Source organism: Psychrobacter immobilis (assembly GCF_904846185.1).
Classification (GTDB): domain Bacteria; phylum Pseudomonadota; class Gammaproteobacteria; order Pseudomonadales; family Moraxellaceae; genus Psychrobacter; species Psychrobacter immobilis_B.
In genome coordinates this window covers 1-57671 of record NZ_CAJGZQ010000018.1, presented here as the reverse complement: position 1 = coordinate 57671, position 57671 = coordinate 1, and the positions used below count along the sequence as shown (strand labels likewise).

At 41.7% G+C, this 57671-nt stretch carries 51 protein-coding genes and 1 pseudogene (1 of these 52 running past the window's edge); 32 read left to right on the top strand and 20 right to left on the bottom strand.

The genetic code is table 11. The annotated features are described in order from the left end of the window. The 4 genes from JMW94_RS10625 to JMW94_RS10610 all read left to right on the top strand — a co-directional run. On the top strand, positions 1 to 945 hold the 3' portion of the coding sequence (locus JMW94_RS10625) for a glycosyltransferase family 2 protein (RefSeq protein ID WP_201604377.1). The gene continues 291 nt to the left of window position 1, outside the view; 945 of the gene's 1236 nt are visible here — the last part of the coding sequence; its start codon lies off the left edge, out of view; the stop codon is at positions 943 to 945. A gap of 176 nt (positions 946 to 1121) precedes the next feature. Then, positions 1122 to 2771: an AMP-binding protein gene (locus JMW94_RS10620; RefSeq protein ID WP_201604376.1), complete on the top strand. Its 1650-nt coding sequence runs from the start codon at positions 1122 to 1124 to the stop codon at positions 2769 to 2771. 3 nt (positions 2772 to 2774) lie between these two features. Next, positions 2775 to 3014 (top strand): acyl carrier protein, encoded by a 240-nt coding sequence (locus tag JMW94_RS10615; protein WP_201604375.1) that lies wholly within the window; start codon positions 2775 to 2777, stop codon positions 3012 to 3014. Between the two features lie 65 nt (positions 3015 to 3079). Next, entirely contained in the window at positions 3080 to 3916 is an 837-nt protein-coding gene (locus JMW94_RS10610) for a hypothetical protein (protein WP_201604374.1), read from the top strand. Between the two features lie 61 nt (positions 3917 to 3977). Here JMW94_RS10610 and JMW94_RS10605 read toward each other — a convergent pair whose 3' ends face one another. The 4 genes from JMW94_RS10605 to JMW94_RS10590 form a co-directional block, all read right to left on the bottom strand. Further along, a complete protein-coding gene (locus tag JMW94_RS10605; RefSeq protein WP_201604373.1) occupies positions 3978 to 5198 on the bottom strand; it encodes an SGNH/GDSL hydrolase family protein in 1221 nt (406 codons plus the stop codon). A 132-nt stretch (positions 5199 to 5330) separates the two neighbouring features. Then, a complete protein-coding gene (locus JMW94_RS10600; RefSeq protein ID WP_201604372.1) occupies positions 5331 to 6422 on the bottom strand; it encodes a glycosyltransferase family 2 protein in 1092 nt (363 codons plus the stop codon). A 3-nt stretch (positions 6423 to 6425) separates the two neighbouring features. Beyond that, positions 6426 to 7685, bottom strand: a complete 1260-nt coding sequence (locus JMW94_RS10595; RefSeq protein WP_201604371.1) for a nucleotide sugar dehydrogenase — start codon at positions 7683 to 7685, stop codon at positions 6426 to 6428. 48 nt (positions 7686 to 7733) lie between these two features. After that, the gene (locus JMW94_RS10590) at positions 7734 to 8717 is read right to left on the bottom strand and encodes a hypothetical protein (RefSeq protein ID WP_201604370.1); all 984 of its coding nucleotides are present in this window, start codon (positions 8715 to 8717) and stop codon (positions 7734 to 7736) included. Positions 8718 to 8878: 161 nt separating this feature from the next. Between JMW94_RS10590 and galE the strand changes: the two genes are divergently transcribed. Genes galE through JMW94_RS10570 form a run of 4 tightly spaced genes read left to right on the top strand, consistent with a single transcriptional unit; the run spans position 8879 to position 13987 of the window. Continuing rightward, positions 8879 to 9925, top strand: a complete 1047-nt coding sequence (galE, locus tag JMW94_RS10585; protein WP_201604369.1) for a UDP-glucose 4-epimerase GalE — start codon at positions 8879 to 8881, stop codon at positions 9923 to 9925. Between the two features lie 53 nt (positions 9926 to 9978). Continuing rightward, positions 9979 to 10863, top strand: a complete 885-nt coding sequence (locus JMW94_RS10580; RefSeq protein ID WP_201604368.1) for a UTP--glucose-1-phosphate uridylyltransferase — start codon at positions 9979 to 9981, stop codon at positions 10861 to 10863. Positions 10864 to 10866: 3 nt separating this feature from the next. After that, positions 10867 to 12534, top strand: a complete 1668-nt coding sequence (pgi, locus tag JMW94_RS10575) for a glucose-6-phosphate isomerase (RefSeq protein ID WP_201604367.1) — start codon at positions 10867 to 10869, stop codon at positions 12532 to 12534. A 40-nt stretch (positions 12535 to 12574) separates the two neighbouring features. Then, positions 12575 to 13987: a UDP-glucose/GDP-mannose dehydrogenase family protein gene (locus tag JMW94_RS10570; RefSeq protein WP_201604366.1), complete on the top strand. Its 1413-nt coding sequence runs from the start codon at positions 12575 to 12577 to the stop codon at positions 13985 to 13987. 100 nt (positions 13988 to 14087) lie between these two features. Here JMW94_RS10570 and JMW94_RS10565 read toward each other — a convergent pair whose 3' ends face one another. Continuing rightward, complete coding sequence (locus tag JMW94_RS10565; RefSeq protein WP_320157994.1) at positions 14088 to 15578, bottom strand: phosphomannomutase CpsG; 1491 nt, start codon at positions 15576 to 15578, stop codon at positions 14088 to 14090. Between the two features lie 156 nt (positions 15579 to 15734). Between JMW94_RS10565 and mazG the strand changes: the two genes are divergently transcribed. The 8 genes from mazG (at position 15735) to yjgA (ending at position 23471) form a co-directional block, all read left to right on the top strand. Then, positions 15735 to 16616: a nucleoside triphosphate pyrophosphohydrolase gene (mazG, locus tag JMW94_RS10560; RefSeq protein ID WP_201604365.1), complete on the top strand. Its 882-nt coding sequence runs from the start codon at positions 15735 to 15737 to the stop codon at positions 16614 to 16616. Positions 16617 to 16687: 71 nt separating this feature from the next. Further along, on the top strand, positions 16688 to 16987 hold the full coding sequence (locus JMW94_RS10555; RefSeq protein ID WP_227685486.1) for a ComEA family DNA-binding protein: 300 nt from the start codon (positions 16688 to 16690) through the stop codon (positions 16985 to 16987). Positions 16988 to 17153: 166 nt separating this feature from the next. Beyond that, positions 17154 to 19430: a polynucleotide adenylyltransferase PcnB gene (pcnB, locus tag JMW94_RS10550; protein WP_201604363.1), complete on the top strand. Its 2277-nt coding sequence runs from the start codon at positions 17154 to 17156 to the stop codon at positions 19428 to 19430. Further along, complete coding sequence (folK, locus tag JMW94_RS10545; RefSeq protein WP_201604362.1) at positions 19423 to 19944, top strand: 2-amino-4-hydroxy-6-hydroxymethyldihydropteridine diphosphokinase; 522 nt, start codon at positions 19423 to 19425, stop codon at positions 19942 to 19944. Before pcnB ends, folK begins: the two co-directional genes overlap by 8 nt. A 149-nt stretch (positions 19945 to 20093) precedes the next feature. After that, positions 20094 to 20894 carry a 3-methyl-2-oxobutanoate hydroxymethyltransferase gene (panB, locus tag JMW94_RS10540; protein WP_060490221.1) on the top strand — a complete coding sequence of 267 codons (801 nt, stop codon included), beginning with the start codon at positions 20094 to 20096 and terminating at the stop codon, positions 20892 to 20894. Between the two features lie 41 nt (positions 20895 to 20935). Next, complete coding sequence (gene panC / locus JMW94_RS10535) at positions 20936 to 21844, top strand: pantoate--beta-alanine ligase (protein ID WP_201604361.1); 909 nt, start codon at positions 20936 to 20938, stop codon at positions 21842 to 21844. 42 nt (positions 21845 to 21886) lie between these two features. Next, positions 21887 to 22852: an RNase adapter RapZ gene (gene rapZ, locus JMW94_RS10530; protein WP_087945516.1), complete on the top strand. Its 966-nt coding sequence runs from the start codon at positions 21887 to 21889 to the stop codon at positions 22850 to 22852. 100 nt (positions 22853 to 22952) lie between these two features. Then, on the top strand, positions 22953 to 23471 hold the full coding sequence (gene yjgA / locus JMW94_RS10525) for a ribosome biogenesis factor YjgA (protein WP_045443152.1): 519 nt from the start codon (positions 22953 to 22955) through the stop codon (positions 23469 to 23471). 201 nt (positions 23472 to 23672) lie between these two features. Here yjgA and JMW94_RS10520 read toward each other — a convergent pair whose 3' ends face one another. Continuing rightward, the gene (locus JMW94_RS10520) at positions 23673 to 24293 is read right to left on the bottom strand and encodes a thiol:disulfide interchange protein DsbA/DsbL (protein ID WP_045443155.1); all 621 of its coding nucleotides are present in this window, start codon (positions 24291 to 24293) and stop codon (positions 23673 to 23675) included. A 449-nt stretch (positions 24294 to 24742) separates the two neighbouring features. On the opposite strand from JMW94_RS10520, the gene ubiG reads away from it, so the two are divergent. The 5 genes from ubiG to JMW94_RS10495 all read left to right on the top strand — a co-directional run bounded on the left by ubiG (position 24743) and on the right by JMW94_RS10495 (position 29250). Continuing rightward, on the top strand, positions 24743 to 25582 hold the full coding sequence (gene ubiG, locus JMW94_RS10515) for a bifunctional 2-polyprenyl-6-hydroxyphenol methylase/3-demethylubiquinol 3-O-methyltransferase UbiG (protein WP_201604360.1): 840 nt from the start codon (positions 24743 to 24745) through the stop codon (positions 25580 to 25582). 75 nt (positions 25583 to 25657) lie between these two features. Beyond that, complete coding sequence (locus JMW94_RS10510; RefSeq protein WP_055123641.1) at positions 25658 to 26368, top strand: HAD family hydrolase; 711 nt, start codon at positions 25658 to 25660, stop codon at positions 26366 to 26368. Between the two features lie 99 nt (positions 26369 to 26467). Continuing rightward, complete coding sequence (locus tag JMW94_RS10505) at positions 26468 to 27304, top strand: YciK family oxidoreductase (RefSeq protein WP_201604359.1); 837 nt, start codon at positions 26468 to 26470, stop codon at positions 27302 to 27304. A gap of 161 nt (positions 27305 to 27465) precedes the next feature. Then, positions 27466 to 27732: a DksA/TraR family C4-type zinc finger protein gene (locus JMW94_RS10500; RefSeq protein WP_201604358.1), complete on the top strand. Its 267-nt coding sequence runs from the start codon at positions 27466 to 27468 to the stop codon at positions 27730 to 27732. Between the two features lie 210 nt (positions 27733 to 27942). Continuing rightward, positions 27943 to 29250: an RNA-guided endonuclease InsQ/TnpB family protein gene (locus JMW94_RS10495; RefSeq protein WP_087813871.1), complete on the top strand. Its 1308-nt coding sequence runs from the start codon at positions 27943 to 27945 to the stop codon at positions 29248 to 29250. A 55-nt stretch (positions 29251 to 29305) separates the two neighbouring features. Here JMW94_RS10495 and JMW94_RS10490 read toward each other — a convergent pair whose 3' ends face one another. Both JMW94_RS10490 and ompR read right to left on the bottom strand, forming a co-directional pair. Then, a complete protein-coding gene (locus JMW94_RS10490) occupies positions 29306 to 30559 on the bottom strand; it encodes a CobW family GTP-binding protein (RefSeq protein WP_201604384.1) in 1254 nt (417 codons plus the stop codon). Between the two features lie 122 nt (positions 30560 to 30681). Continuing rightward, a complete protein-coding gene (gene ompR, locus JMW94_RS10485; protein WP_055123637.1) occupies positions 30682 to 31440 on the bottom strand; it encodes a two-component system response regulator OmpR in 759 nt (252 codons plus the stop codon). Between the two features lie 496 nt (positions 31441 to 31936). Between ompR and JMW94_RS10480 the strand changes: the two genes are divergently transcribed. Continuing rightward, positions 31937 to 34486 carry a Tex family protein gene (locus JMW94_RS10480; RefSeq protein ID WP_201604357.1) on the top strand — a complete coding sequence of 850 codons (2550 nt, stop codon included), beginning with the start codon at positions 31937 to 31939 and terminating at the stop codon, positions 34484 to 34486. 162 nt (positions 34487 to 34648) lie between these two features. On the opposite strand, the gene JMW94_RS10475 is transcribed toward JMW94_RS10480, so the two are convergent. The 3 genes from JMW94_RS10475 to JMW94_RS10465 form a co-directional block, all read right to left on the bottom strand. Further along, positions 34649 to 35053, bottom strand: coding sequence for a hypothetical protein (locus tag JMW94_RS10475; RefSeq protein WP_201604356.1), 405 nt, complete (start codon positions 35051 to 35053; stop codon positions 34649 to 34651). Positions 35054 to 35507: 454 nt separating this feature from the next. After that, positions 35508 to 36347, bottom strand: coding sequence for a hypothetical protein (locus tag JMW94_RS10470; protein WP_201604355.1), 840 nt, complete (start codon positions 36345 to 36347; stop codon positions 35508 to 35510). Between the two features lie 473 nt (positions 36348 to 36820). Continuing rightward, positions 36821 to 38113, bottom strand: coding sequence for a saccharopine dehydrogenase family protein (locus JMW94_RS10465; RefSeq protein WP_201604354.1), 1293 nt, complete (start codon positions 38111 to 38113; stop codon positions 36821 to 36823). Between the two features lie 570 nt (positions 38114 to 38683). Between JMW94_RS10465 and JMW94_RS10460 the strand changes: the two genes are divergently transcribed. Beyond that, complete coding sequence (locus tag JMW94_RS10460; protein WP_021814049.1) at positions 38684 to 38839, top strand: DUF1328 domain-containing protein; 156 nt, start codon at positions 38684 to 38686, stop codon at positions 38837 to 38839. A gap of 115 nt (positions 38840 to 38954) precedes the next feature. On the opposite strand, the gene JMW94_RS10455 is transcribed toward JMW94_RS10460, so the two are convergent. The 4 genes from JMW94_RS10455 to JMW94_RS10440 form a co-directional block, all read right to left on the bottom strand. Beyond that, positions 38955 to 39248 (bottom strand): 4a-hydroxytetrahydrobiopterin dehydratase, encoded by a 294-nt coding sequence (locus JMW94_RS10455; RefSeq protein ID WP_087813866.1) that lies wholly within the window; start codon positions 39246 to 39248, stop codon positions 38955 to 38957. Between the two features lie 375 nt (positions 39249 to 39623). Continuing rightward, a complete protein-coding gene (locus tag JMW94_RS10450; RefSeq protein ID WP_087813865.1) occupies positions 39624 to 39917 on the bottom strand; it encodes a GNAT family N-acetyltransferase in 294 nt (97 codons plus the stop codon). A gap of 222 nt (positions 39918 to 40139) precedes the next feature. Continuing rightward, positions 40140 to 41489, bottom strand: coding sequence for a fatty acid desaturase family protein (locus JMW94_RS10445; protein WP_087813864.1), 1350 nt, complete (start codon positions 41487 to 41489; stop codon positions 40140 to 40142). Between the two features lie 149 nt (positions 41490 to 41638). After that, positions 41639 to 42862, bottom strand: a complete 1224-nt coding sequence (locus JMW94_RS10440; RefSeq protein ID WP_087813863.1) for a flavin reductase family protein — start codon at positions 42860 to 42862, stop codon at positions 41639 to 41641. Between the two features lie 437 nt (positions 42863 to 43299). Here JMW94_RS10440 and ettA point away from each other — a divergent pair, with 437 nt between their 5' ends. Together ettA and JMW94_RS10430 are read left to right on the top strand one after the other, a co-directional pair. Continuing rightward, entirely contained in the window at positions 43300 to 44961 is a 1662-nt protein-coding gene (ettA, locus tag JMW94_RS10435) for an energy-dependent translational throttle protein EttA (RefSeq protein WP_045443195.1), read from the top strand. Positions 44962 to 45056: 95 nt separating this feature from the next. After that, positions 45057 to 45470 (top strand): hypothetical protein, encoded by a 414-nt coding sequence (locus JMW94_RS10430; RefSeq protein ID WP_087813860.1) that lies wholly within the window; start codon positions 45057 to 45059, stop codon positions 45468 to 45470. A 25-nt stretch (positions 45471 to 45495) separates the two neighbouring features. On the opposite strand, the gene plsB is transcribed toward JMW94_RS10430, so the two are convergent. After that, on the bottom strand, positions 45496 to 48294 hold the full coding sequence (gene plsB / locus JMW94_RS10425) for a glycerol-3-phosphate 1-O-acyltransferase PlsB (protein ID WP_201604353.1): 2799 nt from the start codon (positions 48292 to 48294) through the stop codon (positions 45496 to 45498). A 258-nt stretch (positions 48295 to 48552) separates the two neighbouring features. On the opposite strand from plsB, the gene ybaK reads away from it, so the two are divergent. Together ybaK and JMW94_RS10415 are read left to right on the top strand one after the other, a co-directional pair. Further along, positions 48553 to 49041 (top strand): Cys-tRNA(Pro) deacylase, encoded by a 489-nt coding sequence (gene ybaK / locus JMW94_RS10420; protein WP_087813858.1) that lies wholly within the window; start codon positions 48553 to 48555, stop codon positions 49039 to 49041. Between the two features lie 107 nt (positions 49042 to 49148). After that, positions 49149 to 49523 (top strand): 5-carboxymethyl-2-hydroxymuconate Delta-isomerase, encoded by a 375-nt coding sequence (locus JMW94_RS10415; protein ID WP_201604352.1) that lies wholly within the window; start codon positions 49149 to 49151, stop codon positions 49521 to 49523. Positions 49524 to 49560: 37 nt separating this feature from the next. Here JMW94_RS10415 and JMW94_RS10410 read toward each other — a convergent pair whose 3' ends face one another. After that, positions 49561 to 50043: a hypothetical protein gene (locus JMW94_RS10410; protein WP_201604351.1), complete on the bottom strand. Its 483-nt coding sequence runs from the start codon at positions 50041 to 50043 to the stop codon at positions 49561 to 49563. A 191-nt stretch (positions 50044 to 50234) separates the two neighbouring features. Next, positions 50235 to 52055, bottom strand: coding sequence for an acyl-CoA dehydrogenase C-terminal domain-containing protein (locus tag JMW94_RS10405; protein ID WP_201539451.1), 1821 nt, complete (start codon positions 52053 to 52055; stop codon positions 50235 to 50237). A 398-nt stretch (positions 52056 to 52453) separates the two neighbouring features. On the opposite strand from JMW94_RS10405, the gene JMW94_RS10400 reads away from it, so the two are divergent. Beyond that, positions 52454 to 53581, top strand: a complete 1128-nt coding sequence (locus tag JMW94_RS10400) for an FUSC family protein (RefSeq protein WP_201604350.1) — start codon at positions 52454 to 52456, stop codon at positions 53579 to 53581. A 95-nt stretch (positions 53582 to 53676) separates the two neighbouring features. Here the strand turns inward: JMW94_RS10400 and aroE are convergent, their stop codons facing one another. Further along, positions 53677 to 54537, bottom strand: a complete 861-nt coding sequence (gene aroE / locus JMW94_RS10395) for a shikimate dehydrogenase (RefSeq protein ID WP_201604349.1) — start codon at positions 54535 to 54537, stop codon at positions 53677 to 53679. Between the two features lie 444 nt (positions 54538 to 54981). Between aroE and JMW94_RS10390 the strand changes: the two genes are divergently transcribed. Beyond that, on the top strand, positions 54982 to 55650 hold the full coding sequence (locus tag JMW94_RS10390; protein WP_201604348.1) for a hypothetical protein: 669 nt from the start codon (positions 54982 to 54984) through the stop codon (positions 55648 to 55650). A 3-nt stretch (positions 55651 to 55653) separates the two neighbouring features. Continuing rightward, positions 55654 to 56613 carry an aminotransferase class IV gene (locus JMW94_RS10385; RefSeq protein WP_227685484.1) on the top strand — a complete coding sequence of 320 codons (960 nt, stop codon included), beginning with the start codon at positions 55654 to 55656 and terminating at the stop codon, positions 56611 to 56613. Positions 56614 to 56619: 6 nt separating this feature from the next. Here JMW94_RS10385 and JMW94_RS10380 read toward each other — a convergent pair whose 3' ends face one another. After that, positions 56620 to 56817 carry a DpnD/PcfM family protein gene (locus tag JMW94_RS10380; protein WP_227685483.1) on the bottom strand — a complete coding sequence of 66 codons (198 nt, stop codon included), beginning with the start codon at positions 56815 to 56817 and terminating at the stop codon, positions 56620 to 56622. 155 nt (positions 56818 to 56972) lie between these two features. Between JMW94_RS10380 and JMW94_RS10375 the strand changes: the two genes are divergently transcribed. Together JMW94_RS10375 and JMW94_RS10370 are read left to right on the top strand one after the other, a co-directional pair. Continuing rightward, complete coding sequence (locus tag JMW94_RS10375) at positions 56973 to 57539, top strand: hypothetical protein (protein ID WP_087813851.1); 567 nt, start codon at positions 56973 to 56975, stop codon at positions 57537 to 57539. A gap of 45 nt (positions 57540 to 57584) precedes the next feature. Continuing rightward, positions 57585 to 57671: pseudogene (locus JMW94_RS10370) on the top strand (IS1595 family transposase); the annotation flags it as partial.

Below are 57671 nucleotides of genomic sequence, written 5' to 3'. Positions count from 1 at the left end.
ATTGCAAACTATCTGAAAAACATTTTCGCTGATCAAGAGTTATATCTGTATTTTACTAATAGATATCTTGCTAATTTTAATTATCAAGGATTAACTCTCAACGAGTTCCATAATAAAAATATTTTTAATAGATTTTCTTGGCAGAATTCATTTCAACAATCAGAGTTTACGGAGTTGGTTTCAGTTATCATGCCAGCTTTCAATAATGCTGATACTGTAGAATACGCTGCAAAATCTATCTTAATGCAATCTCATAAAAACATTGAACTCATTATCGTTGATGATAAAAGTACCGATAGGACTTATAAGATCTGTCAGGATATTGCTTCAAAAGATAGTAGAGTTAAAGTATTAAGAAACACTAAAAATAGTGGTGCCTACGTGTCAAGAAATAGAGGCATACAAGTTGCATCAGGTGATTATATTACTATTCTAGACGCAGATGATTGGTCTTTTCCTTACCGTATTGCTCATCAACTGAGAAGTATTAATAATGTGAAAGGATGTAAGGTTCATTTAGGTTATTATTTGAGAATGACTGATAAAGGTTTTTTTACCGGATTTAGAATTAAGGGGAAATTTTCCTACGACGGTATACTCCATAAATGTCTGGCTTCTATTATGATTGAACGTAAATTTCTTACAGAAAAATTAGGGTACTGGGATAGTGTGAGATTTGGTGCAGATTCGGAGATGTATAGCAGAATTAAAGTTATCGATGAAGCATGTATACAAGAAGAAGTTGTGCCGCTTATGCTAGCGTTAGATAGAGACGATAGTTTAACTAAGCGTCCGGAGTCTGCACTGGGTAATAGTTTACGAATGAACTATGCTGCTTCATTCACTAAATACCATCAGACCATAGGTAAGGATATTCCAAGAATGGTTTTCCCTTTAAAAATCAGGCCTTTCGATGCTCATAAAGATATGGTGGTATATTTATAATTCATAATAGGGTATAAGTCGTAATTTCCTATATCTACTTCAAACACTGTAAATATTTTAATAATCTACTCCTAAGATTCTATTTGGTAATAAGGTGTTTTATAGTATTTGATATGCTAAATAATTTCGCAATTACAAAAATACTCGTTCAATTAATATAAAACTAGGTGTTATATATGGATAGTTTAATTTCAAGGCTAGAACATAATGCTCATTGCTATCCAGATAAGGCAGCCATTGTCTTCAAAGGCGTAGCTACGAGCTATATTGAACTTTATGAATTTACAAAAAGAGTAAGATCATGGGTAAAAGATAAAGGTATTGAAAAAGGGAGAATTGGTCTAATATTTTTACCTCAAACTCCTCAGACCATTAAATGGTTTTTTGGCTTAATGTCAGCTGGCGTTATTCCCTCACTTATGCCTTTACCAAGTCATAAGCAGGATGAAAAGAAGTACTGGGAGAGTCATCAACAGTTGATCGAATTGACTAATCCATCAATAATTGTAACTACAGATGAATGGTTAACATCTTTTGGAATTATTACTGAGAATATTGAATGTAAAGTTTATGAGGATAAGTCTCTTTCATCTCATCAGGATTTGGAAGATATTAGTGAGATGATTTATGACATTGCATTTTTACAGCATAGCTCAGGTACAACGGGATTAAAAAAAGGTGTTGCTTTATCTCATACAGCAGTTATTGATCAAATCGAATCTTATGCTAGAGTATTATCTGCCACAAATGAGGATGTTGTAGTCACTTGGTTACCTATGTATCATGATATGGGCTTAATTGCTTGTACTATAATGCCTATAGCACTTGGTCAGACTATCGTGTTGTTAGATCCTTTTGAATGGGTTAGTAAACCTATAAGTCTGTTACATGCTATTACTGAATATAAAGGAAGTCTAGTTTGGCTCCCTAATTTTAGTTTTGAGCATCTTCGACGAACGGTTAAACCAAAGAAATTTGATTCAATAGATTTGTCTACTGTCAGAGCTTTTATTAATTGTTCTGAACCGTGTAAAGCTGAAACTTTTGATAACTTCGTTAATCACTTTAATACAATTGGTGTTACGCAAGAGAAGATGCAAGTATGCTATGCGATGGCTGAAACTGTTTATGCAGCTACTCAGACTAAACTGGGGGAAGAAGTTAGTAGATTGTGGGTAGATGATAAGGCATTGCTCACCAATCAAGTATTGCCCACAGCGACAGGAGATGGATCAGAGTTGTTAAGCTGTGGAAAAGTTATTGAAGGCTGCCAAATTACCATATTGAATCCAAACTCAAGTGAGCCTATAGAAGGTAATCAAGTTGGAGAAATAGTGATTGCGGGGAATTTCTTATTTGATGGTTATTACCATCGACCTGAAAAGACTCGAGAAGTATTTGATGGAATGCTATACCGTACTCGTGATTTAGGGTTTATATATAATGATGAGCTATATGTACTAGGGCGAAAAGATGATTTAATTATTAGTAATGGTAGAAATTATTTCGCACATGAAATAGAGTTACATGTAAATTCATTACCTGATATCAAACCAGGGCGCAATGTAGCGATAGGTATATATAATGAACAGATAGGTAGTAATGAAATTTATCTTATTCAAGAGAGAGCACAAGGTCAGTCAACTTGCGAAGATTGGGAAAGGCAGTTAATTAAGACGATTCGTCAGACAGTTCAAGATAATATAGGTCTCTTATTACGCGATGTTATTTTGGTTGAACATTTATGGTTGCATAAGAGTAGTAGTGGAAAGATAAGTCGTGAGCTTAATAAGAGTAAACTATTAAAATTTTTAAATAAGGTGTAAGTAATGGACAAAGAACAAATAATGCAGATAGTCAGTACAGCTATTGAAGATACTTTTATGACAAAGTCGAATGAAATATCAGGTGATACAGTAGCAATAGATATTCCTGGTTGGGATTCGTTATCACATATTATTTTACTCTCTAATATTGAAGACTCTCTTAATGCAGAGCTAGATCTTGAGGATGTGGAATTTGAAAATGTAGCAGAACTAGTAGAGTTTATTTATAAACAGTTAAATTGATAGTTTACAGTTTATATAAAGTTATGCATATATACATAACATTCATAAATTAATAAGTTAATACAATGACCCAGTTTCCTCATTCAGAATTTAGAAACATTGAAGATATAACTTTAAGTGAAGAGTTAGTATCTGATTTTTGTGTACTTGAAGGCCGTCTACGATTAGAGTGTCGTCTCAACATAACTATGAAAAATAATTATCTAATTGTTATGCCTAATGGTGCAGTTGATAGGAAAAAAAATCAGATACCTGCTTTCGCGCGTTGGAACTGGCATACTGTTTTTAACAGCAACGTTTTGTCTATATCTGATCCCGCTTTATATTTAGACGAAAATTTACCAATAGGTTGGTTTGCAGGTACGAAAGATTTGGATATAACTTCTTTTGTAGCTAATGTAGTAGTTAAGGTAGCTCTACTACTAAAAATCCCATCTAACAGGATTGTTTTTTGGAATAGTTCGGCGGGGGGCTATGCTAGCATATTATTGGCTTCAAAGATTGATGGTGCAAATTTTGTTTGTATTAATGGACAAACGGAGATAATTAAGTACTATTCAGGTCATATAGAAGCCTTTAGAAAAGTTTTCGATTCGACTTCTGAAGCAGATACACTATCATTATCTTTTCCTGAACAATGGTCAGCTATTCAAGCTCTAGAAAATTCTTATGAAAAAGGTAAAGTAACTAATGGAGTAGTTATTCAAAATATAATTGATAAAATGCATTATGAAAAACATTATATTCCGTTCTGTAATCACTTCAATTTACCAATTGAAGGTGGATCAAATAAAAACTTACATAGCATATTATATAGTCATGATAAAGGTCATGGACCTGAACCTGTTTCTTTATCTAAAGAAGTAATAAGAGACTACCTCCCGAAGCTTTTTAATAATTGATTTGTAATTTATGCTACTAACAAGGATATATATATCATAATTACTATCTTATGTTTAACTATTAATTCTTTAGAATTTCAATTTCAATTGAATTAATAGTTAATTGAGAGTCTTCATTTAAACATTCAATCTCTAAGAAGACAGTTCCTGAAAAATTAGACATGAAAGCATAACTAGTTTCAGTCTTCTTGTTGTTTGGCACATCTAAATAAAAATGCCATCCAAGTTTATCTGTATGCTTTAAACCCCTACAAGCTAGGAATTTATTATCTGGATTTTCCTCAAATATTATTCTTACTATAAGATCATTTTCTGATTTAGATATTTTATCCTCAATATTAATAATCAAATTGAAAGAAATTTCTTGAAATGTTTTATTGGTATAAAAGGCATCATTAAAACTTAATTTATTATTTTTGATAGCTTTAATTTGTTTACTTAATATTTTTTTTGTCGTTAATATTGATGTGTTTTCTTTTGTTAAACAATTGAATTTAACAAAGTTATAGAGTGACTTGGAAAAGGCAGCTGAACCTTTTTCATTAAAATGCAGTCTGTCGTAAAAATTTTCATCGAAGCTAAGTTCATTACTTTGCATTATGTAATCTATATCTAGTAGCTTAAAATTATTTTCTTTACAGATTTTACGCAACTTGTTATTCAGGAAAACGAGTGCTCTATTGTCGCATAGGTTTGGGTAAGTTGCTAACCAGAAATTTTGATTAAAACATGAAGCAGTACAATATATTGATTTAATCAATGAATCAAAATGACTCTCTGATATATTTTTGTAGTTTCTATCTTCTTCTATGTATTCAGAGAGAAATAGGTTTGAATGATTTTTCGTCAAATTCCAATAACTACTATCATATGAAGTTGCTGACCAATCATTAGATGAGATGAAATATATTATTAAGTCAAAATTATCGTTATAAACTTTGTTTAATAAGGTGTTTAATATATTTAACGAAGTTGATCCTGAGTAACCAGCATTGTAAAACTTATATGCATCGCCATTTTCTAAGAATAGCTTTTCTACCAAAGTATTCCATCTTACGCTTTCCTTAACAAATATATTTTCGATCAATGACGCTCCGATAACGCAAATTTTCTTTGAACAATCGAAATATCTTCCTGATACTATATAACCATTTTCGTCAGTTTTAGCTGTATATGATATATCATTAGTTAGCCCTCGTGCATTACTAGCATATCTTAATGAAGGACTCCTATAAATAGTTTGACTTGCCTCGAACTCTCTTAGTCTAATCTGTCTTTTCATATACATACTCTAGATTATAAATATTAATGAATGTAAACTATATAGTTTTCTATTTAAAACATATCTTACTCTTTTCTAATTGTAGTAATTGATTATTGAGTTCTTTATATTCCTCATCGTTTATGGTCATAATCATAATAATTTTCTGATAGAGGAGTTACCATACTTATCGAACCCTGAATCTTTAGAAGTTGTTAAGGAGTTTTTTCGTAATAAACCAATTGCCAAAGGAAGTTTAATATAGCTAACAGCATTTTCTCCATAATTTGAGAGAATCTTATTGAGCAATCTCTTATCCGACTCTACTCTATGCTTGTCATCAAACCCACCAACACCTTCTAGTATTTCTTTACGAATCATCATTGAAGAGATATTAAGCCTCAAAAGTGGATAGTTTTGTCGACAGCTCGGTAGACCTGTTTTTTCATCTACTCTAAAAAAGTTAGAAAAGTTAGCTACAGTATTAGGATTATTATTTAGTTGTAATAGTTGCCGGGCTATGCGTTCTGGATGTGACCAATCATCTGAATCTTGAAACGTTATAAACTCGCCAGATGAGTATTGTATACCGATATTTCTAGCATAATATGTACCACGATTTTCATTCAATTCAATGACTTTTATAGATGAATGCTTTTTAAGTATTTCTACAGTATTATCAGTGCTAGCATCATCTACAACGATAATTTCAATATTATTAACCGTCTGATTTAGTAGAGAGTCTATACAGTTTTCTACAAATTTTGCAGAGTTGTAAGTAGTAACGATAATACTAACTGTCTGAGTATTTTTAATTTTTTTTAGTTTTTTATGATTATTACCGATAGTAAGTTTATTGTCTTTAACTAAATTGATAGGCTGTAGCCCGTATTGACGATAAAATCTATAAACAAATATTTTTGCCAGCCATGGCTTATGCCTCATTAAAGCAGTTTTTATGGAGACAAGAGTATCTGCGTGGCTATAAAGACGTAGGGAAGGAGTATCGCCTAAAGCCATTCTTAAAGTATCTTTGAATGGTCTGGGAATATCATTTCTTTGGTCGCATAGTTTTAAAGTTGTTTCAGGATAGACATAGCCTATTCTATATAAAAACGTAAGTGCCTCTCTTCTTTCCAAATTAGCAATAACACTATTCTGTAGCAGACTCTCAATTAAAGAGTCTGCGTTATCATATTGCTGAGTTTGAATATAGTGTTCAAACTCTTTCAAAATTTCAGTCATGTATTATAAACGCCAGTCTGGGTTCACTAATGCGCCTTTGACGTCGATGACTACTTTAGGCTGAGTACAGAAGCTATCGATTTTGTCGTCTTCACCAACAAATTCTGAGTGGTTAACTGCTACGATAACGGCATCGAAGCTATTTTCCTTAATATCTTTATAATCTACATGATCAACATTTAAATGATCCCAATCTTCTTCAGCAACCCAAGGATCGGAATAAGTCATTCTTACACCATATTTCTCAAGCTCAATACCAATATCTGTTACCTTTGTATTTCTCACATCAGGACAGTTTTCTTTAAAGGTAACTCCTAACAGTAAAATACGGGCATCTTTAATATTTTTCCCATACGAGATAAGCTTTTTGATGGTTTGTTCAGCAACAAACTTACTCATAGAGTTATTTATTGCACGAGAAGTTAAAATCAAGTTGGGATTTAATCCTAAAGATGATGCTTTGTGCGCCAAATAGTAAGGATCTACGCCAATACAATGCCCACCTACTAAGCCAGGCATAAGCTTAATGAAGTTCCATTTAGTTGCAGCTGCCTCTATGACTTCATGAGTATCAATGCCAACCTCGTTGAAGATAAGAGCCAACTCATTTATCAAAGCAATATTGACGTCACGTTGGGTATTCTCGATAACTTTAGATGCTTCAGCTACCTTGATAGAAGAAGCTTTAAATGTGCCAGCGGTAATTACCGAACTATATAATTCATCTACTATATCTGTATAGTAAGAGTTTGAACCTGAAGTGACCTTCAATATATTCTCTACTGTGCGCAGTTTGTCGCCTGGATTGATACGCTCTGGAGAATATCCTACGCCGAAGTCGTCATTCAACATTAAACCAGATTTCTCTAATTCAGGAATGCATACCTCTTCTGTAGCACCTGGATATACTGTCGACTCATATATAACAATATCATCTAGCTTAATAACTTTACTTAGCATCTGCGAAGCTTTAACCAATGGGGACAAATCTGGTAAGTTATTATCATCAATTGGTGTTGGTACAGTAATAATAAATACGTTCGCTGCGGTTAGGTCATTAGTGTCAGAAGTAAAAGTAAGGCGAGAAGTATTTTGGAGGTATTCGCTAGTCACTTCTCTAGTTTTATCAATATTATTAGATAATTCATTAATACGTGTTTTATTTATATCAAAGCCTATAACATCATATTGTTTTGCAAACGCACAAGCTAGTGGTAGACCTACGTAACCTAAGCCTATGATGGCGATTTTTTTAGAATTCATTGACTGACCTTTTGGTATGAATTAATTAGATAAGAGAGTTTGGCTATTTTAGTGGTAATTAAGAATATAGGCATAATAGCAGATATAAAATAGCTGAGAAAGTAATGGTGTGTTTGATTTTATATGATCAGTGCATAAGTCGTTATAAAAAGGTTGACCTAATACGGTGACCTTTTTTTCTCTTAGCAGTGCCTCAAATCCACCCAATGACGTAATCGTATATACATGATCGACTGTCTCTAACGCATCAACTAGGTGAATAGATTGAGTCAGTATGAGGCAATCTAGCTCAGTGAGGGCACTGACAATAGAGCGGTCATCTAATGTCATTGGATGTGGTTTGACAATAATTTGTGCATCAGGGTTTTCTGCAATAGCTCGATTAACCACGTCGAGTAGCGTAATGCCAATACCGCCACCGTATTTTAGTGAGTCATCATGTGGCACTTGGCCTAAAACCAAAATACGTTTTTTATCTTTAACGCCATATATTGGTGCAATATCGACATAAGGCTGATGATTATATTTACTGACGCGATGAGAAACGTAATAGTCCAGCATTTCTTGCGCTAGTGCCGCATCATAACCATCCTGTTCAAAGTCAAAGTTGGCAATTAAATCGGTCAAATCGTTTGGGCGAGTGGTATCGAAGTAGGGTGCTTGACTGTCCATCACGACAGATAATGGCGGCGCACCACTTTCATCATCAGGGCCAGAACGAATAAAACCATCTTCTAAGAAGAAGATATCTAACTCTTGCTCACGTATATAGTCAATAAAATAATCAGGCGCTTTATAACCCCAAATATAGATAACAGGGTTTACACGCTTGATAAATGGCTTTAACCATATAGCGAAGTAGCGCTTATCAAAATGCCGTTGTATTTGAATATACGACGACTCCAATACCCAATCACCAACCAAATCTTGCCATGGCAGCATACCAACGACTAACGCTAAACGCTGTTTTGGCTGACGATTATGTTTATAATAACCTGATAATAGCGGTCGGATGTAAGCATTAAATTTCATAATATGATGGTTGGCTTAGATTGATAGTTGAAGAGCAGATAGGCATGATTGGGGCATTTACGTTGGCAATGTTTTATCGTTCCCAGTATAGTTGCATTTACGAGTAAAAACGAATACTTACTTCGGAAAATAATAACTTCGGAAAATAATGGGTCGATATTATGAAAAATAAAATATTGGTCACGGGTGGTGCGGGTTATATTGGTACACACACCTGTATCGCCTTGCATGAAGCAGGCTATGATATTGTCGTATACGACAACTTATCTAATAGTAGTCGTGAAGCTATCAATCGTGTCTCGGCTCTCATTGGTCGGCCTATTGAGTTTATCGAAGGCGATATTCGCGATGCTGAGTCACTTAGACAAGTATTTTTATCTCATCATTTCTTCGGCGTGATTCACTTTGCAGGTCTTAAAGCGGTTGGAGAATCTGTTGCCAAGCCATTGCTGTACTACAATAACAACGTCAGTGGTACCATTACCTTGCTAGAAGTGATGGCTGAGTATGATGTCAAAAACCTCGTTTTTTCATCATCAGCAACGGTTTATGGTGATCCCGAATCGCTGCCTATTGACGAGAATTCACCGCGCTCTTGTACCAATCCCTATGGTCAGAGCAAGCTGGTAGTTGAGCACATATTAGAAGATCTTGCTGTATCGGATGAAAGCTGGAATCTCATCCCTTTGAGATACTTTAATCCAGTAGGGGCGCATCCATCAGGGCAGATTGGTGAAGATCCGAACGACATTCCAAATAATTTGATGCCTTATATCTCACAAGTCGCTGTTGGTAAGCTTGCCAAACTTAATATTTTTGGTAATGACTATCCAACTACTGATGGTACTGGCGTGCGTGATTTTATCCATGTCACTGATCTGGCACAAGGTCACGTTGCTGCGCTGAATTATTTAGAAGGTCAAATAAATACAGGAAAAAGAGATTCAGTAGGATTTTTACCTATTAATTTAGGAACAGGTAAAGGCACTTCTGTATTAGAGTTAGTAACAGCATTTTCTAAAGTTTATGGACAACCAATTCCGTATCAATTTACAGATCGCCGAGTTGGAGATATTGCTAGTTGCTATGCCAGTGCTGATAAAGCGAAAAACCTGTTAGAGTGGCAAGCAAAATTATCAATTACTGAGATGTGCCAAGATAGCTGGCGTTGGCAAAGTATGAATCCGAATGGCTATAATCTAGCTTAGACTTTATAAAATACAACCTTTATCTTATTCTCTTTTAATACAGTTTAGAAATTATGAAAAAAATCACCCACGCCGTTATTCCCGTTGCAGGCTTTGGTACCCGTATGTTGCCATTGTCTAAATCTGTGCCAAAAGAGCTATTGCCACTTGGTAATCGTCCTGCTATTCACTATGTCGTCGAAGAGGCGATTGCTGCTGGTATTAAGCATATTGTCTTGGTTGGTCATGCACAAAAGAGCGCGATCGAGAATTACTTTGATATCAATGCCGAGCTGGACAATCAACTGCGTCATAAAGGTAAAGATGAGCTAGCCGATAGCTTGAACTGGTTACCAGAAGATGTGACAGTTTCGATGATACGTCAGGGCAAAGCTTTAGGTTTGGGTCATGCCGTACTCGCGGCTCGCCCCATTATTGGTGCGCATGATTTTGCCGTATTATTGCCCGATGTTGTGCTTGATCCTTTTACGGGCGATATGGCTGCTGATAACTTAGCCTTTATGATTGATGCTTTTGCTGAAGACAACCATTCACAGATATTGGTCGATAAAGTTGCTGATGAAGATGTGCATAAATATGGTATTGCCAAATTGAATGAAGCGTTTAGTGAAGTGAATAGGGAAGATGATAAAGCAAATATAAATGCCAGCTTTAAAGTGGCAGGATTTGTAGAAAAGCCTAACTTAGCCGATGCTCCTTCTAAGTTAGCAGTCGTTGGTCGTTATGTCTTTAGCAATCACATTTTTGACTATCTGGCCAATACCAAAGCCTCGGTCGGTGGTGAAATTCAGCTGACCGATGCCATTGATGCCTTGATTAGTGAATACGGTGTGAATGTCACGACCATGCGCGGCGACAGCTATGATGCAGGCGATATGCGCTCATATATGCAAGCATTTATCTATTTTGCCGAGCAGCAATTAGCAGAAGATGAATAGCTGATGGCTGAGATAAAAGGCAATAGCGCTTATAACAGTGCTCGTAACTCTACATACTGGCAGCAGCTACAAACGCTAGCAAAGCAGCCATGGTCATTGGCAGCCTTGTTTGCGCAAGATGACAGTCGTGCAACGCGCTTTAGCATGCAAGCTGGCGCGCTATATATGGACTATAGCAAGCAATGTATCGATGAGCAGGTGCTGGTAAATCTGTTGCAGCTAGCAGAAAGCTGTGAATTGTCCACAAGGATTGATGCACTTCTGCAAGGTGCGATGGTCAATACCAGCGAGGAGCGTGCTGCCTTGCATACAGCACTACGATTGCCAGAGTCTGCCAAACTAGACGTTGATGGGCAAAATGTCGTCGCTGATGTGCATGATAGTCTGTCGCAAGTAGCACGTTTATCTGAACGTGTCCGTAGTGGTACATGGCGCGGATTTTCTGGTAAAGCCATCACGGATGTGGTCAATATTGGCGTTGGTGGCTCTGACCTTGGGCCGCTTATGGCGACGACCGCGCTAGATGAGTGGGCAGATACCGACATTGAAGTACATTTCGTCTCTAATATGGACGGTACTCAGCTTGATAATTTGCTGAAGCACCTCAATCCTGAAACGACCTTGTTTATCATCTCGTCCAAGTCATTTGGCACGGTTGATACGTTATCTAATGCTAAGACAGCATTGTCATGGCTGCTTGCCACTGCCAAGCTGCGTGCAGGTACTGAAGATAGTGTGCTACGCCGCCACTTTATTGGTATCTCCGCTAATAGTGAAAAAATGAGTGCTTGGGGTATCCATCCTGAGCATCAGCTACAGCTTTGGGAATGGGTTGGTGGGCGTTTTTCTTTATGGTCGGCGATTGGTCTTGCTATTGCTATTCGTATCGGGATGGCTGGGTTTAAAGCGTTATTGGCTGGGGCTCATAGTATGGATGAGCATTTTGCCAAAGCAGATTTTGCAGAAAACTTACCAGTATTGTTGGGTTTGCTTGCTGTTTGGAACGGTACCTTTTTACAGGTAAATGCTCATACCGTATTGCCCTATGATGGTCGGCTTAGCTATTTACCAAGCTACTTAACCCAGCTTGAGATGGAGAGTAATGGTAAATCGGTCACTCAACACGGTGATCATATTGATTATGATACCTGTCCGATTCTGTGGGGCGAGATAGGCTCTAACGCGCAGCATGCCTTTTATCAGTTGCTACATCAAGGTACACAGCAAGTGTCTTGTGATTTTATTGCTTGTGTGCGCCGTTATAGTGGTCAATCGCAAAACGCGCCATTACAGCAGCAGCATGAGCTGTCTCTGGCCAATTGTCTAGCACAGAGCCGAGTGCTGGCTTTTGGTAATGCCGCGCTTCAAGAGTCTGAGGTTCAAGTAGCTTCTGCTGCGGATAAGTATAAATATTACCGTGGCAATCAGCCGTCAACGACATTGCTGATCGATGAGCTGACGCCGCATAGTTTGGGAGCGCTGATTGCGCTTTATGAACATAAGGTCTATGTCATGGCCAGCATTTGGGATATTAATCCATTTGATCAGTGGGGCGTCGAGATGGGCAAGCAAATGGCAGAGTCTGTACATCAAGCCATGCAGCAAGCAGGTGAGAGTCAGTTTGACAGCTCCACTAACCAGCTGTTAAAACACATTCAGCAGCTGTCTTGATCGTTTTGCTACTAAGTCGATAATCATTAAAGGTGAACGCATGAGCGCTGTTTTTATAAATGACAATACACCTAAATATACGCATGAATCTAAACCACAAAGCACTGCAAGCAAGCAAGTTTGTGTGCTTATTGGTCATAGCATTGAGGCCATTACTAGCGCCGTGGTGCTGGCAAGTCTCGGTCAGCGCGTGCATCTTTATGCAGATATTGAGCTATTGACGCAGCAAATACAGCAATACGGCTTTGAGCATCATTTGCAAGCACTGTGGCAGATGTATGAGCAGCAGCAGGTTATAATTAGTACAGCATTACCGGCTAGCGCTGACACGTTAATACAATATTATGAAACGACAAATTTTAGTGACAGTCGTCACATCAATGAGAGCAATGAGATTGACGACCAAAGCACCGTTGCGCTTTATTGGTTGTTTTTAGACAGTATCAAGCCAGTATGGGCAGAAGCCAGCTGGATTACCGCATTCAACCATAGCCATCAGCAATCGCTACCCGTGATTATAAGTGGCATTGAGAAACTAGGGGTTGTCTCAGCACTGGCTCAGCGTTTGCAGCGCGCGTGGGTCTACTATGTGCCGTTTGTATTCTTGCAAGATGGTGATGCTTATAGCTCAATGTTAAATCCCTCACTGTGGTTGCTTGGTGAAAAAACAGCCAACAGTAGCCAGCATCTAGAAGTATTGACGCCGTTAATGCAGCATGCGCGTGCCGCTCATCACGCTGATATCGCAACGATAGAGTTTGCCCGTAGCAGTATCATGGCGATGCTGGCGACGCGAGTGAGTTTTATGAATGAGATGTCACGCTTGGCGGACAGTCAACAGGTAGATATCAAGCAAGTCAGTCGTATCATGGGGCTAGACGCGCGGGTCGGCAGCAGTTATCTGCAAGCAGGCTGGGGCTTTGGTGGTAACACACTACCCACTGAACTGGCTAAGTTACAGCAGTCCAGCCAAACGCACAGTTTAGATATGCCGCTGCTGCAGTCAGTCATGCACATCAACGAAGATCAAAAAGAGCTGATATTCCGCAAATTCTGGCAATATTTTGATGGGTTTATTGACAATAAAACGGTGATGATTTGGGGCGGTAGTTATAAATCAGGCTCAGGACGTACCGCAGGCTCAGCCATACATCCATTGCTAGCGTTATTATGGTCTTATAATATTCGTACTTTAGTGTATAGCGATAAAGCACAAGATGAACTTGCCATGCTTTATCAGCAGCAATCATTACTGCAATTGATTAATAATCCTTATCAGCAGCTAAATGCCGCACAGGCGATTTTTATCGTTAGTTGGTCGCCACAAGATCAACTAGATATTACCAAGCTTAATCAACACGCGATGCCAGTATTTGATGCGCAAAATGCACTGACACGATTGCAGATCGATAGTCTGGTAGGTGACTATATGGGCATTGGTCGGTCTAAATAGCTTTATTCAAGCTTTTCAGTTGCTAAAAAAGCTCGTTGATAATTATCAGCGAGCTTTTTTTGATTTTTAATCGAAATCACCCATATTAAGTCGTATTCGTTTACGCTGGTACAGCACCTTGTGCCGCTAGCCACTGTTGAATCTCTCGAATTTTAATAGCTAATAACTCTTTATCGCCACGACTTTCAATATTTAATCTGATCAGTGGTTCTGTATTTGAGGCACGTAAGTTAAAACGCCACTCGCCGAAGTTAAGACTTAAGCCATCAAGGGTTGATTTGGTCGGATTTTCGCTGCTAAATTTTTCCTCAATAGCGCTAATAATCGTTGGCGCATCATGAGTGGTGAGACGAAAATTAAGCTCGCCTGAACTTGGATATGCTTGAATATAGCCAGTAACCAATTCTGATAAAGTCTTACCGGTGACAGACAACAGCTCGATGGTGAGCAGCCAAGGGATCATGCCGCTATCGCAATAGAAAAAGTCACGGAAATAGTGATGTGCAGACATCTCGCCGCCATAAACAGCGCCAGAGTCACGCATGACTTGCTTAATAAATGAATGTCCAGATTTACTGATGACAGCCTTACCGTTATGTTCCTTAATCACTGCTTCAGTATTGTAAATGACACGTGGATCGTAGACGATTGACTCATTTGGGTACTTATTCAAAAATGCTTGAGCGAGCATGCCGACGATGTAACTACCATCAATAAATTCACCATGTTCATCGAATAAAAAGCAGCGGTCAAAGTCGCCATCAAAGGCAATGCCAAGATCGGCATTATGTTCTAAAACCGCTTGCTGAGTGGCCACTCTATTGGCATCAATCATAGGATTGGGGATGCCATTTGGGAAGCTGCCATCAGGGGCATGATGCAGTGTAATCACTTCAATTGGCGCACCAGCTTGTGCAAGCTTGTCAATTAATAAATCAACCACGGGGCCTGCACTACCATTGCCTGAGTTAATAACCAGTTTCAGCGGTTTTAATTTATCGGTATCTATAAAGCTGATGACGTGATTAACATAAGCACTTTTATCAGTCAATAATTGCAACGTTCCTGATTGGTTTTCAGTGGTAAATTGCCCAGATTCTGCCAATGCTTGAATCTCTGCTAAACCATCATCGGCGCTAATGGGTTTTGAATGTTCTTTGACCAGTTTTAAGCCATTATAATTGATAGGATTATGACTGGCAGTGACTTCGATGCCACCCAACGTCTGATAATGACTGGTGGCAAAATAGACCTCTTCAGTGCCGCTCATGCCCAAATCAATCACATCGACACCGGCATCTATCATACCGCAGATAGCGGCCTGTTTTAGCGGCTCGCTTGAATGACGGATATCGCTACCGATGACGATGGCAGGTCTTAGTACGGCAAGCTCACTCTGTTGATCGTCCGTCACGGCGGCGTGATAACGCTGAGACAAAATCTGAGCAAAGGCGCGACCGATACGATAAGCGATGGCATCATCTAGGGTCACCCCAAGCTCGCCGCGAATATCATAAGCTTTAAACGAGCCAATGCTCATAGGATAAAATTCAGTTGCTGGCTGGTAGCCTGTGGCCATAGAAGTTGACATAATAATAAGGTTCCTTGCAGATAAGTGGTGGTAAAATAACGAGGCAGACCACGCAATTATAAGCCAATAACCCACCAATGCCACCTTATCATCCGCTTTATATTTTATAAAAGAGTCATCACGCCCCAAGCCATCTATTAAACAGGAGCCTGCCTTATGAGTAACCCAGTAGCCAACATATCAGCCCCCCAACCGGTACAAGGTACACCACCTGCTAGTGGTGAATTAGACGATTTATTGGCTTTAATGGCACGGCTACGTGTTGACTGTCCGTGGGATAAAAAGCAAAGCAATCATAGCCTCATTCCGTATGCGATTGAAGAAGCTTATGAGCTAGGCGAGGCGGTACAAAGTAATGACGATGAGGATATCAAAGGCGAGCTTGGTGATGTGTTGCTGCAAGTGGTGTTTCATTGTCAGATGTATGCGGAGCAAGGTCGCTTTGGCATGAGCGATGTTATCACCACTTTACAAGAAAAGCTCATTCGTCGTCATCCACATGTGTTTGAGGCTGAAACCCTTGAAGATGACACGGCGGTAAAAGCTCGTTGGGATGAGATTAAAGCAGAGGAGCAGCAAGCGCGCGCGGCACGAGGCAAACCCAAACGTCGTTTAGACAATACCAAAGCGGGCAGTGCGCTTATGCAAGCACAAGATGTGCAAAAACAGGCGTCAAAGTTAGGGTTTGATTGGGAAGGGGTCAGCGGCGCTTTTGATAAGTTGGATGAAGAGATTGCCGAGTTAAAGGCTGAATTGATAGATAAATCAAAAGAAGCTGACAAATATGACATAAGCAAAGCCAATATTAGTGATATTGAAAAAGAGCTGGGTGATTGTATGTTTGCGCTGGTGAATGTGGCGCGTAAATTGAACCTTGATGCTGAGACAGCTGCCCTTACTTGTGTGCATAAATTCAAATCACGCTTTGGTTATATTGAAGCGCAGTTAGCTGCGGCTGGCAAGCGTTTAGAAGACAGCGATATAGCAGAGATGGATGCACTGTGGGAAGCGGCGAAACAACATGAACGATCGTCATGAACGTTTATCATAAGGTCTCATTTGTTAGCTTAGTCAATATGGCTGTTTTCAGTCTAATATTGGCGGTCTTTATGTTGAACAGTGTTCAAGCTGCGCCTTGTTTTGATAATCCTCAAAGGGCTTATGAATATCTATTGGCGCAAGAAAGTGCCAAAATACAGGTACGTGACCAAGCCACCATTAATATCAATCGTGCTAGTGAAGGCGCGCTCGTTTCATTAAACGGTATCGGTAGTAGTAAAGCCCAAGCGATTATTTTATATCGCGACATGTTTGGCGATTTTAAGACAGTGGATGAGTTAGCAAAGGTAAAAGGTATTGGCGCAAAAACGATTGAGAAAAATCGAGCCCGTTTACGCGTGCAAGATTAATAGCATTATTTTGCATTAATTAACCCCAATATTGACAAAATAGCACGTAACTAAATGTCATAACGCACCTACCACGCGCAAAATTTGTTAAACTAGCAGTTACATCCGCCTGATAAACGCTGTGTTGATCAGGGGTGGTTAAAGAATACCGGCGAGGAGTAGATGCATGGCCGAGCGTGCCGCCAAGCAGTTAGAACTGAATAAATCTGAATTACCCAATTCCATTACTGAAGTAATTGCCACCTTAACCCGAGCAGGGTTTGACGCCTATATCGTCGGCGGCGGTGTGCGTGATACTTTATTGGGTTTGCGCCCAAAAGACTTTGACGCTGTCACTGATGCCAAGCCGCATGAGATCAAAGACGTCTTTGGTAAGCGCTGCCGCATTATCGGTCGCCGCTTTCAGTTGGCGCATGTGTATTCAGGTCGTGAGCTGATCGAAGTCGCTACCTTTCGTGGTCCGCCGACCAGCAGTGGTACCACCAATCAAGACGGTATGATTCTGCGTGATAACGTTTGGGGCGATATCCAACAAGACTTCTCTCGTCGTGATTTTTCGATCAATGCGCTTTATTATCAGCCACTAAAAGGTGTGGTGCATGATTTTTGCGGTGCGCTTGAAGACATTGATAATAGAATCATTCGCCTATTAGGCCATGCGCCCGTTCGTATCGAAGAAGATCCGGTAAGACTATTGCGGGCGTTACGTTTTAAAGCCAAGCTCGGTTTTGAGTTTGATGACGAGTTAGCCGATCAGTTTCATGATGGTAACTGGGCGCTGCTTGAGCAAATATCACCGCATCGCCTCTATGATGAAACGCAAAAGATGTTTACCGGTGGTTATTTGGTGCCATTATTACCGCTATTATTTGAGTCGGGCGCGATTGATAGTTTAATTATTTATCCGCCTTCTGAGCCTAGCGCTTTAGTGAAACAAGTGGCCATTAATACTGACAAACGCATTGCAGCGGGCAAAAGTATCAATCCAGCATTTTTCTATGCAGCCATATTATGGGAAAACTATCTGCATCAGTTAGAAAAAGCCAAAAAGCGCAATATGCCATTTGCTGAAGCGCAGATGCATGCGGCTGGCAAGGTCATTGACCGTCAACGTATTAAAACCGCTATTCCTAAATTTGCTGAGCAATTTATCCGTGATATTTGGATATTGCAGCCAAAACTTGCAGCCCCGCGTAGCAAGCAAATCGTCCAGCTCTCTGAGCATCCTCGCTTCCGTGCAGGCTTTGACTTTTTATTATTGCGTGAGCAGTGCGGTGATGCTGAGCATCCATTATCAGAATCGACCAATGGTATGGGCGATTGGTGGCAGACTTATCAGACATTGTCTGAACGAGAGCAGCAGCAAGCCATTGATGGTTTTGATGAAAATATTCGTCGCGGTGCCTATAAAAAAGGGCAACAAGCGCAGCGTGGTCGTGGGCGTAATCGTCAAAATTCAGAGTCAAATAGCATCGATCACTCAATATCTCATCAAAAAAATACCAAGCACAGCAAAGCCAATGATACTGCTGAGCAGGGTAGGAATGATCAGAATATGGTAAATGACCCGTCAAATATTCCAGCACGCCGTCGCCGCGCTGCCAGTCAATCAGACTCTGTTAAGCAATCTGGTGGCAGTAACAACAAGCACTATGAATCGCAGCAAGTAAGTCAAGATAGTCATGAGCTTGCTCAGTTACGACAGCTATCTCTTGCCAATAGCAGCAACCAAGCGGCAAATAAACGCCATCATTCCAAGCCTGCACCACTTTTTGTAATTGAGCACGAAAAAGTCGTGCCGCCATTGCAGAAGCAGCTATCAAATGGCGATAAGCCTAATAATCGTCAAGAGGCAGCGCAGAAAAAACCTGCTCAGAAGAATGTATCGGCTGAGAAAGCGCTAAAAAATCAGGATACCAGTTCTGATGCTAACTCTTATAATAAGGCTGACAGTAAGCCTGATCGCTCAAATCAAGCTCAGCAGCCAAAAGCAACACAGTCAGAGGTTATGCCTTCATCTGTGGCTCGTTCGGTAGCAAGATCGCCTGCGCTCGTCAGTATGAATAACGAGCCGATACCGCATAAGCGTCGCCGTCGTCAGCCGAGTGTAGATAGTATAAATCTTGCTAGTAATACAGAGACGCAAGTAACGACTAACAACGACGTTAAAGCTGCAGCAAAGTATGCAAAAAAAGCACCTAAGCCAGCAGCCCAGCCTACTGATAAAACAGATGTTCCGGCTAAAAAAACGGTTGAGCGCAAAAAAGTGGCGAAGGTTACGACACCTGAAAGCGCTAAAAAACCAGCCAGAACGACAGAAGCAAATTCTGCTAAAACCAGCCAAGCTGCTAACGGCAATGTTGGTATGAGTAGTGTGAATGACAATAAAGGCCCTATCCCATCGAAACGTCGCCGTCGCCAGCCTAGTAATGACAATGTCTAATATTACTAACGATGCGGGCAACGCGAATTGGGTAACCTGCTACGTAGGTTTGGGTAGCAATTTGTCTAACGACTTGGGTTCACCAGTAGAACATTTGCAGCAGGCAATCGCAGCGATGCAAGAGCATAAGCAAATACGTGCGGTTCGTGTTTCTTCGTTTTATGCTTCAGCGCCTATGGGACCGCAAGATCAGCCTGATTTTGTTAATGCCGTCGCTGAGTTTGAGACGATATTGCCGCCTTTTGAGTTGCTTGCTTACTGTCAACAGTTAGAAAAAGAGGCTAAGCGTGCACGAATACGGCGTTGGGGTGAGCGTAGTTTGGATGTCGATATTTTGTTATACAGTGAGGCGCAAATCACTGAGCCACAATTAACCGTACCGCACGCTGGATTGTTTGAGCGTAATTTTGTCTTATTACCACTGCGAGAGTTAACCCCAGCGCTTACCATTGCTGGCAAATCGATAGATGATTATCCGCTTAGCAAAGATTGGACAGGCTTAAAATTACTGTAGCCAATCTATTATAAAAGAGTGACAGCGTTCACTTCTTTTAAGGTAAAACACTTATACCAAAAGATTGCTAAAATTTTTGATCACAATCAGAATAATAGCTAGAGACAGCTAAAGGTGCTAAAAGGTACTAAAGGTTAATCGAGGATCATATGACGACGTTATCTACTTTAAAAAAATTCAAAAAAGATGGCACCAAGTTCACTTGCTTAACGTGCTATGACTCGATGTTTGCACGCATGATGGAAAAAGCAGAGATTGATACGATTTTAATCGGTGACAGTTTAGGTATGGTGGTGCAGGGTCATGATTCAACGTTACCTGTGACTGTCAATGATATGGCTTATCATACGGCCAATATTGCCCGTAGTAATAAACACGCGCTGATTTTGGCTGACCTGCCATTCATGAGCTATGTGACCCTGCCAGAAGCGGTTGCCAATAGTCGCCAGCTGATGCAGGCGGGCGCGCATGTGATTAAGATTGAAGGTGGTAGTGAGCTTTGCGATTTAATCACGACTTTGGCGCAAGCAGGGACGCCTACTTGTGTGCATTTAGGATTAACACCGCAATCAGTTAATGTGTTTGGTGGTTATAAAATCCAAGGTCGTGGTGACGAAGCGGCTGATAAATTGCTTGCTGATGCGAAAGCAGTCGTTGCGGCAGGTGCTGCGCTGCTAGTGTTAGAGTGCGTACCTGCTGAGCTTGCAAAAGTAGTGACGGAAGCCGTCGCAGTACCAGTTATTGGGATTGGTGCTGGTGCGGATACGGATGGTCAAGTGTTGGTCATGCATGACATGCTAGGTATGACGCACGGCCGTGTCCCGCGCTTTATTCATGACTTTTTGACCGATGAGCGTAATAGCCCGCGCAGTATCGAAGGCGCATTTGCCCTTTACCAGCAGTCAGTACGTGAAGGCAGCTTCCCAACCGAGCAGCACCAGTTTAGCTAACATTTTAGTTTTTACGATTATCAGTAGAAGAATAGTTAACCATGCCAATCATTCATCATCACATCTCCGCATTGCGTACGGCTTTACAGTCTTATCGTGGACAAAAAACTGACAATCAAGATGGCCCACAGCGTATCGCTTTAGTGCCAACGATGGGCAATCTGCATGCTGGTCATCTTGAATTAGTAAAAATAGCCAAGCAACATGCTGATATCGTGGTGGTTAGTATTTTTGTTAACCCTACTCAATTTGGCGCGGGAGAGGACTTTGATAGTTATCCTCGCACGCTTGATGAGGATGTCGCTAAGCTAGCAACGGTCGATACTGATTATGTGTTTGCGCCCAGTATTGAAGAGATGTACCCTGTATTACCGCCGCCGACTTCCGTTCTCGCGGGAGCTATTACCACTCAATTATGTGGTCAATCACGCCCTGGGCATTTTGACGGTGTTGGTATTGTCGTCTCTAAACTGTTCAATATCGTACAACCAGATATGGCTGTTTTTGGACAAAAAGACTATCAACAATTAGCGATTATTAAGCAATTGGTACGTGATTTAAGTTATCCCATTGAAATTATAGGGGCACCTATTGTCCGCGCTGCAGATGGTTTGGCGCTCTCATCGCGTAATCAATATTTAAGTGCCACTGAACGTGAGGTAGCACCTGTTATCCATCAAGCGCTACAATATTTAGCAAAGCAGTTAGAGAGAGGCGAACAGAGCCAACAAGCTGTTCAGTCGTTGCTAGCAGAAACGCATCAGCGTATTACGGATGCTGGCTTCATTATTGATTATTTAGACATTAAAACCGATACACTAGAGTCACTCACCAATGATACTGTAACTTTTAATGTAGAAAATAAGAGTTTGATGATTTTAGTCGCTGCTTGGCTAGGACGTGCACGTTTGTTAGACAATCAATTGGTGACGGTGGATCAATCGTTGTGACATAGTAATTCGCAGGATGCAATGGACTAGAATGGGTGAATCATGGATGTGAGTCAGGGTGAAAATAACAGTCAATCTGAGCAGGCAGCGTGTAAAATAGCAACCGATAAGCTCAGTATCCTAGTGGTATCAGGGCGTTCAGGCTCAGGTAAAACATCAGTATTAAATATCTTAGAAGATTTAGGATATTATTCTATTGATAACTTACCGTTATCCTTATTGCCGGATGCTGCGCATAAATTGGTCAATGAAAGTGGGATTCGTCGTATTGCGCTTGGTGTTGATATTCGAACACCGCGAGCGGATCTATCCAACTTTGCAGAGATGCATGCATCCTTAAAGAAAACATACGGGGCGCATGCGGTCAAAGTAGTGTACGTGACCGCGCAAGAAAGTACCTTGATAGCACGTTTTAATGCGACACGCCGCGTACATCCGCTGATGTCACAGGATATTGATAGTGACAATGCCAAGCACATTGCTTTTAATCTACCTGCCGCGATTAAAAAAGAAGTGGAGCTGTTAGAGCCTATCGCAGGTCATGCCGATATCAGAATTGATACCAGCAATTTGAATATTCATCAATTGAAAGACAGCTTGCGTGAACATGTCGGCGTGGACAATCAGATTGTGATTAATCTGCTGTCTTTTGGCTTTAAATATGGCAGTCCTATTGATGCAGATTTTGTCTTTGATGTGAGAATTTTGCCGAATCCGCATTGGAACCCTAAATTGCGTACTTCGACAGGTCTAGACACGGAAGTTGCCGCATTCTTTGCCGACTATCCAGAAGTGGCTGAGATGACTGATGATATAGATAAGTTTTTAACCCGTTGGTTGCCCGAATTTTTACACAATAACCGCCATACAGTGACAGTGGCCATTGGCTGTACTGGTGGTAAGCATCGTTCAGTATTCATCACCGATAATTTACAACGTCGTCTTGCCGATGTTATGCCGCAAAGTATAAAAGTGCTGGCGAAACATCGTGAAAAAAATCGTTGGTAGTTATTGGTAAACACTGGGGCATATCTTCATTTTTATGACTATTCCTAAAATGAGGACATGCCCCTGTTAATTTTATTATTTATTATTTTGGAAAGCTTTTATGATTGACTGGAAAGAACAGGATATGCGCGTCTCGCGCACTGAACTCAAAAAGGCCCATGAGCGCTTGCAGAAGTTGTCGATACCACTTGCCAGCTTATCGAAAAAGCAGCTCAAAAATCTGCCAGCCAGTGACTATTTTATGGCAGAACTCATGGCATTGGCCGATATCACCAGCGCTAATGCTCGTATTCGCCAAACCAAGCGCGTTGGTAAGCTGATTAGTGAAGAAAACCGCCACGAATTGGTAAAAGCATTATTTGATGCGTTTTTCCCTAAAGAACAGGTCTCAAAAATAGAAAGTTGGTTTGAGCGTTTAAATATTAATGATGAAGGGACGCTTAAGCAGTTCGTTAAACAATACCAAGCATCTGAACAAAATAGTATGTATCAATTACTGTTATGGATTGAGTACGCCAAACATACCCAAGATGATGAGCTGATGGCAGAGTCTAAAGCAGACTTAGCCAGTTATATTCGTGAAGTCACTATTTTGTCGCAATTGAAAAAAGAAAAATAATAAGATGATAGTGGCTAAATAACTTTGACCACTATTTATACAATATCTCCACTTATAAATGAATGTAGTCTACAAATGCAAAAAGCCAATCATCAAGTGATTGGCTTTTTTATGGGTAAGAGCATTTAGGTACAAATGACACTTATAGATAAATGCTAGTCCCTAATTTATAACGGTACCTAATTTATATTAGTACTTAACTTATTTCTTTTCAGCACGCACTTTGTCAACCAAATAGTCAACGACTTTAGGTACAGTGGCACTTTCACCAGTTACAACGTATTTGCCTTGCACGACGACTGCTGGCACACCAGAGAGCTGATAACGCTTAGCGCCTGCTTGTGAACGACCAATTTTCGTACCAACAGCGAATGAATTATAAAGGCTATTGAATTTCTTCTCATTAACGCCTTTCGACGCATACCATTTGCTTAATGATGATTGGTCAAAGATTTTCTTACCATCTTTGTGAATGGCATCAAATAGCGCGTCATGAGTCTTGTCTTCAAACCCTAGCAGCTGAGCGGCATAGAAACCACGAGCGTTCGCTTCCCAGACAGGGTTAAGCGCTGCTGGCGTTTTGAAAAAGGCAACGTCTTTGTCTTTGTTTTTAGCCCATTTTTCCATATGTGGGTTAAGAACGTTACAATGCGGGCAACCATACCAAAAAAACTCACGAACAATGATAGCATCACCGCTGATTTTTTCTGGATTGTCTAGCACGCGATAGTCTTTTCCGGCGACATAGTCGGCAGCTTGTGCGCCCATAGTGGCAAGTCCAATGGCCATGGCCAGACCAGTCAGTGTGATGACACGTTTCATACTTTATCCTTGAGGTGTGAAAACTTAGGGTTTGTTGAGATGTTTTAGTATCGTATGGTTTTGGGTATAGCGCACAGGTTTTTAAAGTGCCCAAACGAGACAGCGTCGAGTATAATCGAACTATAGTGACGTATCGACTATAATAACGTAAAACATGGTCGCTTGTGAATCCGATTCTTAACTAATGGTTGTAAAGCTGTGAGCCATTATTTAAGGCATATTTCACCGTGTTTTTTGGAATTTTTTTAGCGTTTTATTATTTAGGTTTTAGACTGTTTGAGGCATCTATCATTTAAAAAAATGGTACAGAAAATATGAACGTTTGCTAAAAGTATTCACAATCGGTGACGATGTACTCACGACAAAGCTGCCGCTCTCATGCTAATATTAGGTACATAATTGTGCACTGTATATGATTATAACGATAATGACAATAAAGGAAAAATGCAATGAGCTCAGCTCTATCTTCCTCGCCTTCTTTGAATGAGCAAGCAAACAGCAGTCTTGATGATACAACGCCTACCGCCATTAATGTAGATCCTAGCGAAGTCGACAAGTTTAATAAGTTGGCAAGCGAATGGTGGAGTAAGACGGGTGCATTTGCGACTTTGCATGAAATAAATCCACTGCGTTTAAATTGGATAGAAGAAAACGTCAAGCGCAGTTATCAAAATGACAGTGCTGATACGGACATTCGTAAAACGGCTGAAACTGGCTTGGCTGGAAAAAAAGTGCTCGATGTCGGCTGTGGCGGCGGTATCTTGTCAGAGTCTATGGCACGTCGCGGTGCGTATGTGACAGGAATTGACTTAGGTACCGAAAATCTAAAAGCGGCAGCGCTGCATGCAGAGCAAAGCGCTTTACATGAGACGTTGCGTTATCAGCATATCCCAGTAGAAGAATTGGCCAAAACTCATGCAGGTCAGTTCGATGTGGTGACTTGCATGGAGATGCTCGAGCATGTGCCTGATCCCAGCTCGATTGTGCAGGCGTGTTTTGAGTTATTGGCACCAGACGGTGTCTGCGTGCTATCGACGATTAACCGAAACCCTAAATCATATCTGTTTGCCATCGTTGGCGCAGAGTATGTATTGCGTTTGCTCGATCGCGGCACTCATGACTATGCCAAATTTATTACGCCAGCTGAGCTAGACAAAATGGCAATTGATGCTGGATTCACACGTCAAGATATCATTGGCTTGCATTATAATCCGCTGACCAAGCGCTATTGGTTAGCTCAAAATGTCGATGTCAATTACATGATGGCAGTACACAAGCCACTGGCTTAAGCTGAATGCCGTATTTGGTTGTTTTCATGCCATCCTATTTCACTCAACACCTTATCTATATTAAGAGCATTCACTATGAGCCAATTTGTAAAAGCGGTTTTATTTGATCTCGATGGGACATTAATCGATACGGCTGCTGATTTTGTCCGTATTATCGGTAAAATGAGCCGCGAAAATGATTGGCAAGCACCCCCTGAAGCAGAGATTCGCGAGCAAGTTTCTGCTGGTGCTTCAGCGATGGTACAGTTGATGCTACGTCATAACGATCAAATTGAGGTTAGCGAAGAAGCTTTGCAGGAGTTTCGCCAACAGTTTTTAGATGATTATGAAGCTGAGATATGCGTCGATAGTTGTGTGTTCGCTGAATTAGAAGACGTGTTGACTGCTCTTGAAGAAAAAGGGGTGCCATGGGGTATTGTGACCAACAAGCCGCGTTATCTGGCAGAGAAGTTACTAGAAAAGATGCAGTTAGACGGGCGCTGTTCTGCTTTGGTCTGTCCTGATGATGTGTCTCGCTCAAAACCTGACCCAGAGCCTATGTATGCGGCGTTAGAGAAGCTTGGTATCCCTCGCGGCGCCGCTGAAAGCGTGATTTATGTTGGCGACCATATCCGTGATATCGAAGCTGGTAATGCGGCTGGCATGCCGACGATTCTAGCTGCTTATGGTTATATTCCGCCTGAAGATCAAAAAAACCTAAAGAAATGGGGTGCAGATTATATTACTGATACGCCTGAGCAATTAAATAAACTGTTGCTCTCTTCTGGTAAATTTGACTATTTATAAATAAAATTATAAATCGAGTCCGCCACACTCTATGTTTTTAAAGAAATACGATAAATATTTAGCATCCCAACTATTAAACGATAAGCAGTGAGCAATGCCATGAGTGACAATATTAACCAGTCAGCTAGTCAGCAAGACCACCAGAAAACCGTTCAAAGTCTAACTCAACCGTTAACTCATAATGATATTCGCAATTTTGTACCATCTGATAATTGTTTAGACGGTAAGACTATTTTGGTCACGGGGGCAGGTGACGGTATCGGCCGCGTTGCCGCGCTGACTTATGCTCGTTATGGAGCGACAGTCCTGTTATTGGGACGTACCAGCAGCAAGCTTGAATATGTTTATGATGAGATTGAAAGTCTTGGTGGCAAACAGCCTGCCATGCTACCGATGAATCTAGAAGGAGCAACTTATGCTGAGATGCAGCAGTTAGAGGGATTGATTAATAAAGAAGTCGGTCAGCTCGATGGCATCTTGCACAATGCGGGTATGCTTGGGCAGCTAACCCCACTTGAGATGTATGACGTCGATACTTTTGCACAAGTTATGAAAGTGAACTTTACCTCGACGTTTATGCTCACCCAAGCACTGCTACCATTACTTAAAGATGCTGAGAATGGCTCTATTGTTTTCACCTCTAGCACGGTTGGTACACATCCTCGCGCGTTCTGGGGTGCTTATGCGCTGTCCAAGCAAGCCGTAGAAGGCATGAGTGATATCTTTACCCAAGAGACGCAGAATACGACTAATTTACGTTTTAACTGTGTCAATCCTGGTGGCACTCGTACCAATATGCGTGCGCATGCTTATCCAGGAGAAAACCCTATGAGCCTAAAAACCCCTGAAGATATCATGGCAGGCTATGTCTGTTTGATGAGTGATGAAAGCATCGGGGTACGCGGGCAAGTGGTTGAGCTACAGCCAAAAGATTAGCCATGTGATTTTTTGCTAGGAAATGTCATTATTTAGCGCCTTTATTCGCATACTTTCAGATTGAGGCATGCTCTAGTAGGTTGCAATCAATCATAGATAACCCCATCTATTTGTTATTAAAGCGATTTGTAATATCTGATTATCGTAAATAGGATGAAGTTATGGCAGGTGGTTGGTCAAGAGATGGTGCTGAGCATGAGCAAATGGATGCAACGGTAAACGATGCATTAGAGCGGGCACGACGTGCGTTGCCAACTGGCATCAGTGCCGAGATGTGTGATGAATGCGGCAAGCCTATTCCAGAAGCACGGCGGTTAGCAGTGCCTGGTATTCAGTATTGCGTCAGCTGTCAGACAGAACTTGAACAAGAGGCGAGAGCCGCTGAGTTGTTTAACCGGCGCGGTAGCAAAGACAGTCAATTACGTTAAAAAAGAAAAAGGGCAGGCATTGCTATATCGAACAGCAATGTCTGCCCTTTTTTTGTCTATTACTATCAAAACCGCGAAAGAGGACGCCATCCGACATTAGGGTGGCGGTGAATTTCGCATCATTTTTAATGTTTAAATTACATAATATGCGCCTGAATCTGGTAGAATAATTAATTATTATAATACCTTGTAACTTATAAAGAGTGTTAGATGAAAATCAACAAAGCGTATAAATTTAGGCTGGAGCCTAATACGGAGCAGGAAATTATTTTAAATAATCTTGTCGGCTCTGCACGTTTTGTTTGGAATCAAGTGCTGGCAATCTCATTTGAGATGTTTGCTAAAGATGCGTTTATCAATGCCACCAACCTCGTTAATAAAATCATGGATCTAAAAAGCAACCCTGATTTCGAGTTCTTAAAAACCAGCTCAAATGCTGTCTCTTTACAACAAAAAGTACGTGATCTGGCATCGGCTTGGTCGCGTTTTTTTGATCCTAAAGTACATGCCAGGTTAAAAGAAAATAAAAAGAAACCTCGCAAACCTAAGTTCTTTAAATTGGCTGATGGCACAGAGATTCAACGACGACCATTGATGCCACAATTTAAGCGCAAATCAGATGGGCGTGACTCCATTCGCTTGGTTCAGTTTGATAAATACTGTCGTGTTGAAGGCAATCGAGTAAAACTGCCTAATGGCGTGGGCTTGGTGACGTTTAGGAAATCGCAAGACATTATTGGCACGATTAAAAATGTCACCATTAGCAAGAAATTAGGGCACTGGTACGTGTCGTTTGGCACAGAGCGCGAACTGGATGAGAACCCACGTCACCCTGCCACAAGCGCCATTGGTTTGGATATGGGTATCAGTAAACTACTCACCACCTCAAACGGTCAGTACATCAAACCGAAAAACAGCTTTAAAGCCAATCAAATTAAACTTGCCAAATTACAGCGTCAATTAAGCAGAAAGGTTCTGTTTAGCCAAAACTGGAAAAAGCAAAACCGCAAGATTCAAAAGCTACACAGCCACATTGCTAATATTCGCCATGACTACTTGCATAAAATCACCACCCGCATCAGCAAAAACCACGCCATGATTGCTTGTGAGGATTTAAAGGTCGCTAATATGTCGAAATCAGCCAGCGGGTCGGTGGAGAACAAAGGTCGTCATGTCAAAGCCAAGTCAGGATTAAACAAATCAATCCTAGATCAAGGCTGGGGCATGATGGTCGATATGCTTGAGTATAAGCAACACTGGCAAGGCGGCTTACTTATCAAAGTAAATCCACGCTACACCAGCCAAACCTGCTCTGAATGCCAGCATATCGCTGTCGATAACAGACAAACTCAGTCTAAATTTGAGTGCGTCAAATGCATGTATGTTGCGAACGCTGATTTTAATGCAGCTCGTAACATATTAGCGGCAGGACATGCCGTTTTGTCTGCGGAGGGAGGATGCAGTAAAGGTCGCCCGTTGAAACAGAAAACTTGCGACCTTCGTGAGAAAGTCGCCTAAGAGCATCTGCTTTTAGAATCCCCCACTTGAGCTTGGCGAAAGTGGTGGGAGTGTGTCAAATAACCAGTGCCATTAGTTCACGGTCGCAGGTATCCCAATCGATAGAAGGTAGCGTCTTTATAGAAGATAAAAATGCTGTCCTATCTTTTTCTTCTGAGCGGTCGCTTTCTACCGCTGTATCGTTGTCGTTATTAGTATTTGCATCCAACTGTAATATAATCTCTAGCCGACTATCAACTTGTGCGCTGACCGTACTGGTGGTTAAGCTGTCAGGGGTAAAATTGATTTGTAGCCAGCCATCAGACGTATGAACCACGCCTTTGATACGTTGCCAGTTCGGTAGCGTTAATAACCAACTCTGTAACTCATCCGCTTTTAATATGTAGTGCGCTGGCAGTCGCCAACCCGCCAACTGTAACTCTTGCTGTTTTTCATGATAACGATAAGGTAGCTCAATATCTGTGTCGGTCTGCGAATCATCTTTGTTTGTAAAAGCGTCGGATGACAAGGTGGTCGATATCGATAGGGCATTACTCTGCGGTTGCAAGCTAGTAGTCGATTTTTGAGGGTGAATAATATTGACTGTGCGTTGTTTCGAGATAACCTGACTGGGCTTGGTTAGCTGCGTTTTCAACTCTGACACGCTTGATTTTGATAAAAAAATATTGGATGAGTCACTCGTATCATGAGATATCTGCTCAGATGCTGCCCAAATAATTTTTACCTGTGCATTGAGCTTGGCTATCCATTGTTGCAGTGCTTGCTTTTCGCTATCGCTCAATTGAGCATAACGATTAATGACTAACACATCGGCATCACGGACATGCGCTTGAAAACCGTCATGATGACGGTATTTATCTTGCTGCCATTGCACACCACTCAGTACCGTTATTACTGCTTGCATATTGAGCGCTGTTTGCCAATGCGGTGCACTGAGCTGCATGATAAGCTCACGTGGATGAGCAAGCCCTGTAGGTTCGATGAGCAACCGCTGTGGATGATGCTCACTAAGTAGCCGACTGATGGCAATTTGTAATGGCAGCTGACTGGTACAACAAATACAGCCACCACTGACTTCACGTATCGCAATATTATCTTGCTCAGGCTTACTATCTTGCGCGCTTGCCAGCAGCGCACCATCAATACCGATACGACCAAATTCATTGATCAGCAATGCCCAGCGCTCATCGGCAGGTTTGATAGCAAGCAGCTGATTAATCACTGTGGTCTTGCCAGCACCCAAAAACCCTGTCACCAAGGTGCAGGGTATGTTTTGAAAAATAATAGGTTTTTTCACAGAGACACTCATCATATAGGCCGTATTTGTGAGTAATCAAACACAGCCTATATTAAAAGGAAATGATGTTAGCGTGTATTCTCAATTCAATCGATAATCGGAATTTTCGAAATGAGGACACACATAGTCAAAAGTTACTCACTTTTAACGGTTTCTACTTCAGCTTCGTCAGGAACGAATACGTAGCCTACACCCCAAACGGTTTGGATGTAACGCGCTTGTGAAGGGTTGTCTTCAATCAAACGGCGCAAACGTGATACCTGTACGTCGATAGAACGCTCCATCGCACCCCATTCACGACCACGCGCAAGGTTCATCAATTTATCACGTGTCAACGGCTCACGTGGATGCTGCACCAGTGCTTTTAGCACCGAAAACTCACCTGTCGTTAAAGTGACAACATTGCCGTCACGTTTAAGCGTACGTGTCGATAAATCAAGCGTCCACGGTCCAAACTCAACCACTTCAAGCTGATGGCTTGGTGCGCCAGGCAGCTCGCGATTTTGACGACGTAATACCGCTTTAATACGAGCCAACAGCTCTTTGGGGTTAAAGGGTTTTGGCAGATAATCATCTGCACCCGCTTCTAGACCAGCGATACGATCGGCATCACCACCTTTAGCTGTCAGCATAATGATAGGAATGTCACCATTGTCTTCGCGTAGACGCTTACAGATACTGATGCCGTCTTCGCCTGGCAGCATCAAATCGAGTACCACCAACGAGAAAAGCTCACGCTGCAACAGTTTGTCCATTTGACTACCATCATGAGCGGTACGGACGACAAAACCGTCGTCTTCTAGAAAGCGCTGTAATAAAGAGCGCAAGCGTGCATCGTCATCAACGACTAAGATTCGCTGAGTTAAGGTATCAGGGCTGTTATTTTCAGACATACAGGCATCCTCTTATAAAAATTATTATTAGTAGAAATTATCGTTAACAGTCAAGGCTAAAGGTTATATAGCCAAAATGATATAAAGAAAATACGGTGTCAGGCTCGTTGAGTCTACTATTTATAGTATTTTAACGTGCTGTCCTCATCGCTAAATTATCTTGAATCGACTATACAAAAAAACTGTCTTTATTCAATGAGTGGTCAAAAGTAAAGGTCCGTCTCAATCCATCATAAATTTGAATACTATTGTTCAATGCGTCAGCGCGTACCAATATTTGCGCCTTCGATACTTTAGTGTATAAGATTGCACCACTAATTGCATCACCCATCAGGACAAATGCTGTATGCGTTTGTTTAATAAAGCGACAGAACCTATGATATGAGACGATTTTCGTCATAAAACTAGCGATAAATAACGAAAAGATAAAAAGGATTTTTATTCATGCAGCTTTTGCTATAATGCAAAACTACATTTCTCAACGATTGATACGTCTATGAGTAGCACTGATACCTTAACGCCATCTCAAACCTCGACAAATGCACAGGTTTTGGATGCAACCACACACGCGAATATTCACGACAAGCTTGCTCGCGCGCTTGGCATTAAGACTGCTCAAGTCAATGCGTTTGTCAAACTTTACGATGAAGGCGCGACCGTTCCATTTATTGCCCGTTACCGTAAAGAAAAGACGCAGAATCTTGACGATGCGCAATTGCGAGCTTTAGAGAAGTCGCTCAATTATGAGCGCGATATGGCTACCCGTCGCCTCAAGATTACTGAGCTGCTCAGCACTCAGGGCAATTTGACTGACGAGCTGCAGACGCGTATCGATAATGCGACGTCGAAACTTGAGCTTGAAGATATTTACTTGCCATACCGCCCGCGTCGCCGCTCTCCTGCCGCCAAAGCACGTGCTGCTGGTCTTGATGTGGCAGCGCAAGCCGTCTTGACGCAAGCCGTCACGCCAACTGACGCATTAGCAGACTATCAAGTTCAATCGAGCATTACCGATGATAGTGGTAATGAGATCGAAGTTGATTTTAGCGATATCACCAAGCAACTTGCTGGTGTACAAGCCATCATCGTTGATGAATGGACGCAGGCTTTGGCTTTGCTAGACAACTTGCGCAGTGGCTTTGCCAAGACGGCCAGTATCGTATCTGCCGTTGCCAGTGAAGAAAAACGCGAAGTCGGCGAGAAGTTTAAAGATTACTTCGAGCATAGCGAAAGCCTTGCGCGTCTGCCAAATCATCGTTTATTAGCGATGCTACGTGGTCGTCAAGAAAACGTTTTGGGCCTCAAAATAGAAGGCGAAGACGCGCCGTTTATCGAAAAAATTATTAAGCATTTTGACGTTGATACAAAAGCTCCAGCCGAGCGTCAAGAGTTTTTGACAGAAGCGGCGACCAGTTTATGGAAAGACAAATGGCGTCCGCATATCGAACACCGTTTATTGACGGAAAAACGTCTGACTGCTGAAGCCGATGCGATTGACGTGTTTGCCAATAATCTGCAGCATTTACTCATGTCAGCACCTGCTGGTCGTAAAGTGATTTTAGGTGTCGATCCTGGTATCCGTCATGGCGTCAAAATGGCCATTGTCGATGCTCAAGGTCACGTCATGTTAGACAGTGAAGACAAGCCTGTCGTCGCCACCGTTTATCCATTTGCCCCTGATAATAAAATGGATGAAGCCAAAAAAGTCATCGATGAATTATTAAGTACTTACAACGTTGATTTGGTGGCTATCGGTAATGGTACAGCGAGCCGCGAAACAGATGCGATGATTAAAGAGATTTTGGCTGCGAACGATGCGTTAAAAGCCAAATCAGTTATCGTCAATGAGTCAGGTGCGTCTGTTTATTCAGCCAGTGAGCTTGCCACTGATGAGCTTGGTAATTTAGACGTTTCTGTACGCGGTGCGGTTTCTATCGCCCGTCGCTTGCAAGACCCTTTATCAGAATTGGTCAAGGTTGATCCAAAAGCCATTGGCGTTGGTCAATATCAGCATGATGTTAACCAAACACAATTGGCAGATAGTCTTGATAAAGTCACGCAAGATAGCGTAAATGCGGTTGGCGTTGATGTAAATACCGCAAGCCCTGCTATCTTGGCACATATCGCTGGTTTGAATAAAAACGTAGCGCAGCAAATCGTGACCTATCGTAAAGAGCATGGTGCTTTTGACAGTCGTGAATCATTGAAAAACGTCCCACGCTTAGGCGCTAAGACCTTCGAACAAGCAGCAGGCTTCTTGCGTATCCATGGTGGTAGTAATCCCCTTGATGCCACTGGTGTGCATCCAGAAAGCTATGCGCTGGTCGATAGCTTATTGGCACAAACTGGTAAAGCATTGCCAGAAGTCATCGGTAATGACGGCATATTAAATACGATAGATACCACTGCACTGGCTGCTAATGATGACAATATTAGTGTAACTGCTATCATCGAGGAGCTAGCCAAACCAGCACGTGATCCACGTCCTGAGTTCAAAACCGCCAATTTCCGTGAAGACGTTAACAGTATTAAAGACTTGAGCGAGGGCATGCAGCTTGAAGGCGTGGTGACCAATGTGACAGCCTTCGGTTGCTTCATTGATGTTGGCGTCCATCAGGACGGTTTGGTACATATCTCACAAATGGCCAATGACTTTGTCGCTGACCCGATGAACCGCGTCAAGCCTGGCGATATCGTCTCGGTACGTGTCATCTCTATCGATGAAAAACGTGGTCGTATTGGCTTTAGTATGAAGCCAGAATCTGAAAAGCCTGCGCGCCCAGCAGCTAAATCGGCTGAAAGTACTGGTAATGATGAGAAAGTCAGTCGTCCACGTAGCGATCATACAAATAGCAAACGCCCAAACAGTAGCCGTCCAACGACTGATAAGCGCCCGTCGAAATCTCGCGGTAATCGTCAGGATAAAGACCATGCTAATAATGATCGTAGCAAAGCGCCAAGGGCTGATAAAGCAGAAGCACCTAGCAAAATGGGTACGCTTGGGGCGCTGTTACAGGAAGCTGGCGTGACTAAAACCAAAAAATAGTTAATGTTAATAGTGATAAAAAAGGCAGCCATTAGGCTGCCTTTTTTATGGAATTTATTTAAAAATAGAAATTGTTAATGAACACTGATAACTGCTCAAACCTAACTCGCTGAATAACCTCTTTTCAATGATTTCAGCTAACAGCGGGATTTGTATCGTATTCTATAATTCTTCTGTGGCTTCTTCAGCTTCTTGTAATTCTTCTTGTGTGTCTAACGAGTCTTCTTCTTGCATCGCTTCTTCAGAATCTTGAATCAGCTCTTGTTCGGCATCCATTGCTTCTTGCTCAGCTTGAAGCTCAGTAGTCATCGGCTGTTGATTAGCACTGTTATTAACGTTATTAGTGCTTGCTCTTGAGATAATCTGTGTCTCACTAATCTGAAATGGGCTAGATTGATTGTCTGTTGAGGCATTATTTGTATTGTCACCTTCCATCTCAAGTGTAGTGGCAGTAGCCGCTGATTGCACATCTACTGCTGCAGTATCAGCAGGTGCTGCCATAGCCAAACTTGGGATTGTGAGCGCAGCGCCAATCAGTAGCGATAAAGACAGAGTACTTTTTTTCATTAATCAATTCCTTAATTTACAATCTTATAATGTCAGCTTAAAAAATTTCAAACTTGACGCTTATGTTGCTAACTGCTGTATACAGCCGTTGCATATCACACATTCATTTAGTAATTGAAATCTATATATTTAATATATCTAACATTTAATTGATAGACAAAATAAAATCATGATAACCATTAAGAGACTATCATGATGGATTTGGATAAAGAGCTTTATAAGCTGACCTAAATCAGTGATAAAAATCTAAAGGGGAGAATACCAACTAAACAAGCGTTAGTTCAGTAGTCCATAGATTAAAATTCTAACAGACGGATGTTATCAGGTGACTTTGTGCAACTATTGTATGGTTATTGTCAGATAGAAAAATAGCATTATTTTCTACTTTCCCATCTCTAATTTTTATAGCAACGATGTCTCAACAAATCTGGTTCGTCTGTATTTCATTACAGTCTTATTCAATAACGATATACTTGCCAGTGTTTGGATCAACGACGCGTTGTTGAGTGCTGCTACTAGGAACACGAATGACTGGGAAGGTTTGGTTGATTTCAGTATTGTCGATGACATCCGCATCTGCTTCTTCACCAACGATTACAGTACGGTTAGCCTCGTCTTCGATAGCAATGGCTGTACCTGACGCTGTGTTTACTCGCTTGATTTGATCTTTCGGCACAATGATGACTTCTTTGACACTATATTTAGTAGGGCGGATAACACGTGTGGTTTCAACGATGACAGGCTCTACAAGGCGATCTTCGATAATCGCGAGTTGTGCTTCTGGTGCTGTAGCTTCTTTTGTTTCGCTCATAATAGGCGTTGGAAACTTGGCACCAAAGTGGTTATCGCACTGCTGCATGCTTAAACGTACTGGATTGCCAGCTTTATCCATATAGACGTTGACAGGCATATCAGCGGCGATAGGGACGTATTTCCCAACCAATGCACCCGAAACACCATAGCGACCATTTGACTGCCCAACCCCTAAATCACAAGCACCTGCTGAGTAATCACTGGCTGTTAAGTTGTTTGCATTGACCATTGTTTGAGGAATCATTACTTCAGACAAACGCATTTTTTTGACAGTTGCTTCACCTACTTGGCGCTTTGGGTTTTGATAAGTATAAGGGGTATAAAATTTGGCCGAACCGTCTTTGACAGCGGTGACACACTCCTCATAACTGTCATAGCCAACATTGCCGTGGCTATCGGTAGTCATAGCGGCGTTAGCAGAGCTTGCAAACATAGCAAGACCAGATGTCATCACAGCAGCGGTTAATATATTGATTTTCATTGTTATGTCCTTTTAATTAGATTGAAGTCTATTGATTTATTTCAAATTTATGATAAATAAGTAAAACTTAATTTTTATTAATATGATTTTTATTGCACTAGAAAATTACTCTGACGCGTTTAAAGTCTAAATGAAATGTTAATGAGCCAATTATTCGTTTCAAAGCTGCTATGCAATATGGGATAAAAAAATATGGGGTAAAAAATTGCCTAACTTTTTTATCTTACGTTATTCACTGCAATATGGCTGTGACATTACTCTAGAAATGTGTAGCTTAATGTATTAAAAAGGCAAGAAGTGGCAATATCATTTACCAAAGAATCACGTTATTATTATTTATTAACAATGGCTCAAAAGATTGCACTCTGAATAATGAGAAAAAATAGGCAATAAAAAACCGTATCTCGTTGCTAAGATACGGTCAGTAATTAGATATTAAGAAGTAGATTGCTTAGATTTATAAATGGGTAATCTTACGAATCGACGACTTCAAAACTCAGACCCGCATGCTCTTCTAAACGTGCCAGTAGATGATTACCCATGGCAGAGGCTGGCGTCCAAAAACCACCACCAATTTCTTCTTTGCTAATATCTTGTGCTAAGCATAACGCTGCTTGCGCTAGCATACGCGAGGTACTGCCGTAACCTGGATCTTTATCACCCGTTACTTTCGTATTGATGGTGTCTTTATTAGCTATTTCCCCAAAGAGGCGAATGTCAAAGTAGCCGTTTGCTTGCTCTTCTGCAGACGGACCAGAACCTGACTTGGGTAGCACGTGCTTAGCTAATAATTCACGGCTCGGTTTGACCATCATAGCAGTGGCAAATCCAAACAGGCCTGCGCTCATTGCATAGCTTGATAATTGACCTTTCACACCATCTTGCATCCACATTGCTTCGTCATATTTAAAGTCACGACCATATTCATAGCCAAGCAATTGGTTGGTGCGATGAACGATACGGGTATTGATACTAGCCATCACAAAAGGCGCAAGCCAGCGTTTGTGCTCACTATCGTATTCTGGCTTACTGACATTAGCTTGGCGCACGTTTGGTGCATCTTTGTCATCATTGAGTAGGTAAGGATTTGCTACCTGCTTACGACGTGACTTATCCTTTCCGACTTCTTCAAAAATAGTCGCCATCGAGGCAATGGTACCACCCGATAGACCCCCTTTCGCCGCTTTGACACGCATATGAATCACATCACAAGCGCGACCAAATTTCTTTTCTGCTTGGGTTTGAGTAAAGTAGACGCCCAAATCCGATGGAATCGAATCAAAGCCACACGAGTTGACAATACGAGCGCCGCTTTGCTTTGCCGCGTCCTGATACTTGTCCATCATATCTTTGATAAAGATAGCTTCACCGGTGAGGTCGACATAATCTGTCCCATGAGTGGTACAAGATTTGATCAGCGGCTCACCATATTTAAGATAAGGACCGACGGTTGAAATGATGACTTGGGTTTGTTTGGTCATTTCATCAAGGCTGTCCGCATCGTCACTATTAGCAAGAATAATATCGACAGTGCTGCCAAGTTTAGACTGCAATTCGTTTAGTTTTGCTTCATCACGCCCAGCAATCGCCCACGTGACGTCGGAGCCCTCTTTGTCTTTAGTATTAGATAAAAACTCTGTTAAATAGTGTGCTGTGATTTGACCAACAAAGCTGGTTGCACCATATAAGACGACCGCGTAAGGATGCTTTCCATCGCTGCGCTGTTGTGTATTGTTTGAGGTATCCGTATTAGTATTGGTATCCATATTTATTATCCTTAATAGCTATTTTGATGAGTCGTGTGACGTTTAAAATTTGTTGCCATTTAACAGTCAGAGTTTGAGGTCTAGTTTTTAGATAGAAATCAGATTAACTAAATAAGTCATGACTAAATGAGTTATTGGTCAGACTTATATCTGCCTGAAAAAGATATATTAAAGTATTTTTGACCAGTAAAAATGACTTGTAAGTTACTGTTTATAGCAGATTATATGATGAAAATGTTGATGGCTAAGGGATAACTAACCATCTGTACACATAACTCCCATAAAGGGATGAAAAAAAGGTTCGATGTTAAGATTTGCTACAAAGGTTACATAACCTACCGATATCATTACCAAAATGAACGTTTTCTAAAGATAAATATTGCTAATCTATGGTCGTAAGCAGTATTAATGGTTGAAAAACTAATAAATATCAAAAAAACAAAAAGTAAAGAAAAAGGAATCTTAGAGAGAGCAAGACACTCATTAATAATGATGGTTATTTATTAATAATTGTCCTTTATATCAATCTAAAAATCTGGTTTTCTAATAATAATTTTTAAGGAGAAGGTTATGTTTCGCTGGGCTATTATTTTTGCCGTGATCGCATTGTTAGCAAGTTTGTTGGGTTTTGGCGGTGTCGCAGGATTGTCTGCTAATTTGGCATATATTTTCTTAGCTGTCGCTGTCATTTTATTTATTGTGGCATTTGTAAGCCGCAAGATGTAATTAATACCTGTAGATTGTTAAATAAAAAAGTCCTCAATTGAGGACTTTTTTTTGTATTTAATAATGTATTTGCTAATGAAAAATTTTTATAAACATTATAAAAACAAACACATCACTATAAACGTTTCGGCTGGACAATGTGTTCCATCCGTTTAGCCAGACGAATATCATGGCTGGTAATACCGCCAGTATCGCCAGTAGTCAAGCGCACCTCTACCACGTTATAAGTGTTGCGCCATTCGGGATGATGCTCGAGCGCTTCGGCATGGAACGCTGCTTGATTCATAAAGCTTATGGCTTCGACGAAATCGCTAAAGTGATATGTTTTTACGATAGCATTGCCCTCGCGCTGCCAACCGGGCAATTCCTCTAGCTGCAAATTTACTTGCTTATCAGATAAACTACTCATATTAATCACCTTTATTATTATGTTGGTTTGGTTTATTAAAAACTATATCAGGCACTACATTGTAGCTGTCAAAGCTATTTTACGAAACTTCAATCCTCTTTTTCAGCTATATCATTGACGCTATTACATCACTGTAAAGACCTTTTATTCTATCGGCATTATAGGTCAGAAAACCCGCCTATATTTGCTATCTTGCCATATATTCGAAGATAAATATACGAGGGCCGATAGCAAATAAATAGGAGGGTAGTAGCGTATTAACGCTTCAATTTTATTAGCCAAGCTGAACCATAATAAATGCTTAAAATACTTCTAAAGAAATTATAATGCCTACTAGCATACTACATTTTCTATGGCTCATCGCTAAAGAGTGGACTATAGCAAGTCTTGGTAATCAGGATGTTTGCTGATATATGACGAGACAAATGAGCACTGTGGTATCACTTTTTTATTCTGTTCACGAGCATAGTTGAGGGCATGCTTGACCAATGCTGAACCAATACCGCGCCCGCCTAGCTCCTGAGGTACGATAGTATGATCATAAACTAATGTATCGTCACGCTCTTGATAGCTAATATAGCCAGTATGACCGTCAATAGAGGTCTCAAAGCGATTAGCCTGTTCATCATGGGTGATGGTTAGGTTTTGTTCAGAGTCTTGATTTTTCATGGATGTTCTCCGTTATTATTGATTATTATCATTAAATATTATTGGTTTTTTTTAGGATGGATCAAGCGTATTTTTAAATGAAAAAAGCTTGAATGACCAAATAGATTATTCACTAAAGTATGAGTCCTTTCGATTCACATTTATAGTTCTTTAGCGTAAGAGTCGATAGCGTAAATGTTAAGACTAAAGAGGTCTGCCAGTGATCTCCATATGAGCTGTACATCAAGCATAAAATAAGGCTTGACGCATGACAGGGGGAAGATACTTACCCAATCCACGTATAGCGGGCAGCTCTTTTGGTCTTTCTGTTACGGCATGATTTGTTTCAGCGATTGACGTAGTTTGTGAGTGTAAATAAGACTGCCATTCTTCCGCACTTGGCTTGCTAAAGTGGCGGATACGTCCCAGCATTTGCCGGAATTGTGTACCAAAGCGCCCAGTATTATAGGGTAGATTGTACTTGCGGCATATCGCCTGTAATTGTGGTGCGATACGAGCATAGTGACTGGCTGGCATATCAGGGAAAATATGGTGCTCGATTTGATGCGATAAATTACCCGTCAAAATGTGAAACAGCTTACTGCCCTGAATATTGCTGGAGCCAAGAATTTGACGCACATACCAGTCGCCTTTAGTCTCATCGGCATCGAGATGGGTATAGATGTGTGCTTGTTCGGTAAAGTGTCCACAGAATATCACCGCCCATGTCCACAGATTACGAGCGATATTGGCAGTAACATTACCGCTCAGTGTCGTCATAGCACTACTTCGACCTAATGTCAGCCCTGCTAACGTGGGTAGCACAATATGATCTTTGCCCACTTGCCGGGCGATTTTGGCAAATAATGCGCGAGATTTCTGTTGCATGGTTTGGTGTCGATCAGGGGAGTCTGCGTATTCGTCGACACTGATTTGAATATCATGAAAGGCGACCGCCCACTCAAAACCTAGAGCCAATATCGCTGTCTTAAACATATTGTGGCGGTCGCTTGGCGTCCAAGGTTGCTCATCAGTCACGCGAATTAAGTGATAGCCAACATCATGGTCACGACCAACGATATTGGTAAAAGTATGATGCAAGTAATTATGAGAGTGTTGCCACAAGGGGGCAGGACAGACAATGTCCCAATCAAACTTTTGGCTATTGAGATACGGGTGCTGCATCCAGTCATACTGACCATGCATGACATTATGCCCAAGTTCCATATTGTTTAGAATTTTGCTGAGACTCAGTAGTGAGGTACCCAATAACCAAGTCGCGACTATTTTACGTTTTGACTGCATGCATCCAGCCGCTGCCAGTAAGCCACGCGCTGTCATTTCACTATAGACTACCGCGGCATACATTCGTTTAATGTATCGTGCGTCATCACTACCTAACGAATCCATCACGCTTCGGTAAAGCACATTTAATTCATGAGCGAGGGCATCAGATTGCGCCTTCGGTAAGGGCACTCCTGTCAACGTTGGGTAGCGAGTCAACTGCTTTGCTTTCTGCTGTTTTGCATCAGTTAGTGGGGTCAAAACTGGTACAGTAGATTGTGCAGTAGTGACGGGTGGTAGCAAGCGCATAAATAATCCTTAACCGAAATGGTACGGAGAGTCGGTACTGGGTTCGGCTCAATAAGTTGTTTAAGTTTTTACCGTAGGCTATAAGGTAACAGCAGGCTGTGTTTCTATCTTATGAGCCGTTATGAGTATTCATTTTTATCACCGTGTTGCTAAATATCTAGCACCACATCAGTCATGGCAATGTTGATGCAAGTTTGAATAGATTCATAACCATCACTGCTCATTTTTCCTGTGTGGATATTTTTGACCACGCCGCTGATTTTATTGCAGCGACACAACTGACAGATACCTTGTCTGCAACCATGTGCTAAGCGAATTCCTGCGTTCTCTGCGGCATTCAATATTGTCGTGCTACTGTCAAACTGCCGTTGCCTCGCCCGTAAATAAACAGTGTGTTGTGCTGCGTGTTTTTTTCTATCGAGCGCTTGTTTGTTATCAAAATCGAAATCAGGCAACGCATGACCAAAGTTTTCTACAATGATATTATCGCGCAGGTTTTTATTGTGCGGTAAGGTTACCTTTGCCGCTGCTTTATATAAGCCAGTCAACAGAGCCTGTGACCCGCATGCAAATATTTGCGTATCTGCCAGTGGCAGGTTTAATGCCAACAAACTGTCTACGCTCAAGTGTCGCTTGCCAGCCAAATAAGTATCAGATTTCTCGGTATTGATCAGATGATAGGTGAAAGCTGGATAAGCTATGCTCAGTTGTTGCCATTGGTTTTTGAACGGGAGCATTTCAGTGCGACTGTAATATAGCAACGTCACCTGATGTCCGTTGTCCAGTGCTTGCGTGATGAGTCCTAACATGGGCGTAATACCGCTGCCACCCGCGATAAATAATAAAGAAGCAGATTTTTCAGCAGCAGATTTTGTCTGTACCGTTATAGATGTTTGTGCCAAAGTGAAAGAGCCACTGGGAACACTACTGTTGATGACACTGCCAAGTGCCATATGTTTGGTTAAATAATCCGAAACCAAGCCTTGTGGCTTAATAGCAATAGTAACCGCAAGATAAGGGGGTTTCTTTTTGCTATCGCCACTATTAATACTGTTGCCAGTAGTAACGTCGTGCCACCAGAGCGGTTGGTGCGCCAAACCTAATAATGAATAGCTGCGCTGATGATACACACCTTCAATAAGAACGCTTAAGTTAAGATGTTGCCCACCCTGCCAACCAAGTTGCGAACCCACTAATTGCCGTCGAAAAGCATGATTGGTCTCAAATCTGAGCGCTATTAAGTCATCGCTAAGGGTATATCGCGCAACAAGGCGCAGCTTTGGAACAGTGAAAGACCAAAACGGCTGTAAGTGTGATCCAATAAAATCGATAAATGCATGTTGAATCATTTCAGGGCGATAGCCGTTGGTCATATTATCAGTACCTTTGTTAATACTATCAAAATGATTGACATCATTAATATTGTGTTCACCTGTGCGCCAATTTAGCGGATATCACTTAGGTCAGGGCGCTCGAATTTGTTAAGCTATCCTAACATGCTAACGGCTATTGATTAAATTTGCGAAAGTTTTGATGCTATTTTTTGTGGTCTTTATAAAACAGTTATAAGTCAGAATGTTAAGCGAAACGGTTCAATAGTAGGTTTCGTTACCGCTTTTAGCTAGAAAGCTGAGTACTCTGTGACAAAAGCCGTAAAACAATCGTTAAAACAATCTGTTGGCTTGCAGGGTATGCGCCACAATGCGATAATGGCTTATAATTTGTAACCCTGATTTTGAGGTGCAGCACGCTTGGCATCATTGCTAAGTATGATTTGCTCGCCTCTTTTATGCAGTCTATCGGAGTGTTAATGGCTCAATATATTTACACGATGAACAACGTGTCAAAACTTGTTCCGCCTAAGCGTGAAATCTTAAAAAATATTAACTTATCATTTTTCCCAGGTGCCAAAATTGGTGTCTTGGGTATCAATGGTTCAGGTAAATCAACCTTGCTACGCATTATGGCGGGCGTGGATACTGAATTTAGTGGTGAAGCACGCGCGCAAACTGGCACCAAAATTGGTTATCTGCCGCAGGAACCACAGCTTGATGACAGCAAAGACGTACGCGGTAACGTCGAAGACGGTATGCGTGAAGCATTAGATGCGCTCGCACGTTTAGATGCCATTTATGCAGAATACGCTGAGCCTGATGCTGACTTTGATAAGCTTGCTGAAGAACAAGGCAAGATGGAAGACATCATCCAAGCATGGGATGCCCATAATTTAAATACCCAACTCGAAAAAGCGGCTGATGCCTTACGTCTGCCACCTTGGGATGCGGATGTTAGTAAGCTGTCTGGTGGTGAAAAACGCCGTGTGGCACTATGCCGTTTGCTATTGTCACGCCCTGACATGCTGTTACTTGACGAACCAACCAACCATTTGGACGCCGAATCTGTTGCATGGCTAGAGCAGTTCTTGCAGAACTACAGCGGTACAATCGTTGCCATTACCCATGATAGATATTTCCTAGACAACGTCGCTCAGTGGATTTTGGAGCTGGATCGTGGCCATGGTTATCCGTATGAAGGCAACTATACTGAGTGGCTCGAGCAAAAGAACACGCGTTTAGAGCAGCAGAATAAGCAAGAAGAATCATTTGCTAAAGCACTGAAAAAAGAGCTGGATTGGATTCGCAAAAATCAAAAAGGTCAACAAGCCAAGTCTAAATCTCGTGTACAGCGCTTTGAAGAGTTGAACTCAACAGAGTTCCAGCAGCGTAATGAGACAGCTGAAATTTATATTCCGCCCGGTCCACGTTTAGGTAATAAAGTCATTGAAGTGAATAACATCTCCAAATCATTTGGTGATCGTCTGCTTTATGAAAACCTAAGCTTTAACGTGCCAGCTGGTGCTATCGTCGGTATCATCGGACCAAATGGTGCGGGTAAAACCACGCTATTTAATATGATTACCGAACGTGATACGCCAGATACGGGTTCAGTCGATTTGGGCGAAAGTGTTAAAGTTGCCTATGTTGGTCAGGTACGTGACAACTTAGATGACAGCAAAACCGTTTGGGAAGAAGTGTCTGACGGTCTTGATATTATTACGGTTGGCGATTACACCACGCCAAGTCGTGCTTATATCGGTCGCTTTAACTTCAAAGGCTCAGATCAGCAAAAGCACGTCGGTCAATTGTCAGGTGGTGAGCGTAACCGTTTACAGCTAGCTAAGACGTTGAAGCAGGGCGCGAACGTTTTGCTCCTTGATGAACCTTCAAACGATTTGGACATTGAAACCTTACGTGCGCTAGAAGATGCGATTCAGGTCTTCCCAGGTACGGTCATGGTCGTCTCGCATGATCGCTGGTTCCTTGACCGTATCGCGACTCATATCTTGGCGTTCGAAGATGAAGGCCCAGTTTGGTTCGATGGTAACTATTCTGAGTTTGAAACGTATCGCAAAAAGACGATGGGTGATGCTGCCACTCCTAAGCGTATGAAATATAAAAAGATTTCGACTTAGAGTAAATCCAATAAAAAACCATAGATAGTCCATTATTTTTGCAAAAAAAAGGCATAACTTAGGTTATGCCTTTTTTATTGTTTAAGAGACAAATCATGGGAAAAACACTCGAAATATCACAACTATTATCTATATTTGCAATGATAGTATTACCTATTGTGATGGTCTATAAGCATCAGTTTTCACAGAAATCTCATCTGGCTTCTTGGCAAATATTTTTTATTGGTATCGTTGTGGTGTGGTTGCTGGTTCAAATCGGTGTTTACTTTACCGATGCCTATCTACAAGCTAAGCTTGATGTTTTTGATCTAGATGGCAATGGCTTTTTTACGTCGGATGAAAGAAGCGAGGCACAGCAACAGGCTATGATGAAAGTGACTTCAGACACAGGTAGGTCATTTGCTCCTGTTACTGGTGCCATATTTGCCTTTGGCTATATGTCGATACTTATTCTATTTTGTAAGTTGATAGGTTTTTTCATAAAAAAAGAGTCAAGCTTCTATGCTTGACTCTTTTTTACGATAATCGCAAAGCTTAACGCTTACGGCCAAATTTACGCTGCTTTTTATTACTAATCTCAGTAATCGCATGAGTAATTTCTTCTTCATCTAAGCTGGCGACTTGCTGCAAAATCTGCATCATGTCAGGCGTTAGCACGTACTTAGCATGACGAGCAATATCATTAATACGATGATCAAAGGTCAAAACGCCAGTTTCATCATCTTTTTGCAAGTAATCAAGACGAGTCAAGGCGCTGATGAAGCTGGTGAATAAGGCGCGGTCAAAGAAATCAGGAATATCGTCTGCATATAGTACAGATAAGCGCTGACCCAGCAGATGACACAGATCAACGACTTCGCTTTCGGTTAGATTGCCTGAGCCTTGCTGGGCGAGTAGGGCAAGTGTCATAAAGTAACGCTCAAGGCTCTGTCCGACAGGCGTCGCTAGCACTTGCAGCTGCTGATAGCATTTGCTGTTTGACTCAGGGACGCTGAGTACGCCATCACTCAATTCGACAATTAGACCATGCGAGAGTAGGCTGTCGACTTTTTTGTTCAAGGTATCAGCCAAGCCATGTGCTGGGTAATATAAGAACAGCTCGCTTTGTAAAAATGGATAGAGTTGCTTAGCAATATTGTCCAAACGACTGCGTTCGATACGGCCGTTACGCGCCACTAATGCTGATAAGAAAGAAAGTAGAATAAAGACATGAAGGATGTTATTACGGAAATAGCTGAGCAATGCCGCTTGCTTGCCGGCAATTTGAATGATGTCGCCTAAGATATGCGGCGTACGTTCAATGAGCTTTAGTTTGATACCATAATCAATGATTTGCTGCGGACTCATATCTGTAATGACGGTATCATCTGAGTAGGACAACTGCTGAGCAAGACCTTGATAAAGGGCAATTTGCTCACGACAGATTTCTTCATCTAAAGCCGCTTTAGGCGCTGATAATAATACCAATGATAATAACGAAACGGGCGTCACAACCGCCGCCTTATTGATGTGCTGCATGATTTTGACGCCGATGTTATCGACCATCGCGCTGGCTTTATCATCGAGCGGGGTATCGGTGCGATCCGTCGGCAAGCTATTGGCTGGCACATCGAATTTTGTCATAAAGTCGCTAAGATGCAGCGGTGTGCCAAAGCTTAGATGTACATTACCAAAGATACGCTCAATTTTACGACCAACTTTGAGTAAGCCTAGTAAAGATTCAGATTCTTTTGGCTTGCCTTTTAGCTCACCAACATAGGTGCCACCTTCCATAATACGCTCATAACCGATATAAGTCGGAATGAAAACCACTGGCTTCTCAGAATGACGTAATTGACTGTGCACTGTCATTGCTAGCATGCCCATCTTCGGTGGTAATAAACGTCCTGAACGCGAGCGACCACCCTCGATAAAGTATTCAATCGGTGTGTTACGCGTAATAAGGGTGTGCATATATTCGCGGAGGACGGCGGTATAAAGTGCATTGCCACGAAAGCTACGACGTATATAAAAGGCAACCGCGCCGCGTAATAATGGCCCTAATACGGGTACATCTAGGTTGTCACCAGCAGCGACATAAGGAATGCTCAGACCACGCTTGTAGATGACATAAGATAGCAATAGATAATCGACATGGCTACGATGACAAGGCACATAAACCAGCTCATAGTCAGTCGCAAGCTCACGTACGCGCTCGAAATGATGGACTTCTACGCCATCATAGAGTTGCGTCCATAACCACGTTAAAAACTTATAAAAACCGCGCACGATGGAATGTGAATAGTCATTGACCATCTCATTGGCATAACCTTTAGCCAAGACACGGGCTTCACCTACACTGATACCAGATTCTACTGCTTCTGCCTCTATCGCATGTTTGATAGCTGGTGAATACACCAGCTTATCTACCAAATTACGCCTGTCTGATAAATCAGGACCGAGCATACTGGCACGCTGCTTGTCTAAATAAACCGTAAGCCGCTGCTGTAGCATACGTACCAGCTCACGATTGCTGTCAGCGGTCGCTACCAAAGCATAGTTTGGTGCTTCGTCAGCATCGCCCACGCTACTGGTGATGTCTAAATTGCTGTCTTTTGCAGAATTTTCTTTTACATCACCTTCTTTTATAGAGTTCTCTTTTGAATCAACGGCTAGTGAATCAAAAATAGAAAACCCTTCTTCATCACCTTTAAGGCTATCATTGATAAGGGTACGTAGATCTTGAGGTGGATGGAACTGTACAAAGGTGTCACGTCCCATTACCCCGATATTAAAGAGCTGCTTGGTGATGCTAGGATCTTGCCAGTTGTCAGCGGTCAGCAGCTTAAACAGTGAATCCTCTTTTTCTGGGGCGCGTCCCCATAAAATAGAGACGGGCACCAAACGTACTTTTAGTTCTGGATATTGCAATACAGCAGACACCAAACGTGACAGGCGCGGCGATAGCTGACTGTCTTTGGCGCTTGGATGGTTCAAAAATATGATGGCTGCGTTTTCTTTGATATTATGGGCGGCATCATGTACCCCAACCAATGCTGGTGGTAAATTGTGCTCTTGCGTCTGCAGGTCAATCAAAATACTGTTGGAGCGCGAATAATCTTGCAACACATAAAATCTGAGCGTTTGATCGTCTGTATCGAACTCAGGTAATTCACCCAATAACTTAGGTTTAACAGCGACATCGAGTAGCTGCCCCGATAGCTTGCGATAAATTTGATTAATCGGCGCATTGGAATAAGGCTTGGGGGCGATTGGATTGACGTCAGTATTAGAAGCGCTGTCGGTTGTGACTGGCGCTTTAAAAATCCGTTTTTTTAAGAACTTCGGTATCATAATCAGTATCAAAAATAGTCAAATATGTTGCGCTTATGATGCCATAAAAGCCATCAAAGCGATATATAGTGTCTGTATATACTGCTAATATTAATACGGTCTGGTTACTATATAGTGAGTTAAGTCGCTCTTAATAAGCTCAAATAATTGAAAGTTAATGTATTTAGCGCAATAATAGTTCGGCGACAACCAAGAGTCACTATAGAGTAATTATGTTTAAATCTACCCATGAATATCATTGATATAAGCTGAAATATTATGACACCAGCGATTAATCTTGCCAAACAACGCGCTCTGAACTATCAATTACACGACTATGTCCATGACAGTAATGCCGCCTCTTTTGGCTTAGAGGCGGCAGAAAAGCTAGGCGTGGATGTGTCACAAGTCTTCAAAACCTTGGTGGTGTCGACAGAGACTGGTGCGCTTGCCGTTGCTATCTTACCCGTGGATAAAACGTTAAACTTTAAAAAAACGGCTAAGGCGCTATCTTCGAATAAATTGCTGATCTGCAAAAAAGTGCAAATGGCGGATCCTAAGCAGGTAGAGCGTAGTACGGGCTATGTGCTAGGCGGCGTCAGCCCATTGGGACAAAAGAAGCGCTTGCCGACTATCATAGACAGCTCGGCTGCAGAGCAGACAACGATTTATGTCAGCGGTGGTCGCCGTGGTTTAGAAATTGAGCTGCCACCAGCACAATTAGCTGAGACCCTTGCTGCTAGCTTTAGTACTATTATTGATGACTAAAAAGTTACTGATGACTAAAAATCGTTGCCGCTAACGGGCTGTTCAATCAATCCTGAAACGATGGCTAATATTTTATCCCCTCACTCATATTTTATAAGGACATATTCATGCCACATCTAACCATTCAAATGACGCCCAATGTCAGTATTGCTCATGAAGAATCATTGCTTAAAGCGTTAAATAAAGCGTTATGGGACAGTGGGCATTTTGGCACGCCGACTGATATTAAAGCACGGATCGTGCCCATTGAGACATTTTTGGTAGGCGTTGAAGATGATGAGCAGGCGTATGGCTTTATTTATGCGCATCTAAAACTAATGACTGGTCGTGACATGGTGATTCGTAATCAGCTAGCAGGGCTGCTGGTGACGGCGATAGAGCAGGAGATAGGCGCAGAGCAATCAGGGCGAGCAGCCTTACAGATATGTGTGGAAGTTGAAGAAATTAGTGCGGTGTATCATAAAAAAATGCTGGGTAGCTAAAATGCTTATATCGTCCGAAACAACGATTCATCAATTGTTATAAGTACTCACATAGAGATTTACTGGCATATGTGGGTAATATCATTACCTCAACCTTATAACCAGCCGTTTTGCCTTCAGTCGCCATCAAGTTGCGGGCAATGCGTAAGCGATATTCTCCGGTTGCGGGTAGGCAGCCTTGATACACGATACCGCCTTTGCTGCCATCTTGTGTACCGTTTGGCATATGTAATACGCCGACATTGGCTGTCTCAGGCATACCAGTAAGTGGTGCAATATTAATAACGGCATATTGCCAGCTGGTGGCATCAAAGCGATACCAGCGCTCATCTTCATTGGGGTTTAATTTGCCAGTGACCGTACTACTGATCGCGCCTTTGGCAAATCTAATAGGAGTGTCAGGGTTTTTAGCCAGCTCCGTAGCACCAGTTGCGCTAAAACTGATCAGTGCCGTACTGAGCAGTAGCACTCGTATAACTGATGAGGTTAAAGAAGTTTTTTGATAATCAGTGGATAACATGATTGGCTCCTAAAATGGCCGTTTATCTATAATGAGTTACTCGTTAACCGTCATCTATGATGTATATTTATTATCGATAGGCTTTAATGAGAACGTCTGTACTTTTAGTTAAGCATAAAAAAGCGCCTACATGCTAGGCGCTTTTCTTATTCATTACTGCTTAATTGTGATGCTATCTTATTCTAAAAAACTTAGTCTAGAAAAGCAAAGTTCTCAATCTTCATTGCTGTCATGCTGTCACTTGGTGCAACCATAGCTTCGGCATGCCCCGAGGTACGTGGTAACAACTTATCAAAGTAGAATTCAGCCGTTTGGATCTTAGCTTTGTAGAATTCTGGTGATTCAGTACCACCAGTTTCTAGCTTGTCATAAGCGACCGCTGCCATACGCGCCCAATGATAACCCATCATGACATAGCCTGAGTACATCAAGAAATCGTCTGATGCAGCAGAGATGATTTCACGATCTTTACGTGCCATTAGCATCAAGCGCACGGTTAGTGTATTCCACTCAGCACATAGCTTGGTGAGCGCCCAAACGAATTTACGCATGTCTTTATCAAGTGCATACTCACCACACCATTTCATAATGCTTGAGGTGTAATCACGGATGATTTTACCTTTAGACTGCAAGATCACTTTACGACCGAGTAAATCCAATGCTTGAATACCAGTTGTACCTTCGTACATGGTGGCGATACGAGCATCACGAGCAATTAGCTCCATGCCCCATTCTTTGATATAACCATGACCGCCATAGACTTGCTGACCGTGTTTGGCCGCTTCGATACCTAGCTCAGTTAGGAAGCCTTTTAGGATTGGTGTGTAGAAACCCAATTTGTCATCCCATTTTTCAAACTCTTCATCATCGCCATTGATGATACCTTGTGCCATTTTATCGGCATAGCGCGCAGAATGATAAATCATCGAACGACCGCCTTCGGCAAAGGCTTTTTGGGTCAATAGCATACGACGTACGTCAGCATGGTTGATGATGGCATCAGCAACTTTTTCAGGCTCTTTTGTGCCTGATAAGGTGCGCATAGAACGGCGATCTTTTGCATACGGCAGCGCGTTTTGGAATGACAATTCAGTATGCGCCAAACCTTGGATACCAGTACCAATACGGGCTGTGTTCATAAAGGTGAACATAGCTTTTAGACCTTTGTTCGGCTCACCAATTAAGTAACCCACGGCATCATCAAAGTTCAACACACAAGTAGCCGATGAGCTAATGCCCATTTTGTGTTCGATCGATCCACAAGTCACGCCATTACGCTCGCCAATTTCACCTTCAGTAGTTGGTAAGAATTTCGGTACGATAAATAATGAGATACCGCGTGTGCCTTCTGGTGCATTTGGCAAACGTGCAAGCACAATATGAACGATGTTTTCCGTTAAATCATGCTCACCACTTGAGATGAAAATCTTAGTACCGCTAAGCTTATAAGAGCCGTCATCTTGTGGAATGGCTTTAGACTTAACTTGACCCAGATCCGTACCACATTGTGGTTCAGTCAAGCACATGGTGCCTGCCCAAGAGCCTTCGACCAATTTATGCAAGTAGGTTTCTTTTTGCTCATCGGTACCATATTGCATAATGGTATTGATACAGCCAGTTGATAGACCAGGATACATTGCCCATGGCCAGTTCGCCGTACCGATCATTTCAGCTTTAATTAAGTTCAATGAGGTCGGTAAATTCATACCGCCGTACTCTTCAGGGTAAGAAATACCTTGCCAGCCGCCTTCTACAAATTGATCATAAGCTTCTTTAAAGCCTTTAGGGGTTGTGACCACACCATTTTCAAAATGACAACCTTCAGCATCTGCTGGTTGATATAAAGGCGCTAAGACATTTTCAGCAAAATCTGCCATCCCTTGAAGAATCATATCAACGGTTTCAGGATCGGCATTTTCGCCATTATCCAAATCTTTATAATGAGTTTGAAAGTCGAAAACATCATTTATTAAAAACTTGATATCACGTAAAGGTGCTTTGTAAGTTAACATAGTCGCTCTCTTTAGTTATTCGCTATCATAAATGGCTAGCTCGGTATTTGAGCCACGTTTCATGCAAAAGGGTGTTTAATCATTTGGGGTAAGAATAGACGATATCACGGCTCGTCATTCAGATTTATCAAAAACAGCTCATCCATTTTGATTGCCTTTAAGGCATCCTTGATAAAAAACAGCTGTCGCGGCGTTACTGTCAGTATAAATCTTCTATAGCGACAAATATATAACTAATAACTAATATTCATAATTAATATTTTAAATCAAAACATTAATTTATGTATTGATGAATTCGATTTTTATTAGTGTCTGTGGTTAAGTAGCTATCTATGATAGATGTGGCCGTATCAGAAAAACATTTTTTAACTGCATTTACGATATAAGGAAAGCCAATTATGAGCGCATCCAAGCGTGAGGCAACGCGAGCATCTTGGCTGACAGCGTTATTTGCTCGCATAAAGGCTTTAATTGATGGGGAGCTGGCGCATCTGCTGACAGTGAACCGTAGTAAGAGACCGTGGCATATGCCAATTATCGCGGCGATTGCGATTAGCTTCCCCGTGTTTGTGGGCGCTTATTTTGGTGCTTTATCGTCAGGCATTAAAGCGTCCTTGGGGGCAATGGTTATTTTGAATATACCGTTAGTGGGCAAGCTGCCGTATCGATTGGTAACGGTGATGGCTTGGGGTTTTGCCATGTCGCTGTGCTTTGCGCTCGGTCTAATTGCTCAGCAAGTCCCGCTATTAAAGCTGCCGATATTTACGCTCATGGCGTTTGGTATTGTGATTTTTGGACGTTATTATCGTCAGCCACCGCCAGCGGGACTTTTTGTGATGATGGCAGGTGCTATTGCGCTATTTATACCGTTGCCTTTGGAAGACATCTTACGTGCAACTGGACTGGTGATGCTTGGCAGTAGCTTTGCTTTAGTGATGGCATTGCTGTATTCGTTATTTTTACTGGCGACGCGCCCAGCGACGCCGACGCCTATTTATAGCTACGAGCCAGATACCATTACTGAAAGTGTGATTGTCGCCAGTTTTGTCAGTTTAGCCTTGCTCATCGCCGTTACTTTACAGCTGTCCAACCCCTATTGGGCAGCAGTTAGCTGCTTTTTGATTATCCAAGGTATTCATTTGCGTACCATGTGGATTAAGCAAATACATCGTTTACTTGGCACAGTATTGGGTGTGGTTTTGGCGAGTTGGATGTTGTCTTGGGGATTATCAATATGGGGTGTCGCACTGGCGATACTGACGATGATGCTTTGTATCGAGACGTTGGTGGATCGACATTATGGTTTGGCAGTCATATTTATCACGCCGCTGACGATATTTATTGCAGAATACGGCAGTGGCCTACCGTTTTCTGAGTCTGCATATCAAGAAGTGATTCGCACGCGCCTTTTTGATACCGTGATTGGCTGCTTGGTGGGTCTGAGCGGCGGAGTAGTAATGCATTCAACCAACTTACGCATACCACTACGGCGTATCGAAAACTGGCTGCTGGCGCGCTTTGGCTAATTGATGAGTGTCAAATCACCATTACGTTTGAAATCAAGTGTTAATCAAAGTCGCATGAGCTAAGTTCATGCGACTTTTTTCATATCAATTTTCGATTAACGATTGTGTAACGCTTCGGTCGCTTGCGCAACATCGATCGTATGACCTGTCCAACGCTCAAAACTTAGCGCTGCTTGCCCGATGAGCATGCCATAACCATCAGAAATCTGCGCGCCACGCACAGAAAAATGCTGCAGAAACGGCAGCGTGCGTCCGTACATCATGTCATAAGCATAATCACCGTTTAGCGTGTCGCTTAGTGGTAGCGTATCTGCTGATAAACCAATAGAAGTCGCATTGATGATAATATCAAACGGTCCATTTAAATCCGCCGTGCGACAAGTTTCAATCTGCTGCTCATGAATAGCAGTGCTTGCCGCGCTAAGCTCAGTGACTAAATCTGTTGCCTTGCTCAGCGTGCGATTGGCAATCGTAAGATGTGCGATACCAGCTTCAATTAATGGCAATATCACTCCACGGGCTGCGCCGCCTGCACCAATGAGTGCCACACGTGCACCATTCAATGGCCAACCCAAACTTACGATGTGATTGACCAGTCCTTGTCCGTCGGTATTATCGCCATACAATGCCTCGGTGATTGGCACGCCACTTTTTACCAGCGCTTTATTTAGTAACAGCGTATTGACTGCGCCTGCAACTTTGGCATGCTCTGATAAACCACCGCGCGCCGCGCAGCAGTCATAAGCGATTTGTTTAAAAGGTACAGTTACGTTGGCTCCAACACCGCCGCCCTGAAAAAATGCCTCAAGCACCGCGGTAAAACTGGCTGCATCATCGGGGCAATATTGGCGTTGATAGCTAATCTCAATGCCCGTCTGCGCTGCAAATAACGTATGAATTTCAGGGGATTTACTGTGGGCAATGGGATTACCGATAACGATAAAATGCTGGGTCATAATAGGTCTGCTTGCGATAAGAGGCAAAAATTAATCAGTAGAAGGGCATCGATATACAATCATCATAAGGGATAACGCGATATTTGACAAATCGGTGGTCTAACGAGTAAACACTTGAATAGGTAGGTTTTTTGACAGATTATATCTTTAACAAATCTGTACTGTCTGGGAGCGTTATCCGTAACGTAAAGGGTGGTCAAGTGTTAAGCAGTTGGGTAAACTAGAGAGTATGAAAATTTTATATTGATATTTTAGCAGTTGCATAACTATCAGTAACTGAACTGTCAAAAACCAAGTCATAACAAACTGACATAACAAACTGAGTCATAAAATACCAAGTATAAGAACGCTTGTTTATAAAATATAATGTCCATTATCAGCGGCCTATCTGCCTGCTCGTTAATACTATTTTGAGAATCATCTAAAAGTGTGAGTAAATTGCCCATGTGGAATAATAGCCTACAGACCCTCTTGGTCGGTACGATAATGGCAGTCGGCGTGTCGCTCAGTGGCTGTGATAGCAGTAAAGACGACGCCCAAAACCAAGATGCCGATATGAGCGAGCAAAGCGTCGCTGACGATGCGCTAGTACAGGACAATGCTGCGCCGAACGCCGATTTAGACGGCGCTACTGCTCAGCAAGGTACACAAGTGAAATATGACGTTGCAGGATGGGGCACTAAAAATGTAGCGTCACTGACCGTCGATAATTTAGATGAGATCAAAGCGACTTTTGGTAAGGTGATGATCACTGACGAGAACAGCCTCGACTATGCCAGTAATCCAGCCGCCAAATATCGTTTTATGGATACCGATGCGCCGTATTTGGATCTGATTGATTCTGAAAAATATCTCGAACTGGGCTGGTACTTTGCCAATCCTACTGACTCTGATAAAGAAAAAGAGATAAGTCAAAACCATGCCGAAAAAGCGCATAAGCTTGCCCGCCAACTGATGGGTGAGGAGGGCGGACAACTGATTTCTGATATGCTTAATGGTCAAATTATCAAAAATAAAGTCATCGGTGGTCAAAAAATAGAACTGGCAAAATGTGAGTTCTACAGTTGTATGTTGGTCATCAATAAATCTGCTGCCCAAACAGATAAGAAGTAAGCTGTGCTCGCTATCATGCCGCTCAATAATTGGCTATGCATACATCCATCAAGTGCTACGACGGATATCTCAGACACAGTATCGCTAGACAATCGTGGGTTGGCATATGGCGATGGATTTTTTACCACGATGGGGGTCATCGATGGGCAGATACTGTGGTTGGCTTATCATCAGCAGCGCCTTGTTTCCCATGCTGAAGCTTTACAACTTGAATTAGACAGTCATTCTGTCATGGCTTTATTGCAGACGCATGCCGAGCAACTACAACAAGGCATGCTGAAACTGATGGTGACTCGCGCCGTGCAAGATGTCCGTGGTTATGGCTATGTGCCAACCACGTCTGGTAGCGCTTGTGAGATTTGGCTAAAATCCTCTGCGATGACCGTTACTACAACTGAGCAATTACGCTTGCCTGATGGGTGCTTAATCCCGATGCAGCCTATCAGTTCTGCCATTTGCCTATCTTCGCAACTTGCCTGCTTACCGCCACCATTAGCAGGACTCAAAAGCCTCAATCGTCTCGACAATGTGCTGGCAAGTGGTGAGTTACAAGTCATCAAAGCCCAAGTATCGGAAGACAATATCAAACCAAGCATCAGTGAGGGGCTGCTACAAGATATGAGTGGTCGTTGGGTTGAAGGTACGATGAGCAATGTATTTTATCAATTATCAGAGCAGCAATCCTCAAAACCCGCAAGCCATTTAGAAATCAATAAAAATGATCCGAATTATTTAGATCAAGGTCAATGGTATACACCTTCGATGGCGAAATCTGGCGTCGCTGGCGTGATGCGGCAAGTCATTATTGATGCTTTGTCTGGTACGGAGCAGCCCGTCATTGTCAGGTCTTTGCAAGAGGAAGATCTACCGCATTTAAGCAAGCTATTCTTTTGCAATGCGCTGCGCGGTGTCATGCCAATGAGCAGTTTGACATTATTATCGGGTGAAATGGTGAGATTTTAAGCGATTCTAATCGTATTTAAAAATATTAAACTTGGTATCAATAAAGTCATCTGCGTACAAAATAACTTCCTCGTTTCGATACATATCTCGCACTTTTGATAGTGCTTCTTGCTCGTTCTCTGCGTTAACTTCTACGATGTTACTTAGCGTTTCAACAATTTCTATCTGAAAAACTATCTTCAATTTCTTATCTATTTTTATCATCACTATTTCCAATATACCCTTATTAAAATTTCTTTAGCATTCATATCCGCTAAGTTAACAAAGGCGCTTAAAAAGAAGTGATCGTCTTTTGTGACAAAGCCTTGTGCGATAAGGAAAATCGATCAATGATAGTGTTTTGATAAGGAGAGATATCCATGGACTACGTCTACGAAGATGAACGAATACCTTTACAAATCCGTCGACTATTAATTTTTGATGAGATTTGCAAATTAGCAAAAAAACAACCTGATGAAATTATTCATTTATCAAGATTCACTGAATTATCGCTCGGTGTTATGTATTTGAAAGACTTTAAAAAGTTTATTGCGTTTGGCGGTGTGTTTGAGTACGCAGAAACAAAAGAAGAAGTTATCGAGCAACGTATTAGAGTTTTCCCTAACGACGAACCAGTAAAACGTGCGCTGACAGTCAACTTAAAACAGTTTACTCAGCCCGCGCGCACAGCTATACAGCTAGTCTGGTATTGGAATAACTATGTTAAAAATAGAATGCATGCTTACGTCGATTATCGAGAAGAGCACTTTTTTAAAATCAATGATGAAATTGATGGAGAGTATCCACCGCATAAGTTTCATGGCCGTTTAGTTGCAACGGCACGTTTACCTTTATGGGACGATAGAGAGGATTTAATTGCAGACGTGTACCGTGATAATGAGGGAAAACCAAGGCCTGAGCGATTCAATGAGAAACGTTTAATATAATTTAAGGGGCTGTCCTAGATAAGTAAAATTATTTAGGATAGCACTATGAGAAAAAGCAAACTAAGTTGGTATAAACAAAACAGACTAATCGAGTTATTTGTTGCCGGTTCAACCGCCAGAACAGCAGCAAGC

Coding starts and splice junctions, on each gene's coding strand:
- JMW94_RS10410 (WP_201604351.1), bottom strand. CDS start 50,043: ATGTTATCCACTGATTATCAAAAAACTTCTTTAACCTCATCAGTTATA.
- JMW94_RS10440 (WP_087813863.1), bottom strand. CDS start 42,862: ATGACCAACGGCTATCGCCCTGAAATGATTCAACATGCATTTATCGAT.
- JMW94_RS10555 (WP_227685486.1), top strand. CDS start 16,688: ATGTTGAACAGTGTTCAAGCTGCGCCTTGTTTTGATAATCCTCAAAGG.
- JMW94_RS10390 (WP_201604348.1), top strand. CDS start 54,982: ATGTGGAATAATAGCCTACAGACCCTCTTGGTCGGTACGATAATGGCA.
- panB (WP_060490221.1), top strand. CDS start 20,094: ATGACGACGTTATCTACTTTAAAAAAATTCAAAAAAGATGGCACCAAG.
- JMW94_RS10405 (WP_201539451.1), bottom strand. CDS start 52,055: ATGTTAACTTACAAAGCACCTTTACGTGATATCAAGTTTTTAATAAAT.
- JMW94_RS10615 (WP_201604375.1), top strand. CDS start 2,775: ATGGACAAAGAACAAATAATGCAGATAGTCAGTACAGCTATTGAAGAT.
- JMW94_RS10415 (WP_201604352.1), top strand. CDS start 49,149: ATGCCACATCTAACCATTCAAATGACGCCCAATGTCAGTATTGCTCAT.
- JMW94_RS10580 (WP_201604368.1), top strand. CDS start 9,979: ATGAAAAAAATCACCCACGCCGTTATTCCCGTTGCAGGCTTTGGTACC.
- JMW94_RS10465 (WP_201604354.1), bottom strand. CDS start 38,113: ATGGATACCAATACTAATACGGATACCTCAAACAATACACAACAGCGC.
- ubiG (WP_201604360.1), top strand. CDS start 24,743: ATGAGCTCAGCTCTATCTTCCTCGCCTTCTTTGAATGAGCAAGCAAAC.
- panC (WP_201604361.1), top strand. CDS start 20,936: ATGCCAATCATTCATCATCACATCTCCGCATTGCGTACGGCTTTACAG.
- JMW94_RS10520 (WP_045443155.1), bottom strand. CDS start 24,293: ATGAAACGTGTCATCACACTGACTGGTCTGGCCATGGCCATTGGACTT.
- rapZ (WP_087945516.1), top strand. CDS start 21,887: ATGGATGTGAGTCAGGGTGAAAATAACAGTCAATCTGAGCAGGCAGCG.
- JMW94_RS10460 (WP_021814049.1), top strand. CDS start 38,684: ATGTTTCGCTGGGCTATTATTTTTGCCGTGATCGCATTGTTAGCAAGT.
- JMW94_RS10475 (WP_201604356.1), bottom strand. CDS start 35,053: ATGAAAAAAAGTACTCTGTCTTTATCGCTACTGATTGGCGCTGCGCTC.
- JMW94_RS10610 (WP_201604374.1), top strand. CDS start 3,080: ATGACCCAGTTTCCTCATTCAGAATTTAGAAACATTGAAGATATAACT.
- JMW94_RS10600 (WP_201604372.1), bottom strand. CDS start 6,422: ATGACTGAAATTTTGAAAGAGTTTGAACACTATATTCAAACTCAGCAA.
- JMW94_RS10400 (WP_201604350.1), top strand. CDS start 52,454: ATGAGCGCATCCAAGCGTGAGGCAACGCGAGCATCTTGGCTGACAGCG.
- JMW94_RS10605 (WP_201604373.1), bottom strand. CDS start 5,198: ATGAAAAGACAGATTAGACTAAGAGAGTTCGAGGCAAGTCAAACTATT.
- ettA (WP_045443195.1), top strand. CDS start 43,300: ATGGCTCAATATATTTACACGATGAACAACGTGTCAAAACTTGTTCCG.
- JMW94_RS10495 (WP_087813871.1), top strand. CDS start 27,943: ATGAAAATCAACAAAGCGTATAAATTTAGGCTGGAGCCTAATACGGAG.
- JMW94_RS10445 (WP_087813864.1), bottom strand. CDS start 41,489: ATGCGCTTGCTACCACCCGTCACTACTGCACAATCTACTGTACCAGTT.
- JMW94_RS10565 (WP_320157994.1), bottom strand. CDS start 15,578: ATGTCAACTTCTATGGCCACAGGCTACCAGCCAGCAACTGAATTTTAT.
- yjgA (WP_045443152.1), top strand. CDS start 22,953: ATGATTGACTGGAAAGAACAGGATATGCGCGTCTCGCGCACTGAACTC.
- JMW94_RS10510 (WP_055123641.1), top strand. CDS start 25,658: ATGAGCCAATTTGTAAAAGCGGTTTTATTTGATCTCGATGGGACATTA.
- JMW94_RS10450 (WP_087813865.1), bottom strand. CDS start 39,917: ATGAAAAATCAAGACTCTGAACAAAACCTAACCATCACCCATGATGAA.
- mazG (WP_201604365.1), top strand. CDS start 15,735: ATGAGTAACCCAGTAGCCAACATATCAGCCCCCCAACCGGTACAAGGT.
- aroE (WP_201604349.1), bottom strand. CDS start 54,537: ATGACCCAGCATTTTATCGTTATCGGTAATCCCATTGCCCACAGTAAA.
- JMW94_RS10430 (WP_087813860.1), top strand. CDS start 45,057: ATGGGAAAAACACTCGAAATATCACAACTATTATCTATATTTGCAATG.
- JMW94_RS10480 (WP_201604357.1), top strand. CDS start 31,937: ATGAGTAGCACTGATACCTTAACGCCATCTCAAACCTCGACAAATGCA.
- ybaK (WP_087813858.1), top strand. CDS start 48,553: ATGACACCAGCGATTAATCTTGCCAAACAACGCGCTCTGAACTATCAA.
- JMW94_RS10470 (WP_201604355.1), bottom strand. CDS start 36,347: ATGAAAATCAATATATTAACCGCTGCTGTGATGACATCTGGTCTTGCT.
- JMW94_RS10620 (WP_201604376.1), top strand. CDS start 1,122: ATGGATAGTTTAATTTCAAGGCTAGAACATAATGCTCATTGCTATCCA.
- JMW94_RS10375 (WP_087813851.1), top strand. CDS start 56,973: ATGGACTACGTCTACGAAGATGAACGAATACCTTTACAAATCCGTCGA.
- JMW94_RS10505 (WP_201604359.1), top strand. CDS start 26,468: ATGAGTGACAATATTAACCAGTCAGCTAGTCAGCAAGACCACCAGAAA.
- JMW94_RS10455 (WP_087813866.1), bottom strand. CDS start 39,248: ATGAGTAGTTTATCTGATAAGCAAGTAAATTTGCAGCTAGAGGAATTG.
- JMW94_RS10490 (WP_201604384.1), bottom strand. CDS start 30,559: ATGAGTGTCTCTGTGAAAAAACCTATTATTTTTCAAAACATACCCTGC.
- JMW94_RS10590 (WP_201604370.1), bottom strand. CDS start 8,717: ATGAAATTTAATGCTTACATCCGACCGCTATTATCAGGTTATTATAAA.
- JMW94_RS10595 (WP_201604371.1), bottom strand. CDS start 7,685: ATGAATTCTAAAAAAATCGCCATCATAGGCTTAGGTTACGTAGGTCTA.
- JMW94_RS10380 (WP_227685483.1), bottom strand. CDS start 56,817: ATGATAAAAATAGATAAGAAATTGAAGATAGTTTTTCAGATAGAAATT.
- galE (WP_201604369.1), top strand. CDS start 8,879: ATGAAAAATAAAATATTGGTCACGGGTGGTGCGGGTTATATTGGTACA.
- JMW94_RS10570 (WP_201604366.1), top strand. CDS start 12,575: ATGAGCGCTGTTTTTATAAATGACAATACACCTAAATATACGCATGAA.
- ompR (WP_055123637.1), bottom strand. CDS start 31,440: ATGTCTGAAAATAACAGCCCTGATACCTTAACTCAGCGAATCTTAGTC.
- JMW94_RS10500 (WP_201604358.1), top strand. CDS start 27,466: ATGGCAGGTGGTTGGTCAAGAGATGGTGCTGAGCATGAGCAAATGGAT.
- pcnB (WP_201604363.1), top strand. CDS start 17,154: ATGGCCGAGCGTGCCGCCAAGCAGTTAGAACTGAATAAATCTGAATTA.
- plsB (WP_201604353.1), bottom strand. CDS start 48,294: ATGATACCGAAGTTCTTAAAAAAACGGATTTTTAAAGCGCCAGTCACA.
- pgi (WP_201604367.1), top strand. CDS start 10,867: ATGGCTGAGATAAAAGGCAATAGCGCTTATAACAGTGCTCGTAACTCT.
- folK (WP_201604362.1), top strand. CDS start 19,423: ATGTCTAATATTACTAACGATGCGGGCAACGCGAATTGGGTAACCTGC.